The 56,245-nt window shown below is 71.2% G+C and carries 49 protein-coding genes and 1 tRNA gene (1 of these 50 cut by a window edge); 28 read left to right on the top strand and 22 right to left on the bottom strand.

What is annotated here, in order from left to right; genetic code table 11:
- On the bottom strand, positions 1 to 11 hold the 5' end (the start) of the coding sequence (gene mntR, locus WYO_RS13035) for a manganese-binding transcriptional regulator MntR (RefSeq protein ID WP_007563085.1). It extends 451 nt beyond the left edge of the window; the window shows 11 of its 462 coding nt (coding positions 1-11); its start codon is at positions 9 to 11; its stop codon lies off the left edge, out of view.
- Between the two features lie 171 nt (positions 12 to 182).
- Between mntR and WYO_RS13030 the strand changes: the two genes are divergently transcribed.
- Together WYO_RS13030 and WYO_RS13025 are read left to right on the top strand one after the other, a co-directional pair.
- Entirely contained in the window at positions 183 to 1,571 is a 1,389-nt protein-coding gene (locus tag WYO_RS13030; RefSeq protein ID WP_007563083.1) for an Nramp family divalent metal transporter, read from the top strand.
- A 133-nt stretch (positions 1,572 to 1,704) separates the two neighbouring features.
- Entirely contained in the window at positions 1,705 to 2,694 is a 990-nt protein-coding gene (locus WYO_RS13025; RefSeq protein ID WP_007563081.1) for a DUF808 domain-containing protein, read from the top strand.
- A gap of 249 nt (positions 2,695 to 2,943) precedes the next feature.
- Here the strand turns inward: WYO_RS13025 and WYO_RS13020 are convergent, their stop codons facing one another.
- The 3 genes from WYO_RS13020 to WYO_RS13010 form a co-directional block, all read right to left on the bottom strand.
- A complete protein-coding gene (locus WYO_RS13020) occupies positions 2,944 to 4,632 on the bottom strand; it encodes a thiamine pyrophosphate-binding protein (protein WP_007563079.1) in 1,689 nt (562 codons plus the stop codon).
- A gap of 143 nt (positions 4,633 to 4,775) precedes the next feature.
- Complete coding sequence (locus WYO_RS13015; protein WP_165486553.1) at positions 4,776 to 5,969, bottom strand: NAD(P)/FAD-dependent oxidoreductase; 1,194 nt, start codon at positions 5,967 to 5,969, stop codon at positions 4,776 to 4,778.
- A 223-nt stretch (positions 5,970 to 6,192) separates the two neighbouring features.
- Positions 6,193 to 7,077 (bottom strand): LysR substrate-binding domain-containing protein, encoded by an 885-nt coding sequence (locus tag WYO_RS13010; RefSeq protein WP_007563076.1) that lies wholly within the window; start codon positions 7,075 to 7,077, stop codon positions 6,193 to 6,195.
- Between the two features lie 597 nt (positions 7,078 to 7,674).
- On the opposite strand from WYO_RS13010, the gene WYO_RS13005 reads away from it, so the two are divergent.
- Positions 7,675 to 8,868 (top strand): HD domain-containing phosphohydrolase, encoded by a 1,194-nt coding sequence (locus tag WYO_RS13005; RefSeq protein ID WP_081496972.1) that lies wholly within the window; start codon positions 7,675 to 7,677, stop codon positions 8,866 to 8,868.
- Between the two features lie 156 nt (positions 8,869 to 9,024).
- Positions 9,025 to 10,050, top strand: a complete 1,026-nt coding sequence (locus WYO_RS13000) for a histone deacetylase family protein (protein WP_007563072.1) — start codon at positions 9,025 to 9,027, stop codon at positions 10,048 to 10,050.
- 35 nt (positions 10,051 to 10,085) lie between these two features.
- On the opposite strand, the gene WYO_RS12995 is transcribed toward WYO_RS13000, so the two are convergent.
- Both WYO_RS12995 and WYO_RS12990 read right to left on the bottom strand, forming a co-directional pair.
- Positions 10,086 to 10,787: a cell cycle transcriptional regulator TrcR gene (locus WYO_RS12995; protein ID WP_007563070.1), complete on the bottom strand. Its 702-nt coding sequence runs from the start codon at positions 10,785 to 10,787 to the stop codon at positions 10,086 to 10,088.
- A 472-nt stretch (positions 10,788 to 11,259) separates the two neighbouring features.
- Positions 11,260 to 12,303 (bottom strand): ABC transporter substrate-binding protein, encoded by a 1,044-nt coding sequence (locus WYO_RS12990; RefSeq protein WP_047170806.1) that lies wholly within the window; start codon positions 12,301 to 12,303, stop codon positions 11,260 to 11,262.
- Positions 12,304 to 12,470: 167 nt separating this feature from the next.
- On the opposite strand from WYO_RS12990, the gene WYO_RS12985 reads away from it, so the two are divergent.
- On the top strand, positions 12,471 to 14,147 hold the full coding sequence (locus WYO_RS12985) for a cache domain-containing protein (protein ID WP_007563065.1): 1,677 nt from the start codon (positions 12,471 to 12,473) through the stop codon (positions 14,145 to 14,147).
- An 80-nt stretch (positions 14,148 to 14,227) separates the two neighbouring features.
- Here WYO_RS12985 and WYO_RS12980 read toward each other — a convergent pair whose 3' ends face one another.
- Positions 14,228 to 14,854: a TetR-like C-terminal domain-containing protein gene (locus WYO_RS12980; protein ID WP_007563063.1), complete on the bottom strand. Its 627-nt coding sequence runs from the start codon at positions 14,852 to 14,854 to the stop codon at positions 14,228 to 14,230.
- 104 nt (positions 14,855 to 14,958) lie between these two features.
- On the opposite strand from WYO_RS12980, the gene WYO_RS12975 reads away from it, so the two are divergent.
- Complete coding sequence (locus WYO_RS12975) at positions 14,959 to 15,633, top strand: PspA/IM30 family protein (RefSeq protein WP_007563061.1); 675 nt, start codon at positions 14,959 to 14,961, stop codon at positions 15,631 to 15,633.
- Between the two features lie 42 nt (positions 15,634 to 15,675).
- A complete protein-coding gene (locus tag WYO_RS12970; RefSeq protein WP_039902878.1) occupies positions 15,676 to 15,948 on the top strand; it encodes a YiaA/YiaB family inner membrane protein in 273 nt (90 codons plus the stop codon).
- A 28-nt stretch (positions 15,949 to 15,976) separates the two neighbouring features.
- Here WYO_RS12970 and WYO_RS12965 read toward each other — a convergent pair whose 3' ends face one another.
- From WYO_RS12965 to WYO_RS12955, 3 genes are all read right to left on the bottom strand, one after another.
- A complete protein-coding gene (locus WYO_RS12965) occupies positions 15,977 to 16,876 on the bottom strand; it encodes a hypothetical protein (RefSeq protein ID WP_047170810.1) in 900 nt (299 codons plus the stop codon).
- Positions 16,877 to 16,990: 114 nt separating this feature from the next.
- Complete coding sequence (locus WYO_RS12960) at positions 16,991 to 17,935, bottom strand: ribose-phosphate pyrophosphokinase (protein ID WP_007563055.1); 945 nt, start codon at positions 17,933 to 17,935, stop codon at positions 16,991 to 16,993.
- A 163-nt stretch (positions 17,936 to 18,098) separates the two neighbouring features.
- Complete coding sequence (locus tag WYO_RS12955; protein WP_007563053.1) at positions 18,099 to 18,335, bottom strand: DUF4170 domain-containing protein; 237 nt, start codon at positions 18,333 to 18,335, stop codon at positions 18,099 to 18,101.
- Between the two features lie 265 nt (positions 18,336 to 18,600).
- Between WYO_RS12955 and WYO_RS12950 the strand changes: the two genes are divergently transcribed.
- The gene (locus WYO_RS12950) at positions 18,601 to 18,987 is read left to right on the top strand and encodes a hypothetical protein (RefSeq protein WP_244424165.1); all 387 of its coding nucleotides are present in this window, start codon (positions 18,601 to 18,603) and stop codon (positions 18,985 to 18,987) included.
- Between the two features lie 146 nt (positions 18,988 to 19,133).
- Here the strand turns inward: WYO_RS12950 and WYO_RS12945 are convergent, their stop codons facing one another.
- Both WYO_RS12945 and WYO_RS12940 read right to left on the bottom strand, forming a co-directional pair.
- Positions 19,134 to 19,454, bottom strand: a complete 321-nt coding sequence (locus WYO_RS12945) for a DUF3862 domain-containing protein (protein ID WP_007563049.1) — start codon at positions 19,452 to 19,454, stop codon at positions 19,134 to 19,136.
- A 7-nt stretch (positions 19,455 to 19,461) separates the two neighbouring features.
- A complete protein-coding gene (locus WYO_RS12940; RefSeq protein WP_039902874.1) occupies positions 19,462 to 20,664 on the bottom strand; it encodes an efflux RND transporter periplasmic adaptor subunit in 1,203 nt (400 codons plus the stop codon).
- Between the two features lie 112 nt (positions 20,665 to 20,776).
- On the opposite strand from WYO_RS12940, the gene WYO_RS12935 reads away from it, so the two are divergent.
- Complete coding sequence (locus WYO_RS12935) at positions 20,777 to 23,941, top strand: efflux RND transporter permease subunit (protein ID WP_007563045.1); 3,165 nt, start codon at positions 20,777 to 20,779, stop codon at positions 23,939 to 23,941.
- 143 nt (positions 23,942 to 24,084) lie between these two features.
- On the opposite strand, the gene WYO_RS12930 is transcribed toward WYO_RS12935, so the two are convergent.
- The 5 genes from WYO_RS12930 to WYO_RS32380 all read right to left on the bottom strand — a co-directional run bounded on the left by WYO_RS12930 (position 24,085) and on the right by WYO_RS32380 (position 26,415).
- Positions 24,085 to 24,321: a hypothetical protein gene (locus tag WYO_RS12930; RefSeq protein WP_007563043.1), complete on the bottom strand. Its 237-nt coding sequence runs from the start codon at positions 24,319 to 24,321 to the stop codon at positions 24,085 to 24,087.
- A complete protein-coding gene (locus tag WYO_RS29020; RefSeq protein ID WP_007563041.1) occupies positions 24,318 to 24,845 on the bottom strand; it encodes a hypothetical protein in 528 nt (175 codons plus the stop codon). The genes WYO_RS12930 and WYO_RS29020 overlap by 4 nt, the downstream gene beginning before the upstream one ends.
- Before the next feature lie 82 nt (positions 24,846 to 24,927).
- Complete coding sequence (locus WYO_RS12920; RefSeq protein WP_007563039.1) at positions 24,928 to 25,908, bottom strand: amidohydrolase family protein; 981 nt, start codon at positions 25,906 to 25,908, stop codon at positions 24,928 to 24,930.
- A 141-nt stretch (positions 25,909 to 26,049) separates the two neighbouring features.
- Positions 26,050 to 26,142: transfer RNA gene (locus WYO_RS12915), tRNA-Sec, on the bottom strand.
- A gap of 150 nt (positions 26,143 to 26,292) precedes the next feature.
- Entirely contained in the window at positions 26,293 to 26,415 is a 123-nt protein-coding gene (locus WYO_RS32380) for a hypothetical protein (RefSeq protein ID WP_280109748.1), read from the bottom strand.
- Positions 26,416 to 26,781: 366 nt separating this feature from the next.
- Here WYO_RS32380 and WYO_RS12910 point away from each other — a divergent pair, with 366 nt between their 5' ends.
- From WYO_RS12910 to WYO_RS12870, 9 genes are all read left to right on the top strand, one after another.
- Complete coding sequence (locus tag WYO_RS12910; RefSeq protein ID WP_007563037.1) at positions 26,782 to 29,295, top strand: ATP-binding protein; 2,514 nt, start codon at positions 26,782 to 26,784, stop codon at positions 29,293 to 29,295.
- A complete protein-coding gene (locus tag WYO_RS12905) occupies positions 29,292 to 30,656 on the top strand; it encodes a sigma-54 dependent transcriptional regulator (protein WP_007563035.1) in 1,365 nt (454 codons plus the stop codon). The genes WYO_RS12910 and WYO_RS12905 overlap by 4 nt, the downstream gene beginning before the upstream one ends.
- A 230-nt stretch (positions 30,657 to 30,886) precedes the next feature.
- Positions 30,887 to 31,138, top strand: coding sequence for an RNA chaperone Hfq (gene hfq, locus WYO_RS12900; RefSeq protein WP_007563033.1), 252 nt, complete (start codon positions 30,887 to 30,889; stop codon positions 31,136 to 31,138).
- Between the two features lie 342 nt (positions 31,139 to 31,480).
- Complete coding sequence (gene hflX / locus WYO_RS12895) at positions 31,481 to 32,902, top strand: GTPase HflX (RefSeq protein ID WP_007563027.1); 1,422 nt, start codon at positions 31,481 to 31,483, stop codon at positions 32,900 to 32,902.
- A complete protein-coding gene (locus WYO_RS12890; RefSeq protein WP_007563025.1) occupies positions 32,902 to 34,251 on the top strand; it encodes an adenylate/guanylate cyclase domain-containing protein in 1,350 nt (449 codons plus the stop codon). Before hflX ends, WYO_RS12890 begins: the two co-directional genes overlap by 1 nt.
- A gap of 48 nt (positions 34,252 to 34,299) precedes the next feature.
- Positions 34,300 to 34,536, top strand: a complete 237-nt coding sequence (locus WYO_RS12885; protein WP_007563023.1) for a hypothetical protein — start codon at positions 34,300 to 34,302, stop codon at positions 34,534 to 34,536.
- A 215-nt stretch (positions 34,537 to 34,751) separates the two neighbouring features.
- Positions 34,752 to 35,642 (top strand): putative selenate ABC transporter substrate-binding protein, encoded by an 891-nt coding sequence (locus WYO_RS12880; RefSeq protein WP_007563021.1) that lies wholly within the window; start codon positions 34,752 to 34,754, stop codon positions 35,640 to 35,642.
- A gap of 4 nt (positions 35,643 to 35,646) precedes the next feature.
- A complete protein-coding gene (locus WYO_RS12875; RefSeq protein ID WP_007563019.1) occupies positions 35,647 to 36,321 on the top strand; it encodes an ATP-binding cassette domain-containing protein in 675 nt (224 codons plus the stop codon).
- Entirely contained in the window at positions 36,321 to 37,844 is a 1,524-nt protein-coding gene (locus tag WYO_RS12870) for a hypothetical protein (RefSeq protein WP_007563017.1), read from the top strand. Before WYO_RS12875 ends, WYO_RS12870 begins: the two co-directional genes overlap by 1 nt.
- 375 nt (positions 37,845 to 38,219) lie before the next feature.
- On the opposite strand, the gene WYO_RS12865 is transcribed toward WYO_RS12870, so the two are convergent.
- Entirely contained in the window at positions 38,220 to 40,469 is a 2,250-nt protein-coding gene (locus WYO_RS12865; protein ID WP_007563015.1) for a TonB-dependent siderophore receptor, read from the bottom strand.
- A gap of 357 nt (positions 40,470 to 40,826) precedes the next feature.
- Entirely contained in the window at positions 40,827 to 42,065 is a 1,239-nt protein-coding gene (locus WYO_RS12860) for an alpha/beta hydrolase (RefSeq protein ID WP_007563014.1), read from the bottom strand.
- A 248-nt stretch (positions 42,066 to 42,313) separates the two neighbouring features.
- Between WYO_RS12860 and WYO_RS31550 the strand changes: the two genes are divergently transcribed.
- Entirely contained in the window at positions 42,314 to 42,487 is a 174-nt protein-coding gene (locus tag WYO_RS31550) for a hypothetical protein (protein WP_007563012.1), read from the top strand.
- Positions 42,488 to 42,498: 11 nt separating this feature from the next.
- Here the strand turns inward: WYO_RS31550 and WYO_RS12855 are convergent, their stop codons facing one another.
- On the bottom strand, positions 42,499 to 44,136 hold the full coding sequence (locus tag WYO_RS12855; RefSeq protein ID WP_007563010.1) for an acyl-CoA synthetase: 1,638 nt from the start codon (positions 44,134 to 44,136) through the stop codon (positions 42,499 to 42,501).
- A 75-nt stretch (positions 44,137 to 44,211) separates the two neighbouring features.
- Positions 44,212 to 44,772 carry a PAS domain-containing protein gene (locus tag WYO_RS12850; RefSeq protein WP_007563008.1) on the bottom strand — a complete coding sequence of 187 codons (561 nt, stop codon included), beginning with the start codon at positions 44,770 to 44,772 and terminating at the stop codon, positions 44,212 to 44,214.
- A gap of 378 nt (positions 44,773 to 45,150) precedes the next feature.
- Between WYO_RS12850 and WYO_RS12845 the strand changes: the two genes are divergently transcribed.
- The 6 genes from WYO_RS12845 to WYO_RS12820 all read left to right on the top strand — a co-directional run bounded on the left by WYO_RS12845 (position 45,151) and on the right by WYO_RS12820 (position 51,320).
- Complete coding sequence (locus tag WYO_RS12845; RefSeq protein WP_007563006.1) at positions 45,151 to 45,798, top strand: ParA family protein; 648 nt, start codon at positions 45,151 to 45,153, stop codon at positions 45,796 to 45,798.
- The gene (locus WYO_RS12840) at positions 45,782 to 46,102 is read left to right on the top strand and encodes a ribbon-helix-helix domain-containing protein (protein ID WP_007563003.1); all 321 of its coding nucleotides are present in this window, start codon (positions 45,782 to 45,784) and stop codon (positions 46,100 to 46,102) included. Before WYO_RS12845 ends, WYO_RS12840 begins: the two co-directional genes overlap by 17 nt.
- A 388-nt stretch (positions 46,103 to 46,490) precedes the next feature.
- Entirely contained in the window at positions 46,491 to 47,807 is a 1,317-nt protein-coding gene (locus WYO_RS12835) for a septal ring lytic transglycosylase RlpA family protein (RefSeq protein ID WP_007563001.1), read from the top strand.
- Between the two features lie 140 nt (positions 47,808 to 47,947).
- The gene (locus tag WYO_RS12830) at positions 47,948 to 49,168 is read left to right on the top strand and encodes a D-alanyl-D-alanine carboxypeptidase family protein (protein ID WP_007562999.1); all 1,221 of its coding nucleotides are present in this window, start codon (positions 47,948 to 47,950) and stop codon (positions 49,166 to 49,168) included.
- A gap of 10 nt (positions 49,169 to 49,178) precedes the next feature.
- A complete protein-coding gene (gene tmk / locus WYO_RS12825; RefSeq protein ID WP_007562997.1) occupies positions 49,179 to 49,880 on the top strand; it encodes a dTMP kinase in 702 nt (233 codons plus the stop codon).
- A gap of 387 nt (positions 49,881 to 50,267) precedes the next feature.
- On the top strand, positions 50,268 to 51,320 hold the full coding sequence (locus WYO_RS12820) for a DNA polymerase III subunit delta' (protein WP_007562995.1): 1,053 nt from the start codon (positions 50,268 to 50,270) through the stop codon (positions 51,318 to 51,320).
- 11 nt (positions 51,321 to 51,331) lie between these two features.
- Here the strand turns inward: WYO_RS12820 and WYO_RS12815 are convergent, their stop codons facing one another.
- Entirely contained in the window at positions 51,332 to 52,351 is a 1,020-nt protein-coding gene (locus WYO_RS12815; protein WP_007562993.1) for an FkbM family methyltransferase, read from the bottom strand.
- Positions 52,352 to 52,561: 210 nt separating this feature from the next.
- Between WYO_RS12815 and metG the strand changes: the two genes are divergently transcribed.
- Genes metG through WYO_RS12800 form a run of 3 tightly spaced genes read left to right on the top strand, consistent with a single transcriptional unit; the run spans position 52,562 to position 55,778 of the window.
- Positions 52,562 to 54,151, top strand: coding sequence for a methionine--tRNA ligase (gene metG / locus WYO_RS12810; RefSeq protein WP_007562991.1), 1,590 nt, complete (start codon positions 52,562 to 52,564; stop codon positions 54,149 to 54,151).
- Between the two features lie 17 nt (positions 54,152 to 54,168).
- The gene (locus WYO_RS12805) at positions 54,169 to 54,963 is read left to right on the top strand and encodes a TatD family hydrolase (RefSeq protein WP_007562989.1); all 795 of its coding nucleotides are present in this window, start codon (positions 54,169 to 54,171) and stop codon (positions 54,961 to 54,963) included.
- On the top strand, positions 54,960 to 55,778 hold the full coding sequence (locus WYO_RS12800; RefSeq protein ID WP_007562987.1) for an MBL fold metallo-hydrolase: 819 nt from the start codon (positions 54,960 to 54,962) through the stop codon (positions 55,776 to 55,778). Before WYO_RS12805 ends, WYO_RS12800 begins: the two co-directional genes overlap by 4 nt.
- Positions 55,779 to 56,245 lie beyond the last annotated feature (467 nt).

The following is a 56,245-nucleotide window of genomic DNA, read 5'->3' as shown; positions in this document are numbered from 1 at the left end:
GGTTCCTGCATCGGCTCTCCCTCTCGCCGCCCCCCGGCGCCGCCCGACCCCTGTCTAGCAAAGTCCGCCCCGGAGAGGGGAGTCCCGCGACGCGATCGCGGCCCCCCATAAATGCCCCCTTGAAACCCGCGGCCGATCCCCTGAATATAGCCCAAGCTATATCTTTGAGAAAAGGGTGAGGCATGGCAACGCCGGACGCGGCGACGGTCCCGGGGGGCCAGATGCCCCGGGGATCTGCGCCCCAGGGACCTGTGCCTGAGGGAACGGCACCGGATGGCCCCGCGCTCGGCAGGATGAGCCGGCGCACGGAGCAGGCGATCCGCGACACGCTCGACGGGCGGTCGGGCGGACGCGGCCGGTTCCTGCTGTTCGTGGGTCCCGCCGTGACGGCGTCGATCGCCTACATGGACCCCGGCAACTTCGCCACCAACATCCAGGCCGGCGCGCGCTACGGCTACGGCCTGCTCTGGGTGGTGCTGCTCGCCAACTTCACCGCGATGCTGTTCCAGGCGCTCTCGGCCAAGCTCGGGATCGTCACGGGCAAGAACCTCGCCGAGCATTGCCGCGACGCGACGCCGTTGCCGGTGCGGCTCGGCCTGTGGAGCATCAGCGAGGTCGCCGCCATGGCCACCGACCTCGCGGAATTCCTCGGCGGCGCGATCGGTCTGTCGCTGCTCACCGGCATGCCGCTGATGGCCGGCATGGCGATCACCGCCATCGTCACCTACGCGATCCTGCTCCTGGAGCACGAGGGCTTCCGGCCGCTGGAGATCGCGATCGGCGTCATGGTCGGCACGATCGGCCTCTGCTACGCGGTCGAGCTCGTGATCGCCCCGGTGGATTGGGCGGACGCCGCCAAGGGCCTCGTCACCCCGAGGATCCCGGACGCCCAGGCCCTGACCATCGCGGTCGGGATCATCGGCGCCACCGTGATGCCGCACGCGCTGTTCCTGCATTCGGGGCTGACCCAGGGGCGGGGCAGCCCCCGGACCGACGCCGACCGGCGCCTGCTGGTCCGCTACTCGAACCGCGAGGTGGTGGTGGCGCTGCTGCTGGCCGGCCTGGTCAACATGGCGATGGTGATCATGGCGGCGGCCGCCTTCCATGCCGGCCACAGCGAGGTCGCCGAGATCGAGCAGGCCTACCGCACCCTGACGCCGCTGCTCGGGCCGGCGGCCGGGGCCGCCTTCCTGGTGTCGCTGCTCGCCTCGGGGATCTCCTCCTCGGTGGTGGGGACGCTCGCCGGGCAGATGGTGATGCAGGGCTTCACCGGCTGGCGCATCCCGCTCATCGTCCGCCGGCTGGTGACCATGCTGCCGGCCTTCGTGGTGGTGGCGATCGGCGTCGACCCGACCCGGGCGCTGGTCCTGTCCCAGGTGGTGCTGTCGCTCGCCCTGCCGGTGCCGATGGTCGCGCTGGTGGTGTTCACCCGCCGCCGCAGCGTGATGGGGGCCTTCGCCAACGGCCCGCTCACCCAGATCGCCTCCGTGGCCGGGGCAGCCGTCGTGCTCGGCCTCAACATGGTGCTGCTGGCCGCCGCCTTCGGCCTGCCGGTCCCGGGGCTGGAGTGAGCCTTTCCGCGCGGGCATCGCGCCCATCCGGGCGGACGATTCCGGCTGTACCGCCGCCGCGATCGTCCGCGAGGGATCAAATTCGGTCGCGGATCGTCTGTCTGGCGGACTTACCGTGGACGAGGAACGACCTGTGAGCGTTGGATTGATCGCCCTCCTGGACGATGTCGCGTTCATGGTCAGGGGGGCGGCCGCGTCCCTCGACGACGTCGCGGGTCAAGCCGCCAAGGCCGGAACGAAGGCGGCCGGCGTCGTCATCGACGATGCCGCGGTCACGCCGCGCTACGTCGTCGGCTTCGCGGCGGCGCGCGAGCTGCCGATCGTCGGCAAGATCGCCCTGGGGTCGCTGAAGAACAAGCTCCTGTTCCTGTTGCCGGGCGCGCTGGCGCTCAGCGCCTTCGCACCCTGGGCGATCACCCCGCTCCTGATGCTGGGCGGCGCCTACCTCTGCTACGAGGGCGCCGAGAAGGTCTACGAGGCTCTCTTTCCCCATCGCGCGCACGGGCATGAGGCGGAGGGCCAGGGCGACACGGGGAGCGATCAGGCCCGGGAAGACAGCCGCGTCGCGAGTGCCATCAAGACCGACTTCATCCTCTCGGCCGAGATCATGGCCATCACCCTGGCCGCCTTGCCGGAGGGCAGCTTCTGGATGCGGGCGGCTGTGCTCGCCATCGTCGCCCTGGGCATCACCGCGGGCGTCTACGGCGCGGTCGCGCTCATCGTGAAGGCCGACGATGCGGGCCTCGCCCTCGCCCGCAGCCAAGCGGGGCCGCCGCTCGGAAGCCTCATCCGCGGTCTCGGGCGCGGCGTGGTCAAAGGCATGCCGATCCTGCTCAAGCTCCTGGCCATCGTCGGAACGGCCGCGATGATCTGGGTCGGCGGCGGGATCCTGATGCACGGGCTGGAAACGTACGGCCTGTCGGGGCCGGCACACGTGTCGCACGAAGCCGCCGTGAGCGCGGCTTCCTACGTCCCGTTTGCCAAGGGCTTGGTCGCGTGGCTGGTCACCGCGATGGCGTCGGGCCTGATCGGGCTGGCGGTCGGCGGTCTGCTGATCCCGCTGACGGGCGTCGTCCTGGCGCCGGCCTGGCGGAGCCTGTCCGGCCTGTGGCGGCGCGCCTGAAGCGAGGCCGGCCGCCCGCAGGAGACATGGCGCGGCGATCGCCTGTCCGCCTCGTCGCCAAGCGACGCGGCATCCGCGTCGAAGCGTCGTCTCGCCCCTTTCCGGCGGTGGACGCATCGGGCACCGCGAGGACGCACACGGCCGGGCTCGCGCGGAAACGCATGGCCCGGTGAAGCCCGGCGCGCCCAGGCCGGGCCTCGCCTGGCGTGACGGACGGACAAGCGCGGCGCCCTTCGGCGACGCCCCGGGTCAGCTCGCCCGGACCACCACCTCCACGAGGTTGGCACCGCCGGACCGGATCCCGGCCTCGATCGCCGGGGCGATGTCGGCGGCCCGGGTCACTCGCCGGGACGGCACCCCCATGGAGGTGGCGAGCGCCAGGTAGTCGACCCGCGGGTCGGTGAGATCCATGGCGATGAAGCGGTTGGCCCGCACCGAGGCGTAGTGCGCCTGGCCCTTCATGAAGTTCTTCAGGATGTTGTACTCGGCGTTGTTGATCACCACGAAGGTGACCGGCAGCTTCTCGTGCGCGGCGGTCCAGAGCGCCTGGGGCGAGTACATCGCGGCCCCGTCGCCGACGACGCAGACCACCGGCGCCCGGTCGATGCCGAGGGAGAAGCCGACCGCCGCCGGCATGCCCCAGCCGAGCACGCCGCCGCGCATCGCCGCGTATTGGTGGGTGGAGGCGCTGTCGAGGAAGGTCCGCAGATGGGTCAGCGTCGCGGGCGCCTCGTCGATGATCGTCGTCTCGGCACCCACCGCCCGGGCCACCTCACGGGCCGCGACCAGCGGCGCGATCACCGGATCCTCGAAGGCGGCGTCGGCCGCGGCGGCGAGCTTGGCCCGCCGCTCGGTCCGGGCCGTCTCCGCCCGCGCGCGCAGCTCCGCGAAGGCGGCGGCGCGATCGGCCACGCGGGGGGCCAGCAGCGGCAGCAGCGCGTCCAGGGAGGCGCGGATGTCGCCCACCGTCGACAGGCTGGTGGCGTAGGTGCGCCCGAGGTCGCGGACGTCGGCCGAGAGCTGGAACACCTGCGTCCCCGGCGGCACCGCCGAGACCTCCGAGTAGAGCACGGTGATCAGCGACTTGCCGCCCAGCGCGAAGACCGCGTCGTAGCGCCCGAGGATGTCGGCGATGGCGTCGGCCCGGGTCGGCAGGTTGCCGGCCCAGAGCGGGTGGGCGGTGGGGAAGGGGATGTGGGCCGGCCAGGACGAGCCGTAGACCGGCGCCGACAGCAGGTCGGCCAGCGCCACCGCCTGTGCGGAGGCGTCCGAGGCGTCGATCTCGTCGCCGGCGATCAGGGCCAGGCGGCCGGGCGCGATGGCGGCGAGCTTCTCGGCCAGCCTGTCGAGGGAGCCCGCCACCGCCCGCTGGTCGATGGTCGAGGTCTCGCCCGCCGGCACGGCGGTCTTCGCCTCCATGACGTCCATCGGCAGGGACAGGAAGACCGGGCCGGACGGGGCGGCGGCGCAATCGTGGAAGGCGCGGCGCAGGAGCACCGGGATCTGGTCCGGGCTGGTGACCTCGCGCGCCCACTTCACCACCGGGTCGGCGATGGCGACGAGGTCGCCCATCAGCAGCGGGTCGGAGAGGGCGTGGCGCAGGTCCTGCTGGCCGGCCGTGACCACCAGCGGCGTGCCGCTGACCTGCGAGTTCCACAGGGCGCCCATCCCGTGGCCGAGGCCGCCGGCGGTGTGCAGGTTGAGGAAGGCCGGCCGGCGCGCGCCCTGCGCGTAGCCGTCGGCCATCGCCACCACGGTGGCCTCCTGCAGGGCGAGGATGTAGCCGATGTCCTGCGCCTCGGTGAGCGCGTCGATCAGCGGTAATTCGGTGGTGCCGGGATTGCCGAAGATGTAGCGCACGCCCTCCGAGCGCAGCACATCCAGCAGCAGTTCGGCGCCCCTGCGGCTCCCGGCGGCGTCCACGGTCTCGATCGGCATGCGCAACCCTCCTCCGCCCCCCGGCGGAATCAGCGCGACGCTACCCCATGGCCGCGCCGCGACGAAGAGCCGGGGCGCGGGATCGGGTTTCCGAAGGACGAGCCCTTCGGCGGGTTGTCAGGGCGGAGCCCCGACGAAGCCGGTTACAGTCCGATCGGCAGGAGGCCGGGCGCCAGAGCCGCGGCGGCCCTGGGTCCGTCCTTCGCCATGCGGATCGCCGTGCGGGCGAGCCGGTTGCGCAGGCGCCGGGCCCGCCAGAGCGCGCCCGTCTCCACGGCGAGGCCGCGGGCGTAGACGCTGGCGCGCAGGCTGCGCGCGTCGCAGGCCTGCTTGATCGGGTCGGCATAGAAGGCCGCGATCTTCTCGCGGCCCATGCCGGGGCTGGCGAGCCAGGCCGGCACATGGACCCGGGCGAGCCGGTCGGCATCGGTCAGCAGCTTGCCGATCCCGGTGCCGGGGATCGGGCAGGCGGTCTGGAAGGCGTCGCCGATCAGCACCAGCCCGTCCCGCTCCACCCCCTCGGCCCGGGCGAGGTCGATCGGCCGGATCTCGAGGGGCCCGGCCACGGACAGGTCCGGGCAATGCTGCGCCAGACGGGGCATCATCGCCCGCAGGGTCGCCTCCGGGTCCCGGCGCAGGGACGCGACCCAGGGCTCGCCGGGGTCGCGGTAGCAGAACAGGTTCGCCCGCATCACGTCCCCGATCGGGAACAGGGTCAGGTAGGCGTCGCGCGCGCCGAACCCTTCGGCGAAGTAGGTCATGGCCGGGAACGGGAAGTCGCCCCGGGGCGCCGCCATGTCGAAGCCGACCGCCAGGGAATGGCGCGGGCTCAGCGCCCGCTTGGTGATGCCGGCCTTGGCCAGCAGCGCGTGGCCCAACCCGGTGGCGAGCACGACGAGGCGTGCCTCGATCCGGCGCCCGTCGCTCAAGGTGAGCGCCTGGCGCTCGGGTCCGAGCTCCAGGTCGGCGACCCGGCCGGGGATCAGCAATCCCTCCGGCAGGGCTTCCCGGGCGGCCCCGACCAGCACGGGGTAATGCGCGCCCCATTCGCGGGCGGCCTCCCGGTAGGCGAGGCGTCCGTAGCGGACCACGGCGACCTCCTCGGTCGCCGTCGTGCAGGCGGCGAGCGCCCGGCCGAACCCGAGGCCCTCGAACAGGGCCATCTGGTCGGCCCCGAATTTCTCCGCCCGGAAATCCCGGCGCGCCGCGCCGCGTTCGGCCTGGGCGTCGATCAGCGCGACCCGGGTCCCGGCGCGGGCGAGCGCCCCGGCCAGGCAGCTCCCGGCCAGCCCGGCCCCGATCACGGCCACGTCGTAGCTGTCCGCCCCGCTGCCCATCGCTATCATCTGTGAAGTTGTCCCGTCCGCGACGTCAGGATCTCAACGCGCGAAAACGCAGACATGCCAGCGATCATGGTTTCCGTAAAGCACGTACGTAATTTTCCAGCGCCCGGAGACGGAGATCTACATGACCGCGTCGGCAACCGCGGGCGACCTCATCTTCTGATTGTAGTCCCGCACCTTATACCAATCTCTCGGCCGCCTCCGATCTGCCCTGCGCTTACGCGCGCAGCTGCGCCACGAAGGCGCGCATGAACGGCGGCAGGCCGTCGAGGTCGCGCAGGCACAGGGTCAGGTCGCGCCGCGCCCAGGCATCGGAGAGGGGCACCACCGCGATGGCGAGGCCCTGCGCTGCGCGTGCGGCCGCGCTCTCGGGGAGCACCGCGAGCCCGACCCGGGCCTCGACCAGGCGGCAGACGGCGTCGAAGCCGCGCAACTGCACCCGCAGGCGCATCGGCCGCCCCTCCCGCACCGCCTGGGCGACCAGGAACCGGCTGATCGCGCTGCGCCGGTCGAGGCCGACGAGGTCGTGGCCGAGCACCTCGGCGAAGGCGATGTCGGCGCGCGCCGCCAGGGGATGGTCCCGGGCCGCCACCAGCACGAACCGGTCCTCCCGGAACGGGAAGGTCTGGAGCGAGCCGGTATCGACCGTGCCCGACAGGATGCCGAGATCGGCCGCGCCCTCGGCCACCAGCCCGACGATCTCCTCGGAGGTGCGCTCCTCGATCTCGACCCCGATCCCGGGATGGGTGGCCAGGAAGGCGGAGAGCGCGTCGGGCAGGAACTCGGTCAGCGCGTTGGTGTTCGCCAGGACCCGGATCTGCCCGACCGCGCCGCCCGAGAACACCGCCATCTCCTCGCGCAGGCGCTCGACGCACGCCAGCACCTCCCGGGCATGGGCCAGGAGCGTGCGCCCGGCCGGGGTCGGGCTGACGCCCTGCCGCCCCCGGGTCAGGAGGGCGGCGCCGAGGGAGTCCTCCATCAGCCGGATCCGCGTCGAGGCCGCCGCCAGGGCGAGGTTCGCCCGCGCGGCCCCGTGGGTGATCGAGCCAGCCTCGACCACGTGCCGGAACAGGCCGAGATCGACGAGATCGAACCGCATCATCGCCGGAGGCCTCTCCCGGGCATCGCATCGCCCGGACCATCCATCCCGCGGCGACAGTGCGGGACGGTATCGCCGCCCGGCCGGCCTGTCAGCGCCCCGCGGCAGGCGCGGCGTCCGGAGCGGACCCGCAGCACGGCAGGCGACGGCGCCGGCGCCGAACCGGCAACGTCAATATCGAAGCTCAAACACCTTAATAGCCGATCGATATCATCCGTAATCGCACAACCATGATCCGGACATACAAGCTTTACCGGGAATGCATGACATTTATGCCGAACAACTCGATCTCTATGTCTAGCGTATAGTGAAAAACATCCCCACAGGCGAGCCGGAGATCATTTACTCCCCTTTAACGTGCAATATTCCAAATGTATCGCATAGCCGGCGAGACCTTCCACATCGAGGACGGCAACTTCACCCGCGATCGTCACCGGATCGGACCATGACCGCTCTCAGCCCTCTGGATCCGTCTTCGGACCCCCGCCGCTGCCGGCGCCCGCAGGCTCGCGTGATCGCGGCCCCGGCGGCCGGCGCAGCCTCGACCCTCTGCCCTTCCCGCGCCGGGCACGGGCCCGCGGAGCGAGACGACACGCCATGATGGACGCGCTCCTGGTTGACGACAGCGCGACCATGCGCCTGCGGCTGCGGCAGATGCTGGAGGCCAAGCCCGACGTCAGCGTCACCGACTATGCCGACCCGGCCGCGGCCCTCGTCGAGGCACAGATGCGCGCCTTCGATCTCGTGCTGGTCGATTACCACATGCCGACGATGGACGGGATCGCGTTCATCCAGCAGATGCGCACCATCCCGCATTACGCCCAGGTGCCCATCGCGATGGTCACCAGCGACATCTCCGACGCGGTGCGGCTCGCCGCCCTGGAGGCGGGGGCGACCGACTTCCTCGACAAGTCCATGCGGGGCGTCGAGCAGACCGTGCGGCTGCGCAACCTGATCCGCCTCGCCAAGGCGGTGCGGCGGCTGGCCGAGCAGGCCGCCTGGCTCGACGGCGAGGTCGAGGCCGCCCTGCGGCACATGCGCGAGCGGGAGGAGGAGATCATCTTCCGCCTGTCGCTGGCGGTCGAGTACCGCGACAACGACACCGGCGACCACACCTGGCGGGTGGCCCGCTACAGCCAGATCGTGGCCGAGGCGCTCGGCCTGCCGGCGGAGGTCTGCCGCAACCTGTACCTCGCCGCGCCGCTGCACGATGTCGGCAAGGTGGCGATCCCGGACGGCATCCTGCTGAAGCCCGGCCGGCTCGACCCGGACGAGTTCGCCCTGATCAAGACGCACGCGACCATCGGCCAGCGCATCCTGGGCGGCAGCACCTCCGAGCTGATCCGGCTGGCCGCCGAGATCGCCGAGGCGCATCACGAGAAATGGGACGGGAGCGGCTATCCGAAGGGCCTCGCCGGCCCCCAGATCCCGCTCTCCGCCCGGATCGTCGCGGTGGCGGACGTGTTCGACGCCCTGACCACGCAGCGGCCCTACAAGGAGGCGATGCCGTTCGAGGCGGCCCTGGACTGCATCCGGGCCGATAGCGGACGCCATTTCGATCCGGCCTGCGTCGAGGCCTTCTGCGCGCGCTGGCCGGACATCCGCGTGGCCGGCGGCCAGGAGCGGGCTGCCGGCCGCCGGGGCGCCCACGCCGTCACCGAGCCCTGGGCTCGGGTGCCGACCCTGCTGCGCGAGATCGCCTCCGAGACGCCCGTCCTCGCGGGCCGGTTCGCCGACGGCCCCAACCCCCGCCCCGCCCGGGAGGAAGCCCCCGCCCTCCGGCGCCACGGGTGAGAGCGCGGGCGCGGTTGCTGCGCAGGGCTCATCCGTGAAAATCTCGGATTCGAAAGGTCCGAGAGATTTTGCGGGCCCAGCCCTTTGGGAACCCGGACTTCAAGCCGCGATCCGAAGGCGGGTGACGCGCGGCGCCGGGGCGCCTAACCTGCGCCCATGCGCGTCTTCCACACCGCCGCCTCGGCCCGGCACGATCCCGAACTGTACCTGCGGCGGGGTACGCCGATCCCGCATCCCGAGCAGGCCTCCCGCTACGCCATCCTGCACGCGGCGGCCCGGGACGGCGGCCACGCCCTCGCGGAGCCCGCCGATCGCGGCCTCGACCCGATCCGGGCGGTGCACGATGCCGGCTACGTCGCGTTCCTGGCCGAGGCCTGGACCCGCCGGGCGGAGATCCGGGGCCTCGCCGACGAGATCCTCACCGGCAGCTTCGCCCGGCCGCAGATGCACCGGACGCCCGCCAGCCTGCTCGGGCGCGTCGGCCTCTACACCGCCGACACCTCGACCCCGATCCGGGCCGGCACCTGGGCGGCGGTCTACGGCGCGGCGCAATGCGCCGTCGCGGCCGCCGACGCCGCGCTGGAGGCCGGCCACGCTTATGCCCTGTGCCGGCCGCCGGGCCATCACGCCTACGCGGATTCGGCGGGCGGCTTCTGCTTCCTCAACAACAGCGGGATCGCGGCGCGGCGGATGCTGGCCTCTGCCGGCGGCCCCGTGGCGATCCTCGACATCGACGTGCATCACGGCAACGGCACGCAGGGCATCTTCTACGCCAGCGGGGACGTGCTCACGGTCTCGGTCCACGCCGACCCGTCGGACTACTTCCCGTTCTATGCCGGCTATGCCGACGAGACCGGGGCGGGGGCCGGCGCCGGCCTCAACCGCAACCTGCCGCTGCCGCCGGGCTCCGGCGACGGCCCGTGGCTCGCGGCCGTGGAGGCCGGGCTCGCCGCGATCGCGGCGCTCAAGCCCCGGGGGCTGGTGGTGGCTCTGGGCCTCGACGCCGCCGCGGACGACCCGATCGGCGTGCTCACGGTGACCCAAGCGGGCTTCGCCGCCGCGGCCCAGCGGATCGCGCGGGCCGGGCTGCCCACCGCGCTCGTCCAGGAGGGCGGGTACCTCTGCCCCGCCCTGCCGGAGAACCTGACGGCCTTCCTGGCAGCGTTCGACGCGGCACGCTGAGCCGGGCTCGATGCGCCGCGACGGTGTCGACGATCCTAGTCCTCGTCGTCCTCGTCCTGGTGCCGGCCCTTGAGCTTGGCGAAGACCGAATCGGCGTCGATCCGCTCCTCGCGGCCGCCATGCTCGGCCGTCTCCTCGGGCTCGGGCGCCGTCGAGACCTCGGTGGGCAGGAGCGAGGCGCCGGATTCGGCGGCCAGGGCGGCCGGGCGGTCGGCCGCCGCGCGCTGGACCTCGAAGTCGAGGTTGATCTGGGTGGTCAGGCCCAGGGTCACCGGATCCATCGGCTGGAGCGAGCCGGAATTCCAGTGGGTGCGCTCGCGGATCTGCTGGATCGTCGACTTGGTGGTCCCCACCAGGCGGATGATCTGCGAATCCTTCAGCTCGGGGTGGTTGCGCAGCAGCCACAGGATGGCGTTGGGCCGGTCCTGGCGACGGGACAGCGGCGTGTAGCGCGGGCCCTTGGTGGTGCGCTTCACCTCCGGCAGCTTCACCTTCGAGACGGCCGGCTTGAGCTTGTAGTGCGGCGCCTTCTGGGCCTTCTCGATCTCGTCGCGGGTGAGCTGGCCGGTGGAGACCGGATCGAGCCCCTTGATGCCGGCCGCGACCTCGCCGTCGGCGATGCCCTTCACCTCGAGCGGGTGCAGCTTGCAGAAGTCGGCGATCTGCTCGAAGGCCAGGGAGGTGTTCTCGACCAGCCAGACGGCGGTCGCCTTCGGCATCAGCGGACCCTGGGACATGTGCTCTCGTGCTCCGGCCTGGCGGGACGGGGGCCGGGCACCGGGCCGCGGGCTCCGGATGCAGATCCGGAAGTCCCGTCTCACGCTGTCGAATGGGGATGGCTCACTATAGGGCCGCCCGGGGTGGGGCGCAATCGCGGGTTCGGCGGTTCGGGAGTTCCAGGCACCGATTAACCGGCACCATCGGCCAAGCGACAAACCGGCTGTGAGCCCGACCGACTCACCCGCGAAGGCCGCACGCGGCCGGTTGCGGCCGGGCGTGCAGAGGACGGCCTTCTCTCTAGCAGTCTCCAGAAAAGCAGACGGCGCGTGGAGCTTCAGCCTCCGACTCGCCGTCCACCCGCTGTTCTGGAGTTGGCTAAACCCTAACGGGTCATGGCCAGGGATCGGCGGTAGCCGCCGCCGATCCCACTCCCCGATACAGCGCGGCCCGGAACAGGCAACAACGTTCGCACAGAGCTCCGGGGCGGTCCTACTTCCCCGGCAGCCCGTGCACGATCGGGAAGAACGTGTCCTTCCAGTCCTTCGGCTCGGCCTTGATGGTCTTCATCGCGTAGAAGTGCCGGGCCTGGAGCATGATCCCGTACGGGGTGGTGGAGAAGGTCGTGCCCGGCTCCTTCATGATCGCCACCAGCGTCTCGGGGGGCGTCTTGTCGTTGGTGGCGGTGACGTAGTCCTTGGCGGCCTGGAGCGGGTCCTTGGCGATCTCGGCATTCGCCTCGTCGATGGCGGCCACGATGGCGGCGGCGAGTTTGGGGTTGCGGTTGAACCAGCCGGTGCGGGCGTAGAAGATCGCGTTGCTCACCGGCTCGCCGACCAGCTCGTAGGAATTGAGCACCGCGTGGATCGCCGGGTCCTGCAGCTCGCGCTGCTGGAACGGCGGCAGCGAGAAGTGGCTGTTGACCTCGTTCTGCGGGCTGGCGAGCGCCGCCACCGCGTCGGGATGGCCGAGCTGGACGGTGAGCGGGTCGAGCTTGGTGGCGTTCTCGGGCCCGAACGCCTTCCTGGCGGCGATCTGGAGCAGCACCGCCTGGGTCGAGACCTTCACGGAGGGCAGGGCGATCTTGTCCTTGCCGGAGAAGTCGCCGAGCGTCTTCACGGCCGGGTTGCGGGTGAGCAGCAGCATCGGCGTGCTGCCGACGCCGCACAGGCCCTTCACGTCGCCGCGGGTCCGGTCGTTGAGCAGCAGCATGTTGGTGGAGCCGCTGTCCACGATGTCGATATTGCCCGACAGGAGCGCGTCGTTGCCGGCCGCCCCGCTGGTCAGGTTCACCCACTCGACCGTCACATCCCCGAGGCCGGCCGCCTTGGCCTGCTTCTCGATGAGCTTGTGCTGCTCGGCGAGCACCGCCGGCAGGTAGACGAAGCCGGGCTGCCGGCTGATCCGGACCTTCGCGTCGTCGGCCCGGGCCGGGGCGGCCATCGCCAGCCCCGCCAGCAGGAGGGCGGCCGGTCCCGCCCGGACGAGGTGGCGACAAACCTTCAGAATCGCGTCTGCCCGCGGCGTGCACATCATGTCGTTCCTCCCTTGGCCCGCCGGCATCTCGTCCGGTCCTGGCTTTCGTCGGCCGCGAGTGGACAGCGTCATCTCGATCCGCGCAAGGCCTCGACCAGTCTTCACGGCGCGCTAACGCGGAAGCTGTAAACTTGCCGCTCCTATTCTTATCGTCCGGGGGCGGGCTCATGAAAATCGGCATCGGAGCGAAGCTCCACACGATTACGGCTACCGCACTGGTCGGCGTCGCCGTGGTCTCGGGCATCGGCCTGCTCAACCTGAAATCGCAGGTCGAGCAGGACCGCATGGCCAAGACCCGCAACCTGACGGACGTGGCCTACGGCGTGGCGGCCTATTTCGAGGGCGAGGAGCGGGCCGGGCGGCTGTCGCGGGCCGACGCCCAGGGGGCCGCGATCCGGGCCGTGAAGACCCTGCGCTACGACGACCAGGAATACTTCTGGATCAACGACATGCAGCCCCGCATGGTGGCGCATCCGATGAAGCCCGAGCTCGAGGGCAAGGACCTCGCCGGGGTGCAGGATCCGACGGGCAAGTACCTGTTCCGGGACTTCGTCGACCTCGCCAAGCAGAAGGGCCAGGGCTTCGTCGATTATTACTGGCCCAAGGCCGGGTCCGACGCACCGGTCCCGAAGCTGTCCTACGTCCGCGGCTTCGCCCCCTGGGGCTGGGTGATCGGCACCGGCATCTATGCCGACGACACCGCCGCGATCCTGTGGAACGCGGCCTGGCGGGCGGCGGCCGGGATGCTGGTGGTGATCGCCCTGATCGCCCTGCTGGCGGCGCTGATCGGCCGCCGGGTGACGCGGCCGCTCCTGGCCCTGAACCAGGCCATGCACCGCCTCGCGGCGGGCGACACCGCCGCCGCGGTGCCCGAGCGCGGGCGCAGCGACGAGATCGGCACGATGGCGGGCGCCGTGCAGGTGTTCAAGGACGTGCTGATCGCCAAGGCCGAGGCGGATACCCGCGCCGCCGGCGATGCCGAGGGCGCCGCCCGCCGCGCCGCTTCCCTCGACCGCCTGACCCGGGCGTTCGAGACCCGGGCGGGCGCGCTGAGCCGGGGCCTCGCCGCGGCGGCGTCCGAGCTCGAAGTCACCGCCCAGGCGATGACCGCCACGGCCGCGCGCGGCACCGAGCGTTCGGGCGCGGTGACCGCCCAGGCGGCCGGGACCTCGGCCGACGTCCAGACCGCGGCGGCGGCCACCGAGGAGATGTCGGCCTCGGTCCAGGAGATCGCCGGGCAGGTGCACCGCACCTCGGAGATCGCCGGCCGGGCGGCCGAGACCGCCCGCCAGGGCGAGGCGACCGTGCGGGCGCTCGCCGACGGCACCGAGCGGATCGGCGACGTGGTCGCCCTCATCTCCGGCATCGCGGCGCAGACCAACCTGCTGGCCTTGAACGCCACCATCGAAGCCGCCCGCGCCGGCGAGGCCGGCCGCGGCTTCGCGGTGGTCGCCACGGAGGTGAAGGAGCTGGCCAGCCAGACCGCCAAGGCCACCGACGACATCGCCACCCAGATCGGCCGGATCCAGGGCGAGACCCGGCAGGCCGTGGCGGCGATCGGCGAGGTCGGCCAGACCATCGAGGAGATGCGCAGCATCGCGGTCGGGGTCGCGGCCGCCATGGAGGAGCAGAACGCCGCGATCCAGGAGATCGTGCGCGGGGTGGTGAGCGCCGCCTCCGGGGCCCAGGCGGTGTCCGGCAGCATCGCCGACCTGCGCCAGGGCGCCGACGAGACCGGGATCGCCTCCGAGCAGGTGCTGGCCGCCGCCCGCGACCTCACCCGCGGCTCCGACGACCTCGACCAGACCGTCAAGGCGTTCCTGGCCGAGGTGAAAGCCGCGTAGGCGACGAAACCGGGTTCCCAAAGGGCTCAGCCCTTTGGCGGAGCCCCGATCGTTCGACCAGACCCGGCGCGGGGAAGATTTCAGGTCCCCGGAAAGCCCCGCACCGCCGCCCGCACCAGGGCGTCGATCATCGGCCGGACATCCGCCGCCCCGAGGGGCCCGAGTCCGCCGAGATCGGCCAGGTAGGTCATGCCGTGGACGCTCGACCAGAGCGCCCGGGCCATCACCGGGATCGCGTCCTCGGCGAGCTGGCCGCCGTCGCGCAGCACGCCCTCCAGGATCCCGAACAGGGCCGCGATATCGGCCTGGACCGAGGCGGGCGCCTCCACCGTGCGGCGCTCGAAGATCGCCACCCAGGCGGGATGGTTCTGCGCCGCGAAGCGCAGATAGGCGTCGGCCAGGCACAGCAGCCGGGCGTCGGTCTCCCGGGACGGGCAGGCGGACAGCGCCGCCGCCAGGGCGTCCCGCAGGCGGCGCATCGTGATGGCGTTCGCCTCCAGCCGCAGCAGCTCCAGGCTGTCGAACTGGGTGTAGACCGAGCCGACCGCGGTGCCGGCCCGCTCGGCGACCGCCCGCGCGGTCAGCGCCCCGGGCCCGCCCGCATCCAGGATCGCCACCGCGGCCGCGATCAGCGCCTCGCGGTCCGCCTGACGGTCGGTCTGACCCTTGCGGGGACGGCCCCGCACTTTTTTCTGAACGTCGTTCATTAAATGCCTTGCCGAGCCGGTCGGGCCGTGCTTATGTCTTTCATGAACGGCGTTCAATCAATTCCGGACCGGGTCCGGTGCGCCGCTCCCCGAGGTGAACCGTGATGAGGACCCTCTCCCTCCTGATGCGCGGCGCGATCGCCGACAACGCCCAGGCGCTCCACGATGCCAACGCGGTGACGATCCTGCGCCAGCAGATCCGGGACGCGGCCGGCGCCCTGGCGACGGCCCGGCGCGAACTCGCCGTCGCCATGGCCTACCACGCCGCCGAGGCGCGCGCGCTGGACGCGATCGGCGCCCGGATCGACACCCTGTCGGACGGGGCCCGCCGGGCGCTGGCCGACGGGCGCGAGGACCTCGGCAGCGAGGCGGCGGTCCACATCGCCGCCCTGGAGGACGAGCGCTCCGACCGGCGGGCCGCCGCCGCCCGCTTCGCCGCCGAGATCGAGCGGCTCAAGCGCCTGGTCGGGCAGGGCGGCGAGCGGCTGCGGGACCTCGACCGCGGGCTCCAGACCGCCCGGACCACCGAGGCGCTGCGGCGGGCGGGGCTCGAGGGGCGCCGGGTCACGGCCCTGTCGGCGGGCGCCCTCGGCGAGGCCGAGCGGACGCTGGCGCGCCTGCGCGAGGCCCAGGCCGCCGAGGCGGATGCCGCCGAGGCCCTGGCGGCCCTGGAGGCCGAGGCGGCGTCCGGGATCGAGGCCGACCTCGACGCCGCCGGCTACGGCCGTCCCCGCACCGATCCGCGGGCGGTGCTCGACCGCCTCCGGGCCCAGGCCTGACCCACCCCGTTCGCCACCCCAGCCACAGGAGCACGACCGATGATGCCGCAGATGCCCCACACCGCCGCCTGGAAGACCTTCACGCTGGTGAGCTTCACCGCCGCCGCCGCGATGCTGGCGATCGGGATCTTCTTCCTGCCCGCCGATATCTGGATCAAGGGCTACCTCGCCATGGCGGCGCTCTTCCTCACCGGCACGACCTTCACCCTCGCCAAGACCCTGCGCGACGAGCACGAGGCGAGCCGGCTGATCAACAAGATCGAGGATGCCGCCGCGGAGCGGGTCCTGCGCGAGGCCGTGCCGGGCCGGCTCTGACGGCGGCCTGTCGGGGGCCGGGGCCGTCTCAGGCCTCGGCCGCCAGGAAGGCTGCCAGGAACGCCGCCACGGCCTCCGAGAATTCCGGGGTGCGCAGGTAGCCGTAGGATTTGTGCCGGTTCTCGGTGCCGTCCGGCCGCCGGTAGGCGTTGATCACCGGCACGTCCCGGACCCGCACCCCGGCGGCGTTGGGCGGGTAGATCGCGGCGAGGTCGTCGCCCACCGTGGCGATGTCCTGCCGGTCCATCAGGTTGGTCCAGGCCGTGACCGCTTCGGGCACGCGCAGGTCGCCGTGCTCGGCGGCGAGCGTCAGCTTCAGCTCGGCGAGCGCCAGCGGCGAGCCGAGGGTGACCAGGGTGCAGCGGGGCAGGGCGGTTCCATCCCGCTCGGCGGCCCGGAGCACGTCGTAGGCGATCAGCCCGCCCATCGAATGCGCGGCGATCAGCACGTCGCGATCGGCCGCCTCCGTCAGGGCCTCCAGCAGGCGCGCGCGGGCGGCGGCGCGGAACGCGGCGTCCGCGTGATAGCCCCAGAGGTCGTCGAGGCGGTGCTCCAGGATCAGGTCGTCGACCGGGGTGAGCCCGGTGGCTTCCTGCAGGTGCGAGAGGCCGCGATAGATCCGGTCGGTGAGCGTCGGCGCCGCCTGGTCGGGATCGTCGGCCGGGGAGGGGAACGGGCCGGTGCCGGGATCGGGGCTGTAGGGCTCGCGGTTGCGCCCGCCGGCCAGGGGCTCAGGGTAGCGCAGATCCGCCCAGTACACGAAGGTGAACGGCACCTCGGGCGGCGCGGCGCCGCGGTTGCGGGCGAGGCCTTCCAGGATCGCCGCGCGCCACCAGGCGGCCTTCTCATCCCGGGGTGGCTTGTTGGCGAGCCCGTGGATGCCGATGAGTGTCGTCCGACCCAGTGCCCGCCCTCCCGGATCGGCGATGCGTCCGCACCGGGAGGTAGCGCCGAAATCCGTCGCCGGCACTGCGACGAATGCTGCGCCGGTTGCCCATCGCGCCGACGGGGTGCCGCGCGTCCCTGCGCAGAGACGGCGCGGTCAGTCGAACAGGCTCGAGACGCTGGCCTCGGTGGCGGTCCGGCCGATCGCCTCGCCGAGCAGCGGCGCGATCGTCGCCACCCGGATGTTGCGGGCGAGCTTGACGGCCTGGGTCGGCTGGATCGAATCGGTGATCACCAGCTCCTTCATCCGCGAGGCGGCGATGCGCGAGACCGCGCCGCCGGACAGCACGCCGTGGGTGATGTAGGCCGAGACGTCCCGGGCGCCGGCATTGAGCAGGGCCTCGGCGGCGTTGACCAGGGTGCCGCCCGAATCGACGATGTCGTCGACCAGGATGCAGGAGCGGCCCTCGACCTCGCCGATGATGTTCATCACCTCGGATTCGCCGGGGCGCTCGCGGCGCTTGTCGACGATGGCGAGCGGGCAATCGATCCGCTTGGCGATGGCGCGGGCGCGCACGACGCCGCCGACATCGGGGGAGACCACCATGCGGTCGGCGCTCGGCAGCCGCTCCTTGATGTCGCGCACCATCACGGGGGCGGCGAACAGGTTGTCGGTGGGGATGTCGAAGAAGCCCTGGATCTGGCCGGCATGGAGGTCGAGGGTCAGGACGCGGTCGGCCCCGGCCTCGGTGATCAGGTTCGCCACCAGCTTGGCCGAGATCGGGGTCCGGCCCGAGGTGCGCCGGTCCTGCCGTGCGTAGCCGAAATACGGGATCACCGCGGTGATGCGCCGGGCCGAGGACCGACGCGCCGCGTCGATCATGATCAGCAGCTCCATCAGGTGGTCATTGGCCGGGAACGAGGTCGACTGGACGATGAATACGTCCTCGCCGCGCACGTTCTCCTGGAGCTCGACGAAGATCTCCATGTCGGCAAACCGCCGGACCATGCACTTGGCCAGCGGCAATTCGAGATAGGCGGCGATCGCCTCGGCCAAGGGCCGGCTCGCGTTGCCGGCGATGATCTTGATCGAGGATTTCATGACGTCCGCCCACTCGCGGCCGAGCTTCGCGCCGCGCTCCGAATACCGGTCCCCCGCGGGCCGGATGGATCTGATGACGGGCGAGGCTCTTAGCAGCGGGCCGGAAGTGTCACAATGCCTTCACGGGCGCACCGCACAGGCGCGCGCCCGGCCCGCCCCGGCCTCAGGCGACCGGCGGCTCCAGCAGCCGGTGCAGGTGGACCACGAAATACCGGGTCTGCGCGCTGTCGACGGTGGCCTGCGCCTTGGCCCGCCAGGCGGCCTGCGCGGAGGCGTAGTCCGGGAAGATGCCGACGATGTCGAGGCCCTTGATGTCCCGGAACCGGACGCCGTCGAGGTCCTGCAACTCACCACCGAAGACCAGATGGAGCTTCTGGTCGCTATCGATCGTCGTCGCCATGACCTCTCCTTGTCCGTCCCGCCCGCGGCGCCCCGGATGTCCGGCGCCGGCGATTCCATCGCGGGCTTCATCGACGGTTTCGCGGCCGGCCGCAACCGCGTGCGCGCAGCACCGCCGCGGCGTCGGCGCGGGTACGACACCGCCCGGTCTCCATGCTAGATTCGCCGGCCGATCCGCCGGTCCGGCGCCCCGGTCCCGCACGGTGCGTCCGAACAGCCGGATTCCCCTGTGCCGCGTCATGCGTTAGGGGCGGCCGATGACACGCATGCCACTTCGCGTCGCCGTTCTCGCCCTCGGCCTCTGCGCCCTGCCGGCGCTGGGCCAGCCGGCCAAGGCGCCCGCCCGCCCCGGCCCGGACCGGAAGGGCGCCGGGCCGGGGACCGGACAGGTGATCGGCTGCCCGTCCCTGGCCAATTACCGGATGCTGATGCACGACGGCGCCGCCGCGGCGGCCGCCCTGCTGGCCGATCCCAAGGCGGACCATCTCGGCTGCACCCTGGTGACCCGCAGCGAGATCACCGGCCTGGTCGACCGGGTGACCCTGGGCGACCGGAGCTACGAATGCGCCGGCCTGCCGACCACCACGGCCTGCCACTGGATGGAGGCCGGAGCGGCCGCGCGGCCCGCCCCGGCGGCCGCCCCCAAGCGCTGAGGACCGGGCATCGTCCCTGGTCGGGACTCAGCCCACTTGGCCGTTTGAAGGGCTGCTTTGGGTGGTATTCCGTCGATCTGCTTTCGGGCGCGAAGCCGGAAAAGCGGACGCCCGCTTAGCCGACGTTCATCCCCGGAAACGACAGATTACTCAGTTTCGCTCAGCCCAAGTTGCGACTTGTCGGTCAGCCGGTCATCGCGGAACGTCAGCGTGAGATTGGCGCCGTAGGTGCCGCGCCCGCGCCAGGAATAGGTCGTGCGCTCGGCACGGCCGATGCTGAGGTGTGAGATGCGCCGGCCGCTGCAACCGAGAAGGTGGCGGACATGGCCGTAGCTCATTCCATGCTTCAGGGCAGCGTACTGGCTGCGATCCACGCGGCACCGGCTCGCGCCGTTGGGTTGAGCTGCACTGGCGGCCGAGGCGGCGAGCAGCAGGGCGAGCGAGAGGGGGAAGAGGAGCCGCATCATCGCTGCCTCACCCGGGCTGGTTGGAGGCGGCGCCGTTCACCGGCTGGGCGCCCGTCGAATTGGCTTTCATGGTCTTGGTCTCGACCTTGAGGTCCTGGCGCATGTCCTGGATGTGGTCCGTCACCACCTTCTCGCCGGGCTTGAGGCCCGCGACGATGGCCGTGTCCTCTCCGAAACTGTCGCCGGTCGTCACCGGCTTCTGGCGCACCACGCCCTGTTCGTCGACGACGTAGACGATCTGCTGGGCGAGTTGGGCGGAAAGGGCGATGGTCGGGATGAGGAGCTTGTCCTCCGTCCCGGTCTTCACACGGGCCCGCACGAACTGACCGGGGAGGAAGCGCTCGTCGGGATTCGGCAGGAGGGCACGGACAAGGCGGCGGGCGGTGCGGGGATCGAAGCGGTTGTCGAGCTGGTAGATCCGCGCCTCGCGCACGGGCTTGCCGGCCTCGTCCAGCACCTCCACCGTCACGGAGCCTCCCTGCATCGCTTCCCGCACGGTCTCTGAATCCTCCGAGGAGAGGGCCATCTGCACGTCGATCGGATCGAGTTGCACCACCGAGACGAGCTGCGTTTGGTTCTCGATCACGAGGTCGCCAGGATTGATGATCGACAGGCTCGCCCGGCCGTCGAAGGGGGCGTTAACCGTCGCGTAGTCGAGATTGAGGTTCTGCCGGGCGATGGCGGCCTCCGCCTGCTGCACCTGGGCGCTGGCTCCGGCCGCGTTGGCCTGCAACTGCTGGAGCCGCTGCTCCGTGGCGTATCCCTTGTCCGCCAGCGTATCCGTGCGGCTGACCTCGGCTTGAGCGAACTGAAGCTGCGACTTCGCCTGCGCCTCCTGAGCCTTGGCCTGGGCCAGCGAAACCTCGAAGGGGCGCGGATCGATGCGGAACAGCACCTGCCCCTTCTTCACGTGCCCCCCCGGCTCGAAAGGGCGCTCGATGATGTTGCCCGTCACCCGCGCCTGGAGGGCCGCATCCTGCGGGGCGATGATCGTGCCGGTGTAGGTGAAGGTGATCGGCACCGCTTCCCTGCGCGCCGTTGCCACCGTAACGGTCATGGGCGGCTCTTCGGCTTTCTTGGGCGCCTGCGCCCCCGTCAGCGAGGCCATGATCGCGGACGGCGCGGGCCGCCCGGCCGCCAGCCAGCCGCCACCGGCCAGCACCGCGAGGACCCCGGTTCCGATCAACCCGTATTTCGCCCCCGATCGCACCTGAACCGCCCCCTCCGAGGCGCCCCCGGCGCCGAACCGGACAGGGAACACGCAAAACCCATTGGCGTTGCATGCCCGGTCCCCGCGACCACCGATGGATTGTCGAGGACCGATGTTCGCCCGCTTCGTCGACCGGCCCATCCTGGCGGGCGTGATCTCCGTGCTGATCACCCTGATCGGCGCGGTGGCCGGCCTCACCCTGCCCATCGCTCAGTTCCCCGAGATCGCGCCGCCGATCATCAACGTCCAGGCGACCTATCCCGGCGCCAGCGCCCAGCAGGCCTACGACGCGGTGACAACGCCGCTGGAGCAGGAAATCAACGGCGCGCAGCACCTCCTCTACATCGCCTCGACCAGCAACACCGACGGCAGCGTCAACCTCGACGCAACCTTCGAGATCGGCTCCGACCTCGATGCCGCCGCCGCCGAGGTGCTCACCCGCGCCAACCGCGCGGAGGCGAAGCTCCCGGCCTCGGTGCGGTCGCAGGGGTTGGAGATCCAGAAGAGCACGCGCCAGCAGCTCGGCAACATCGTCCTCTACGCCGAAGAAGGCTCGCCCTACGACGAGCTGTTCCTGGCTAATTGGGCCGAGACGCAGGTGATCAAGCCCCTGCGGCGGGTTTCCGGCATGGGACGGATCCAGAACTTTTCCCAGAAGCGATACGCCATGCGGCTGTGGCTCGATCCGGTGAAGATGGAGGCCCTGGCGATCAGCCCCGATGCCGTGATCAAGGCGGTGAGCCAGCAGAACGAGCAGATCACGACGGGATCGCTTGGCAAGCCGCCGACCGACGGCAAGCCAACCCCCTTCGAGTTGCAGGTGGTCACGCAAGGACGGCTGAGCCAGCCGCAGGAATTCGCCAATATCCTGCTGCGGGCCAACCCAGACGGGTCGGTGGTACGGGTGCGGGACGTGGCGCGGGTGGAGCTCGGCTCGGAGCAGTACGGCGTCCGCTCCAGCTTCGACGGGAAACCCTCTGCGACGCTCGGCCTCTATCAGACGCCCGGCGCCAACGCGGTTCAGGTCATGGACGGGGTGAAGTCCACGATGGAGGAACTCGCCCGACGCTTCCCGCCGGGCCTCAAGTACAAGATCGCCCTGGACCGGACCGAATTCGTCCGCGAGGCGATCACCGAGGTGGTGCACACCCTGTTCGAGGCGCTCGTCCTCGTCATCGTCGTCACCTACCTGTTCCTGCAGAACTGGCGGGCGACGCTCATCCCCTCTATCGCCGTCCCCGTGGCGCTGGTGGGCACCTTCGGGCCGATGGCCCTACTTGGATTCTCCTTCAACACGTTGAGCCTGCTCGGCATGGTGCTGGCGGTCGGCCTTGTGGTCGACGATGCCATCATCGTGGTGGAGAACACCGAGCGGCTGATGGACGAGGGAATGGAGCCCCGCGCGGCGTCCCGCGAGGCGGTGAATGAGGTGGCGGCCCCGGTCATCGCCACCACCCTGGTGCTGGCGGCCCTGTTCGTGCCGGTGGCTTTCATCCCCGGACTCACCGGCCAGCTCTACAACCAGTTCGCCCTCACCATCGCGATCTCCGTGACGATCTCGGCGGTGGTCTCCCTGACCCTCACCCCGGCGCTCTGCGGCCTGATCCTGAAGCACCGGCCCGAAGGGTCGGACCGGCGCGAGAGCAGGTGGAAGGCCCCGCTCCGCTGGTTCAACCGCACGCTGGATGCGAGCGCGAACGTCCTGACCCGGGTGATCGGCGCGCTGAGCCGTCACCTCGTGATCGTCGGCGTGGCCTTCCTCGCCTTCGCGGCGCTCACCGTCCTTCTCGTGATGCAGCGCCCGACCGGCTTTGTCCCGAACGAGGACCAGGGCTACTTCTTCGCCGACGTCGCCTTGCCGAAAGGCGCCTCGGTCGCCCGGACGGACGCGATGGTCGAGCGCCTGGGCAAGACCCTGCGGGACATGCCCGAGGCGGACCATACGATCGGCGTTGTGGGGCGCAGCATCCTCGCCGACGCGGTGGCGCCGTTCTACGGCTTTCAGATCCCGGTGCTGAAGCCCTGGGGCGAGCGCGCGGCCTCGGCGGACGACATCATCGCCCGTGTGCAGAAGGCGTTCCGGCACGATCCGGACGGGAAGGTGCGGGTGGTGAACCCCTCGCCCCTGCCGGGGCTTGGCACCCGCAGCGGCCTGACGCTGGAGATCCAGGACCGAAGCGGTACTGGCGGCCTCAAGCTGGCCCAGGCGGCGCAGCGCTTCATCGACGCGATGACGAAGAGTCCGAACATCGCCCAGGCGCTCCCGACCACGAGCTACGGCGTGCCGCAGATCAAGCTGGAGATCGACCGGGCTAAGGCCGAGCAGCTCGGCGTACCGCTCCAAAACCTGTTCGACGCGTTGGGGACCTATGCCGGGTCGAGCTTCGTGAACCTCTTCAATAGGTTCGGCTTCGTCTACCAGGTCTACGTGCAGAGCGAGGCCGTGGGCCGCCGCACGATCCAGGACCTCGAAGCTCTACCGGTGCTGAACGGAAAAGGGGAGCCCGTGCGCCTTGGCTCGCTGGTACGGGCGGAGTTCACCACCGGCCCGACCGCGGTCCTGTCCTACAACACCTATCCCGCCATCGAAGTGGCGATCGAGGTGGCCGGGAACGCGAGTTCGGGGACCGTGCTCAAGGAGGTCGAGGCTCTGGCTAAGGGCAGCCTTCCCAGCGATTTCGCCGTGGAATGGACCGACGTTGCCTACCAGGAGAAGGTCGCGGGCGGCTTCGCGCCGCTGATCTTCGGCCTCGGCGTGCTGATGATCTTCCTCTTGCTCGCCGGGCAGTACGAGTCCTTGCGCCTGCCCTTCGTGATCCTGCTCGCCACGCCGATTGCGATCTTCGGCGCCGTGGGGTCGCTGGCGCTGCGAGGGCTCGCCCTCGACATCTTCGGGCAGATCGGCCTCCTGCTCCTCGTAGGGCTGGCGGCCAAGAACTCGATCCTGCTCGTCTCTTTCGCCGAGGATCTGCGCCGGCAGGGCGAGGACGCCCTCAAGGCGGCCCAGGACGCGGCGCGCCTGCGGATGCGCCCGATCCTCATGACTTCCTTCGCATTCATCATGGGCTCGATCCCGCTCGCCATCGCCAGCGGCGCGGGAGCCAATGCTCGCGTCTCCATGGGCACGGTGGTGATCGGCGGCCTGATCGTCGCGACCTTCATCACCCTTTTCATCACCCCGACCTTCTACGTCGCCTTCGAGCGGCTGTTTGGCGCTGACAGGCCCGCCGCCGATGCAACCTCAGGAAATTCAGGTGGGGTTCAACCGGCCGAATGAGCCTGGGCGCAATACGACCATAGCAACCGCGGACCGTTTGTCCGCGTTCGGGAACGGCACAGTCAGGCATAAACGACTGCGTTGGGTCGAAACCCGCCCCCCCCAAATGCTCACGTTGATCGCGTTCAGACCCGAAAACGGTCTCAGCGCAGATGGCCGCTGGCGCGCAGGTCCCGCTCCACCGCCTCGTGGACGGCCTGCAGCGGGTTGTCGTTGATCGCGGCCGGCGGGAGCAGCGGCTTCATCGGGCCGGGGCGCGGATCGTGGTCGAGCCGGACCACCGGCTCCGCGCGGGCGGGGCGCGACGGCCAGCGGGCGGCGAGCCTGCGCAGGGCCGCCTGCGCGCCGGGCGGGAGGAGGGGGAACAGCGTGTCGATCATGGGGAACGGGTCGGGGCGGTTCGATGCGGCAGCGCCCGGCGCATCGAGCGGGTTTCGGGGAAACGGATCGGGCGGTCCGCCGTTCCGCCCCGGCCGAGGCGCGCCAGGTCGGGCAGGAATCGGGGGTCGGTCAGCGCGGCCGCCAGCAGAGCGAGCAGGCCGAGATGCAGGCCCGCCGCCGCGATCGGGAGGGCCTGGACGGACCAGAGCCCGATCGCGCCCGCCGCGATGAGCGGCGGCCCAACGACGTAGACCGGCATGCGCCACGGGCCGGCCGGCCGGGCGAGGCGCCAGAAGCAGGCCGCGAAGGCCGCCAGCGCGAACCCGCCCTTGATCAGCGCCATGAAGCGGAGCACCCGCACCAGATCGGGATCGAGGGCGGCGCCGGGGGCCCGGGCCGCGAGGGCGGCGGCGCCCAGGACGGCGGCGGCGGTCAGCAGGACGAGCGCCCCGCGCGCGGAGCGTGATCGGCCGGACGCGCAATCCGCGGCGGCGGGCAGGCCGAGACGTGCCAGACCCTGCATGGGCGATCTCCCGGGCGAGCGCGGCAGCGAGTCCAGGGACCGGATTCCCGGTCCGCGCGCGTCCGCTGGGCCGATATTTCGCTCAGAAGTCGTACAACCGCTTGGGATTCTCGACAAGGATCCTGTCACGGGCGGCGCGCTCGGGCACCCAGGCGGCGAGCAGGTCGAGCAGGCGGCCGTCGTCGATATCCTGCGCGGGGGCGAGATCCGTCGGCTTGCGGCCCGGTTTCGGCGTGCTGTCCGGGTGCGGCCAGTCGCTGCCCCAGACCAGCCGCTCCGGGTTCGCCGCCACCAGGGCCCGGGCGAGCGGCGCCACGTCGGGATAGTCGGGCGCCCGGGTCGAGGCGCGATAGGCACCCGACAGCTTCACCCAGGCCTGGCCGCCGCGCACGAGGTCGAGCACGTCGCCGAAGCCCGGCTGGTCGGGTCCGAGAGCCGCCTGCGCGCCGGCGAAATGGTCGAACACCACCGGCACCGGCAGGGCGGCCAGCTGCGGCTTCAGCGGGCCGATGACCGACAGGCGGGCATAGACCTGGAGGTGCCAGGGCCGCTGCCCGATCTGCTGGACCGCGCTCGCCAGGGCCTTGGCGGAGGCCGCCGGATCGAACACGCCGGCCTGTTCCAGGTTGACCCGGATGCCGCGGATGCCGGCCGCAGCCAGCGCGTCGAGCTCGGCCGGGCCGGTCCCGGGGCCGATCACCGCCACGCCGCGGGCGCGCCGGGATCCGAGCAGGCGCAATCCGTCGAGGGTGGCCGCGTTGTCGGTGCCGTAGACGCTGGGCGTCACGATCACCACGCGGTCGAGCTTGAGCGCGTGCTGGAGGGCGAGCAGGCTCTCGGGCGGATCGACCGGCGGGGTGTAGCCGCGCCCCGCCCAGAACGGGAACCTGGCCGGATCGGGGATGACGTGGACGTGGCAGTCGCACGCCCCCGGCGGGACCGCGAACGAGACCGGGCTCTTGACGGTCGGCGCGGCGGCCTCTCCCGCGGCCAGGGCCGTTCTGTCGGTCAAGGCGAGGCCGTTGGCCAGAGCCAGGGCGAGCGTTTGCCGGCGTGACAGCATGGCGGGTCTCCTCCGGATCGGCGGGCGCACTTCTGCGAGCGCCTCATCCGGAGCGGACCACTCAGGCGCGACACGCGCAAGGCGGCATCGGCCGCGCCCGTTACGACGCGACGGGGATGCATGCTCGGAGGCTGCGGGGCTTGGCGGAAGCGGATGGGAATCGAACCCACCGTACGCTGTTGGCGTACCACTGGTTTTGAAGACCAGGGGGGCCACCAGACCCCGTTCGCCTCCACGGGCGGGGGTACGGGGCCGTGCCGGCGGGGTCAAGGGATGGACGTCGTCGCCACGGTCGCAACGGCGCGAAAACCAGGCGCGTCCGAACGCGGCCTCGCCCGCGATGCGCTGATCTGAAGCACCCGCCTTAAGAACGGTGCCGAAATCCTAGCGCTCGTGCTCCGAAGCATCGCGCCGATCCTGCCGGCTCGTGAACCAGTCGACGAAGCCGGCGGTCGCCGCGAGCATCAGCGGGGTTATGATGGCAGCGGACAGAAACCCGTCGCTCATGCCTCAATCGCCCGCAAAGCTCGCCGTGCAGCCCAATCTAGACTGCCACGCAAGAATAACCGAGGGCCACCCGCAGATGAGCGTTCCCCAACGGTCTGTGCGCGGTCGACGTGACTCGCGGCCTTGTTCACGCCCGAACCGATGCGCCGCGATTGCGCATCTGCCGCATCCAAAGGCTCAGCCTGTATGGCAGCCACTCCGGTTCGCGGTGCCGGTGACGACCATTCGCCTGGAGCCACCCCTGCGGAAGCGCCGCCGCTCACACTGAGCCGGCACAAGATACCGGCGCCGAATGGACCACCAGCCACCTCTCCGGCGCCGCGACTCGTATTAATTCCGCCACACTGTTGTGGCCCTGCACCAGTCATGCCGTTCCTGCGACGCTCACCGCCTGTGGAAGGCCCTGCGCCGGACCCCGAGGGGGCTGCCCGTTCGTCCGCCGAGCCGGTGGCCGAGGGGGCGGGCGAGGGGTCGAGGCCGCCGGCCGAGGAGACCGTGCAGGGCGCCGGCCAAGAGGCCGTTGCGCCAGAGGCCGTTGCCCAGGAAACCGCGACACAGGAAGCGGCGTCGGAATTCTCGTCGGATCCGGACCCGGGCACGCCGCTCGCGGAGTCGCTGCGGCCGGGGCCGCGCGGGCCGGGCTGGATCGGCGCCGCCGTGGTGGTGACCGCGCTGGTCTCGGCGCTGGCGACCTTCCTGATCCTGGCCGGGGTGATCCGGGTGACGCCGACGCCGGCCTACGGCGTCACGCTGCTCGGCATCAACGCCGCCCTGGTGCTCGGGCTCGTCTTCGTGATCGCCTGGGAGGCGCGGGTCTTCCTGCACGCCCGCAAGGCCAACGCGGCGGTGGCCCGGCTGCACTCGCGCATCGTCGGCCTGTTCTCGCTGATCGCGATCCTGCCCACCGTGCTGCTCGCCGTGGTGGCGTCGGTGACCATCGACCGGGGCCTGTCGCTGGGCTTCACCGACCGGGTCCGCGACGTGGTGCTCAAATCCGTCGAGGTGGCCGACGCCTACCAGGAGAACCAGTGCCAGTCGCTGGCTCGGGAGATCCGCATCCTGGTGGACGACCTGACCCGGGCGCGCCCGAATTTCGACCGGGACCGGGCCTGGTTCGAGAACTTCCTGACCACCCGGGCGACCAATCTCGGCCTGCCGGTGGCGCAGATCATGCGCGGGCCGACCGACGTGGTCGCCCGCGCCAAGATCGACGTGCTCAAGCAGGTCCGGCTGCCCTCGGCGGCGGCCTTCGAGGAGGCGGCGACCTCCACCGACCCGATCTGCCTGCTGCCCTCGGAGGGGCGGGTCTTCGCAGCGCTCCTGCGGATGCCGGCCTACGACGACGCGGTGCTGATGGTGCAGCGGGAGGTCAGCCAGCTCGCCATCGACTTCCCGGGCGTGTCGCGGGCGGCGGCGGCCGAGTACCTGACCTACGATTCGCTCCGGCGCTCGATCCAGATCACCTTCGCGTCGGTCTTCCTGCTGATCGCCCTGATCGCGCTGCTCTCGGCGGTGTGGTTCGGGATGAACTTCGCCAACCGGTTCGTGGCGCCGATCCGGCGGCTGATCAACGCCGCCGACCAGGTCGCGTCGGGCAACTTCTACGCCCAGGTGCCGACCAAGAAGACCAGCGGCGACCTGGCCCATCTCGGCGAGAGCTTCAACAAGATGACGCAGGAGCTGCGCCGCCAGCATACCGGGCTGATCGCCGCCAACGACCTGATCGACACCCGCCGCCGGTTCACGGAGGCCGTGCTGTCGGGGGTCTCGCCCGGGGTGATCGGCCTCGACGCGGCGGGCTTCGTCACCATCGCCAACCCGGCCGCCGAGCGGATGCTCGACCTGGAGAGCGAGGCCCTGATCGGCCAGCCGCTGGCCCGGGCGGTACCGGAGCTCGCCCCCGTGCTCGCCGAGAGCGAGAGCCGACCGCGCGCCCTCCAGCAGCAGCAGCTCCAGCTCACCCGGTCCCGGGGCGAGCGCACCGTGACGGTGCGGGTCACGAGCGAGCAGGCCCAGGGGACCTCCCGCGGCTCGGTGGTGACCCTTGACGACATCACCGACCTCGTCCAGGCGCAGCGCAGCTCCGCCTGGGGCGACGTCGCCCGCCGCATCGCCCACGAGATCAAGAACCCCCTGACCCCGATCCAGCTCTCCGCCGAGCGCATCCGGCGCAAGTACGGCAAGGTCATCACCGCCGACAAGGAGGTGTTCGACCAGTGCACCGCCACGATCGTGCGCCAGGTGGACGAGATCAAGCGCATGGTCGACGAGTTCTCGGCCTTCGCGCGGATGCCCAAGCCCGCCATCGCCCCGAACGACCTGACCGAGATCGCCAAGCAGAACCTGTTCATGATGCGCGTGGCGCATCCGGACATCGATTTCGCGTTCTCGGCGCAGGGCGGCGCCGGCAGCGCGGAGAAGATCGTGGCGGCCTTCGACATCCGGCTGCTCAGCCAGGTGATCACCAACATCCTGAAGAACGCCGTCGAGGCGGTGGCCGAGGTGCCGCCGGCCGAGCTCGGCAAGGGCAAGATCGCCCTGAGCCTGGCGGTCGAGGACGGTTTCGCGGTGATCACGGTCACCGACAACGGCAAGGGTTTTCCGGTGGAGGGGCGCCAGCGGCTGCTCGAGCCCTACATGACCACACGCGAGGGTGGCACGGGGCTGGGGCTTGCTATCGTCAGCAAGGTGCTTGAGGAGCACGGCGGCGGGATCGCGTTGAACGACAATCCCGCCGGCCGTGGTGGGCAGGTTCAGATGCGGGTCCCGCGCGAGCACGGGCCCGAGCCGTCCGCCTCGGGCCCGCAGACCAGTCCCGTCACGACAGAGGAGAAGGGCGCCGCACCGACGGCCCCCCGGATCGCGGAGATGCACGCATGAGCGCCGATATCCTGATTGTCGACGACGAGGCCGACATCCGCGACCTCGTGGCGGGCATCCTCGACGACGAGGGCCACCGCTGCCGCACGGCCGGCGGCTCCGACGAGGCGCTCGCCGCCATCGAGGCGCGCCGGCCGCACCTGGTGTTCCTGGACATCTGGCTGCAGGGCTCGCGCCTCGACGGCCTGCAGGTGCTCGACCTGATCAAGGCGGCCAATCCCGACCTGCCGGTGGTGATGATCTCGGGCCACGGCAACATCGAGACCGCGGTCTCGGCCATCAAGGCGGGCGCCTACGACTTCATCGAGAAGCCGTTCAAGGCCGACCGGCTGATCCTGGTGGCCGAGCGCGCGCTGGAAGCCTCCCGGCTCCGGCGCGAGGTCCGCGACCTGACGGCGCGCTCGGGCAATCCCAACCGCATCGTCGGCGGCTCGCTGGCGATCAACCAGCTGCGCCAGACCATCGACCGGGTGGCGCCGACCAACGCCCGAGTGATGATCACCGGGGCGCTGGGCTCCGGCAAGGAGCTCGCCGCGCGCAGCCTGCACAAGGCCTCGGCGCGCGCGAACGGCCCCTTCGTGCTGCTCAACGCGGCCGCGATCCTGCCCGAGACGATGGAGGCGGAGCTGTTCGGGGTCGAGGGCGAGTCCGGCCGGCGGGTCGGCGCCCTGGAGGAGGCCCATGGCGGCACCCTCTACCTCGACGAGGTCGCCGACATGCCCCGCGAGACCCAGAACCGGATCCTGCGCGTCCTCGTCGACCAGAATTTTCAACGGGTCGGCGGCACCACCCGGGTGCATGTCGACGTGCGCATCATCTCGTCCTCGTCCCGGGACCTGCAGGAAGAGATCGCCGCGGGCCGGTTCCGCGAGGACCTGTTCCACCGGCTCTCGGTGGTGCCGATCCGGGTGCCGGCCCTGTCCGAGCGCCGGGAGGACGTGCCCGAGCTGATCCAGTTCTTCATGGACAACATCTCGTCCCAGACCGGCCTGCCCAAGCGGGTCATCGCCGAGGACGCGATGGCGGTGCTCCAGTCGCACAATTGGCCGGGCAACGTCCGCCAGCTCAAGAACAACGTCGAGCGGCTGATGATCCTGACCCAGGCCGACCCGGAGCAGGAGGTCACGTCCGAGATGCTGCCCTCCGAGATCGGCGCCCTGGTGCCGACCACCCCGGGGGGCGCGGGCGGCGAGAAGCTGATGAGCCTGGCGCTGCGCGAGGCCCGCGAGATCTTCGAGCGCGAATACCTCGTGGCGCAGATCGCGCGGTTCTCGGGCAACATCTCGCGCACGGCCGAGTTCATCGGCATGGAGCGCTCGGCGCTGCACCGCAAGCTGAAGTCCCTCGGCATCGGCCCGTAGCCATCCGGAGCGGCCGGGTTTTTGCAGGCGCAGTCTCGGCGCAGACCGTGAAAGAGGCGCCGATCCGTTACGGATCGGCGGGCGCGGGCCTTGCTTGCCCCCACGCTTTCACGCGGTCATGCTGTATATCCGGTCCGGGCGGGATGATCGGACGATCCCGCGCGTGACGGACCCAACGTTGCGTACCCAACCCGGGCCTTTCGCGCCGGGACAACAAGAAGGCAAAGAAGATGGCGGGCGAACGCGCACAGAACCTTCAGGACACGTTCCTCAATCATGTCCGCAAGAACAAGATCCCGCTGACCATCTTCCTCGTCAACGGCGTCAAGCTCCAGGGCGTGGTCACCTGGTTCGACAATTTCTGCGTGCTGCTGCGCCGGGACGGCCACTCGCAGCTGGTCTACAAGCACGCGATCTCGACGATCATGCCGGGCCACCCGGTGCAGCTGTTCGAGCCGGACGAGACCGCCGAGAAGGCGTGATCTGTTGAGAGGCGATCGGCTCGCGCTCTCTGAGGCCGCGATTCGCCGGAAGCGGGCGGCGAATCCCAACCCTATCGCGATCTCCCCCTCATCCTGAGGTGCTGCGTTAGCGGCCTCGAAGGAGGCTTCCGGGGATCGCGCGGCCGGCTGGAGGGCTCCTTCGAGATCTCCGGATAGGGGCGCGGGTGGGAGAGATCGAGCCGAGCGGGCCTCCGGATTCCGATCGCTCCGATCCCAACCTCTTGAATCCCGGCATCTTGGCCCGGCCCCGCCCAATCCCCATCTCGGACAATCCGACTTCTCGAACGAAGCCGCCCGCGCGCGGGCGGCGTTAAAGGTTGCATGAGCGAGACGCTGACGTCCGGCGAGGCCCGGCTCCAGGCACAGGCCGCGCCCGAGGGCGAGATCGCCGCGGCGACCCATACCCTGGTGATCGGGCCGTACCTGGCGCGCGGCGCGCACGGGCCGGGGGTGCCGGGCAACGGCGCCGCCCATCCGACCCGCTCCGTGGAGGCGCGCCTCGACGAGGCCACCGGGCTCGCCGCCGCCATCGAGCTCGACGTGGTCGAGAGCCTGGCCATCAGCCTGCCGCGCATCCGCCCCTCGACCTATCTCGGCAAGGGCCGGGTCGAGGAGATCGCCGGGCTGATCCGCGCCCGCGAGATCGGCCTCGTGGTGATGGATTGCGCGCTCTCGCCGGTGCAGCAGCGCAACCTCGAGAAGGAATGGGGCGCCAAGGTCATCGACCGCACCGGCCTGATCCTGGAGATCTTCGGGCGCCGCGCCTCGACCCGGGAGGGCACGCTCCAGGTCGAGCACGCGCACCTCGCCTACCAGAAGTCGCGGCTGGTCCGGTCTTGGACCCACCTGGAGCGGCAGCGCGGCGGCTTCGGCTTCCTGGGCGGCCCCGGCGAGACCCAGATCGAGGCCGACCGGCGCATGATCCAGGAGCGCATGACCCGGATCGAGCGCGACCTCGACGCGGTGGTGCGGACCCGCGGCCTGCACCGGCAGAGCCGCGCCCGGGTGCCCTATCCGATCGTCGCCCTGGTGGGCTACACCAATGCCGGAAAATCGAGCCTGTTCAACACCCTGACCCGGGCCGAGGTCACCGCCAAGGACATGCTGTTCGCCACCCTCGACCCCACCGCCCGGGCGACCAAGCTGCCCCACGGCGAGACCGTGATCCTGTCCGACACGGTGGGCTTCATCTCCGACCTGCCGACCCCGCTGATCGCGGCGTTCCGGGCGACCCTGGAGGACGCGATCGAGGCCGACGTGCTCCTGCACGTGCGCGACGTCAGCCACGTCGATTCCGAGGCCCAGGCCGAGGATGTCGGCGAGGTGCTGCGCGAGCTCGGCATCGAGACCACGGCCGAGCGGATCATCGAGGTCTGGAACAAGTCCGACCTCCTGGATGACGACGAGCGGACCCGGCTGATGAATCTCAGCGGCCAGTCCAAGGCCCGCAACGACCGCGACAGCGACGCGCCGGTCCTGGTCTCGGCGCTGACCGGGGAGGGGCTCGCCGCGCTCACCGCCCGGATCGAGGCGCGGATCGGCCGCCACCGGGCGAGCTTCGCGGTGTCGCTGCCGCCCGAGGACGGGGCGGCGCTCAACTGGCTCTACGAGAACGCCGAGATCCTCGACCGGCGCGCCGAGGCCGACGGCACCCTGCACCTCGCGATCCGGATCGCCCCCGAGAAGGAGCCGCGCTTCCTCAACCGGTTCAGCGCGGCCCGGCGTCTCGACCGGGGGGCGTGATGGCCTCGGGCGGTGCCCGGACCCCGCCGCTCCCCGCCGCGCTGAGCGCCCGGGACCGCACTGCGCGCAAGGCGGAGGTGGCCGAGGACGACGCCGCGGTCCTGCGCGCCATGCAGGCGGGCGGCGGCCTGCGGCTGCTCGGGCTGCGGATCGTGATCGTGCTGGTGCTGCTGATGGCGGCCCAGGCCTATGACGGCTCGCTGCACGCCCTGAGCCACTGGTTCATCCTCGGCCTCTACGGCGTCGGCACGATCTGGTTCGGGCTGGGCGAGCGGGGCGGGGGCCCCGCGGCGGCGGCCTATAGCTGGGCCGGGACGCTGCTCAATGCTGGGCTCGCCGTCTACGTGATCATCGAGCACATGCTGGCCGGCGGTGGGGCCGGCCTCGGCGCCGACGCGGTGAGCCGCCTGCCGGCCTTCCTGCTCCTGCTCCAGACCGGCCTGAGCATGCGGGTCGCCCAGACCCTGCTGTTCTGCGGGGTGGTGACCGCCTGCTGGACCGCAACCTTCCTGGTCGGGCTGGCCTGGCCGGACCTGTTCCCGGGGCCGGATTCCTTCCCGACCGCGCAGATCACCGGGCTCGCCACCTTCGTGGCGGCCGGCCTGCTGGTGATCGACGGCGTGGTCCGCCTGCGCGACGCCGTCACCCGGGCCCTGCGCATGGAGCACGAGCGCGCCCAGCTCGCCCGGTTCGTGCCCGACACGGTCGCCCTCGACCTCGCCGCCGAGGACGCGGACGCCGCCATGGGCATCCACCGGCGCCACGCCTGCCTGATGGTCCTCGACATCCGCGGCTTCTCGCGGCTGAGCCGGGAGCACCCGCCCGAGGCGATGGTGACGGCCCTGCTCGCCGTCCGGGCCGCCGCCCAGGCCGCGGTGGCCGAGCAGGGCGGCCTCGTGGACAAGTATGTCGGCGACGCGGTGCTGGTGCAGTTCGTGGTCGGCCGCCCCCGGGCGCAGGCCCGGGCGGCGCTCGCCTGCGCCCTGTCGCTCCAGGACCGCATCGCCGCCCTCAACGAAGCGCGGGAGAAGGAGGGGCTGTTCACCTTGCGGGTCGTGGTCGCCCTGCATGCCGGCGACCTTCTGGTCGGCGTGTTCGATGACGGGGTGCGGGCCGAGTACACGGTGCTGGGCCCGGCCATGAACGCCCTGTCGCGCCTGGAGGCCCGGGCCAAGGCGGCCGAGATCGGGATCGCCGCCTCGGGGGATTTCCTGGACCTGCTCGGGGGGCCGCTGCCGCCCCGCATCCGGGCCGTCCCGGTGCCGGATGCGCGCGATGCCCAGCCCGCCCTGTTCGCCGTGGTGGAGACGCCCGAGGCCCGGGGCGTCCCGGAACAAGCGCGCGGCTGATCCGTTCGGATCGGCGCGGCGCAGGGTCGCGGAAAGTCCGATCACCCCATGAACAAGATCCTCCTCGGCGCGACCCTCGCGCTCGGCCTCGTCCTCGGCGCCGCCAGCCCGAGTCTCGCGGCCCCCGGCGACGGCCTCGACCGGAACGCCGCCGCCACCGGCAACAGCAATTTCGGCGGCATGCACCGCGGCGCCCGGATGACCTCCCGGGGCGTGATGCGCAGCCGCCATCACATGATGCGCCGGCACCACCGCCACCACATGATGCGCCGCCATTACCGCTGATCGTCTCGCCCCGTGCCTGCACGTCCTGCGGGCAGGCACGAGGGCCGGATGACCGGCGCCCGAAGATCTCGGCCGCCGGAGCCGCGTACCGAACGACGGCCTCTGGTTCTCGGAACACGGGGGCGCCATCAAAGCTCTGGCGCATCGTCTTGAATCCGATATCCAGGGCACCGCACGAGGCGCGCCGGACGCGGGCGCGATGCGGTGGAGGATCCATGCCGGGACTGGGACGGGTGGGGCGGTTCGCCCTGGGATTGGTTTCGCTCGCGCTCGGCACGGCCGCGCAGGCCCAGCCGACCAAGCCGGTCCCGCCCCTCGTGTTCACCGGCATCCCCGACCAGGACGAGAGCCGTCTGGTCGAGCGCTTCGGCAAGGTCGCGACCTATCTCGAGGCCAAGCTCGGCGTCCCGGTGCGCTACATCCCGGTCAAGAGCTACCCGGCGGCGGTGACCGCCTTCACCAACGGCCAGGTGCAGCTCGCCTGGTTCGGCGGCTTCACCGGGGTCCAGGCGCGCCGCGCCGTGCCGGGCTCCCAGGCGATCGCCCAGGGCGCCGAGGACGCGGCGTTCAAGACCTACCTGATCGCCCATGCCGAGAGCGGGCTGGAGCCCAGCAAGGGTTTCCCGCAGGCCATTGCCGGCAAGACCTTCACGTTCGGCGCCCGGGCCTCGACCTCCGGGCGGCTGATGCCGGAATACTTCATCCGCCAGGCCTTCCCGGGGAAGAATCCAGATCAGGTGTTTGCCCGGGTCGGATTCTCCGGCGACCACAGCCGCACGATCCAGCTGGTGCAGTCCGGCGCCTTCGCGGTCGGCGCCGTCGACTACTCGGTCTGGGACCTCGACACGAAGGCCGGCAAGGTCGACCCCAAAGCGGTGTCGGTGATCTGGGAGAGCCCGACCTTCCCGGACTACCAATGGACCGTCCGGGGCGACGTGGACCGGACCTACGGCCCCGGCTTCACCGAGAAACTCAAGGACGCCCTCGTCGGCGTCACCGACCCGGCGATCCTGGAGCCGTTCGGGCGCTCGAAGTTCATCCCGGTCACCAACGCCGCCTACGAGCCCCTGGTCGAGGTCGGCCGCTCCACCGGCCTGCTGGATTGAGGCGGTGCCCGACGGGTCCCGGACGGCGATCCTCCTGGCGAACGCCTCCGCCGCCTATGGCGGCCGCACGGTCCTGTCGGGCATCGACCTGACGGTGCAGAGGGGCGAGCGCGTCGCCCTGATGGGCCGCTCCGGCGCCGGCAAGTCGACGCTGATCGGGCTGATCCAGGCGCAGGCGCCCGAAAAAGTCGCGCTGGTGCCGCAGGCCGCCGCCCTGGTTCGGACCCTGTCGGTGTTCCACAACGTCTATATGGGCCGGCTCGACCAGCGCTCGACCCTGCACAACCTGCGCAATCTGGTCCGCCCGGCCAAGGCCGACATCGCCGCCGTGCAAGGGATCCTCGACCGGGTCGGGCTGGCGGACACGCTCTGGGCGAAGGCCGGGGAGCTCTCCGGCGGCCAGCAGCAGCGCGTCTCGGTGGCCCGCGCCCTCTATAACGGCCGGCCGATCCTGGTGGGCGACGAGCCGGTCTCGGCCCTGGACCGCCAGCAGGGCGCCCGGGTGCTGGCCGAGATGGCGGCGAGCCACGAGACCCTGATCCTGGCGCTCCACGACGTAGCCCTGGCCCTCGCCCAGACCGACCGGATCGTGGTGCTGGAGGCCGGCCGGATCGTCCTCGACGCGCCGGCCCAGGCGCTCGATCCGGAACGGCTGCGCCCCTTCTACGAGGCCGCCTGATGCGGCTCGCCGTGCCGCGGCCCGGCTACGCGGCGGTGAGCCGCTGGTTCCTGGCGGCCGCGCTGGCGGGCCTGCTGGTCGCGGATCTGCACGTCACCACCCTGCACCCCTTCGCCGACCTCGCCCGCCTGCTCGACGGCCTGGTCCGGCCGGACTTCCCGTCGGTGGAGGGCTGGAGCGTCGTCTACACGGTGGCCTTCGCGGTGCTCGGCGTCGGGCTCGGGGCCGGGAGCGGCCTGCTGCTGGCGATCCCGTTCGCCCGCTCGCGGACCGTGCGGCTCGCCTGCGCGGGCCTGCGCGCCGTGCACGAGCTGTTCTGGGCGCTGCTGCTGATGCAGGTCTTCGGCCTCTCGGCCACGACCGGCGTTCTCGCCATCGCGCTGCCCTACGCGGGCATCTGCGCCAAGGTCTATGCCGAGATCATCGAGGAGGCCGACCTCGCCGCGCTCCGGGTGCTGCCCGCGGGCACGGGCGCGGTCTCGGCCTTCCTCTACGCGCGCCTGCCCGAGGTGGCCGGGCGGCTGCGCGACTACACCCTCTACCGGCTCGAATGCGGCCTGCGCTCCAGCCTGGTGCTTGGCTTCATCGGCCTGCCGACCATGGGCTTCTACCTCGAATCCGCCTTCCGCCAGGGCCGCTATGCCGAGGCCGGGGCGCTGCTCCTGGTGTTCTACGGGCTGATCGGCACCCGCCGGCTCTGGATCCGCGGCTGGACCGTGCCGCTCCTGCTCGCCGCCGCCCCCCTGGCCCTGCCCCCGGCGATCGGCAACGCGGCCATCGGGGCGAGCCTCGCGCGCTTCCTCGGCCACGACATCGTGCCGGCGCCCCTGCGCGGCGGCGCGCTCGCCGATCCCGAGACCTGGGCGCGGCTCTGGTCCTGGCTGCGCCCGATCCTCACCGATCAGATCCTGCCGGGCACGATCCAGACCCTGATCCTGGCGCAGATCGCCCTGGCGGCGACCGCGCTCGGGGCGCTGGTCCTGTTCCCGCTCACCGCACGGCGCTTCGCCGGGCCCCTCGGACGGCCGCTCGGGCGCGTGCTCCTCGTGGTGGTGCGCTCCACGCCGGAATACATGCTGGCCTATTGCGGCCTGCAGCTGCTGGGCCCCTCGATGCTGCCGGCGATCCTCGCGCTGGCGCTGCACAATGCCGGGATCGTCGCCTACCTGATGGGCCGGCACGCCGACGCGCTGCCCTACCGGGCCGACGCGCCCACGGGGCTGAACCTCTACGCCTACGAGACGGTGCCGCGCCTCTACGGCCAGTTCCTGGCCTACCTGCTCTACCGCTGGGAGCTGATCCTGCGCGAGAGCGCGATCTTCGGCATCCTGGGGGTGACGACTTTGGGCTTCTACGTGGACGCCGCGATCTCGGAGCTGCGCCTCGACGTCGCCGTGGTGCTGATCGCCGCCACCGCCGGCGTGACCGTGGCGGTGGACGCCCTCTCCCGGGGCCTGCGCCGGTCCCTGCGCATCGACACCCTGCCGACCCGCCTGTCCGGGCCGCAGCCCGTGGCGGGCTGACGGGATCCGGACCGGGCGAACCCAGTCCTTTCAAGGCCTTGGCAGCAGGCAGTGGAGCGTCCCGCTGGCACGGCGACATGGGGGCTTCACACGGGTCGTCCTGCCGACAAATCCGTCATCCCGGGGCCGCGCAGCGGAGCCCGGGATCCAGAAACACCGTCTGGTCAAAGCCTTGCGCTGTCGGCGGCTCTGGATCCCGGGCTCGCCTGCGGCGCCCCGGGATGACGGAGTGAGTGCGGAAGCGTCCGTGGTGCTCCCGGACCCGGAACAGGAGCATCCCCCACTGCCCTAAGGGGACACAATCAAAGTTCTTTCGGATCAAAAGCTTACAACGCGACGTTCCCGTGCGCTCTCAAGACCGGCGAGGCGGGTGCCTCACCATTTGTAGCTCACGCTCGCCAGGACCCGCCGGGCATCGCCGTAGAAGCAGGACGTGGTCGTCTGGCAGGACGAGACGAAGCGGCGGTCGCCGATATTCGTCGCGTTGACCTGCAGGCGCCAGCGCTCCCAATCGTAATGAACCTGCGCGTCGAACAGCACGTAATCCGGCACCCGGAAGGCGTTGGCGACATCCGCGAAGGAGCGGCCGACATAGCGGACGCCGCCGCCGAAGCCGAAGCCGCGCAGGTCGCCGGTCGGGATCGTGTAGTCGACGAACAGGTTGGCGAAGTTCTCCGGGATGTTGACCGGGACCTTGCCGATCAGGTCCGGGCCGCCCCGCTCGTTGGTCAGCCCGTAGATCGTGTACGAGGCCGCCACGTTGAGGCCGTCGAACAGGCTCGCGACGAGCTGCGCCTCGAAGCCCGTGGACCGGACCTCGGCGAGCTGGGCGTTGAACAGCGGGTTGATCGGATTGGCGGTCAGCACGTTCTGGCGGTGGATGTCGAAGCCCGCCAGGGTGACGAAGTAGCCCTGGCCGGGCGGCTCGAACTTCACGCCGCCCTCCACCTGCTTGCCGGTCTCGGGCTTGAAGGTCTGGTTGTTGAGGCCGGTGCCGATCAGCGGCTGGAACGAGGTCGAGTAGCTGACATAGGGGGCGAGCCCGTTGTCGAAATTGTAGATCAGCGCCGTGCGGTAGGTGGTGCCGTTGTCGCTGCGGCCGTTGTTGCCCGTGCCGTTGTTGAGCTTGTCCACCACCCGGTTGTCGGCGAAATCCTGGCGGCCGCCGACCAGCAGGGTGAGCCGGTCGGTGATCTTGATCTGGTCCTGCAGGTAGAGGCCGAGCTGCTTGAATGCGTCGGAATTGATCAGGTACGGCGACGGCGTCCCGGTGGGCAGGCCGTAGGCCGGGGCGAGGATGTTCAGGTCGCTCGCCGGGAACAGCGACGCCTGGTTGTCGTTCAGGCGGTAATCCTTGTAGTCCAGGCCCATCAGCAGGTCGTGACGGAAGTACCCGTCGAAGAACCGCGCCTCGGCTTGGTTGTCGACCTGGAACAGGTTGACCTTGGCGCTGTCCCGGAACTGGTAGCGGGCGAGCAGCGTCTGGGCCGGGTTGCTGTAGCCGAGCTGGCCGATATCCGAGTTCTGGAAGCTCTTGAGGAACGAGTAGCGGAGGTTCTGCCGGAAGGTCCAGGTCTCGTTGAAATCGTGCTCGAACTCGTAGCCCAGGAAGGCCTGGTCGCGCTGGAAGGTGTTGAAGCCGGCATCGCCGACATTGAGCGAGCGCGGGATGCGCAGGCCGGAGGCGTTGGGCCGCACGGTGCCGAAATACGGCAGGAAGTTCGACGTCACCGCGGTGTTGTCGTGCTGGAAGCTCGACAGGAAGGTGAAGCGCGTCGCCCCGTCCGGCTTATAGGTGACCGCCGGCGCGATGTAGAAGCTGTCGTCCGGGGCGCCCTCGACCTGGGTTCCGCCGTGGCGGCCGTAGCCGGTCAGGCGGTAGAACCAGTGGCCCTCCTGGTCGGCCGGGCCGCCGAAATCGAAGGCGGCGTATTTCTGGCCGAACGAGCCGCCGCCGACCTCGGCATAGCCGAACGGGTCGAGGGTCGGACGCTTGGTCACCTGGTTGACGATGCCGCCCGGGCTGCCGGCCCCGAACAACACCGCGGCCGGGCCGCGCAGCACCTCGATGCGCTCGAGCCCGAACGTGTTGGTCTTGAAGTAGCCGAAGCCGTAATTCAGCTGCTGCAGCCCGTCCCGGTAGATGCCGAAATCGCTGACCACGAAGCCGCGCAGGGTCAGGTAGTCGATGCGCGAATCCGCGCCGAACACGCCGCCATAGGCGCCCGCCACGTACTGGGTCGCCTGGGTCAGCGTCTGAGCGTTCTGGGCGTCGAGCTGCTGGCGCCCGATCACGGTGATCGATTGCGGCGCCTCGATCAGCGGGGTGTTGGTCTTCGTCGCGGTGTTCGAGCGCTTCGCCACGAAGCCGTCGATCGGGCCGGTCGGGCTCTCCACGGCGCGCGAGGCCGCGGTGGAGCGCGCCGCCTGGACCGGGCCGCCGCCGCGGCTCTCGACGCTGATCTCGTCGAGCTGCACGCTGCCCTCGGCCGGCGGGCGGGAGACGCCCCGGCGCGGGGGCGTCGCGTCCTGGGCCTGCGCCGGCACGGCCTGCGCCAGCACCGCCAGGGAGGCGCCGGCGAGAAGCGCGCGCAGGGCGCCGGAACGGGGGTGAACGACTCTCATCTGCCTGAGCCCTGTACGACGCCGTGGACAGCCGGCCGCGTTCGCCGGGATCGATCCCGGCGGGGCTGCCCCGCTCTTTAGAATTGTGATAAACTGCTGTTTTCGTTCAGCTTTCCGCTACACGCAGTACGTGCGGCCAGGCTTGGCCGCAAGCGGGTCACACGCGGAAGGCGAGGGCTGTTGCGGTTTCAACACGCGGCGATGGTGCGCCCCGCCTGCCCGGCGGCGCGGCCTGAGCCCGGGCCCGTGCAGACGCCTGTGGACGGCCGCGAGGTAGCGCGCCGCTCACCCCGCACCGGCTTGCGGTTTCACACCTCTTCGGACGAGGCGCGGATAGCGCAGCCCGCGCCGGGGCGGCTACTTCACGTGGGACCCGATCCAGCCGGCCACGAGATCCGCCACGGCGTCGCTGTTGGTCTCCAGCATCACCATGTGGCCGTTGCCGCGCAGGCCCCGGTCGGCCAGCCGGATCGCGTCCGGCTTGGCGCCCGCCTGGGTCAGGAAGGCGACCGTGCAGGCATCGTAGGTGGCGTGGAACGAGGCCTCGGCGGTCACCACCACGGCCGGCACCTTGGCGAGGTTCGGCAGGGTCCGGGCCGGCTCGGCCTGCAGCCAGCAGCGGATCTGGCCGTCCGCTCCCTTGTCCGCCCCTTTGGGCTGCTGCGCCACGACCAGATCCTCCGGCGCCTTGACCGGCGGCTCGAAGGTCAGCGGCATCCGGGTCAGCCCGTAGGCGCGGGCGCGGCCGTCGCCGGACTTCTCCCAGAACTCCTTGCCGCCGCGGAACTGCACGTCGAAGAAGGGCGGCCCGTTCGGCTCGACGCTGACATGGGCCTTCACCAGGTCTGGCCGCGCATCCGAGGCCGCCCAGCCGAACAGGGCGCCCTGGCCGTGGGTGAGCAGGATCGCCGGCCCGATCTTTTCGAGCAGCGCCACCAGGGCCGGGTCGACGAGCTCCTCGGTCTGCTGGCCGTTGGCCAGGAACGGGACCTGGCTGGCGAAGAACTGGTCGAACGCGGCATTGCCCTGCACGCCGGGGCCGCCCGGCCATTGCGTGTGGAGCTTGGCCTGCGGGAACAGGTCGTAGACCTCCGGCGCCGTGTAGGTCTTCTCGAGGCTGCGGGTGCCGAGCCGGTCGTAGGGGCCGTAGACCTCCGGGTTGGTGCCCGAGCGCCCGCGCCCGACCTGATCGACCACGTAGACCTGGTAGCCCTTCTCGACGAAGCGCTGCACCCAGCCCGGGCGGCCATCCGCGGTGGCGAGGAAGTTCACCCCGGTCTGGGCGAGGCCGTGCACCATCACCACCGGGTAGGGCTGGGTGATCTTGGCCGGCGTGCGCGACTGCACGAACATCTGGCCGACCATCACGGTCTTGTCGCCGAGCTTCTGGTAGCGGCCGCCGACATAGACGTAGCCCGCCCGGGTGATCGGCTCGTTGGCAGGGTCCTGAGCTGGCGCCTGGGCCCGGACCGGCGCCGCCGCCAGGATCGCGCCTTGAACCGCGAGCGCCCCCACCAGGAGGCCGCCCGCGATCCGCTCCGCAACCCCTTCCGCGAACCCCTTCGCGAGCCCCTTCGCGCGCCCCTTGCCGGCCATACGTCTCTCCCCCGGTGCGCGCCCCGCACCGGGCCGGCTTATTGCGGGAAACGGAGCATTGGGCCAGCACCTCCGGTTGACGCAGGAACGGCTCCGCGAGAGCCCGAACCCACACGCATGCCAGGCCCATCACGGCGACGCTGGTGAAACCGCGGCCGCACGCCCACCTTCGGTTCATCGCGGGCGCCCTCGACGGCGCCCCTCGCCCGGGCAGCCCGCGGCGAGACCTACGTCAAGGACGTCACGCCGTGGACCCCGCTACCGCCAAGATCCTGGTTTCCGCCGCCCTGGTGGCTTCGATCAGCCTGTTCAGCCTCGTGTCGATCCAGGCCTTCATCGCCCAGATCGCCTCCGACCTGCGCGCCGCCAAGGCCGTGCGCGTGCCGGTCCGCGCCGAGCGCCGGCAGCCCCCGCAGGCCTGACCGGCTCCGCGTCAGGTCCCATCCTGGCGGGCCCGCTCGCGCAGGATGAACTTCTGAACCTTGCCCGTGGAGGTCTTCGGCAACTCGCCGAAGATCACGTGGCGGGGCAGCTTATAGGCCGCCAGCCGGCCGCGGCACCATTGGATCAGCTCGTCGGCGCTGGGCGAGGCGCCCGGCTTCAGCTCGACGAAGGCGCAGGGCGTCTCGCCCCATTTCGCGTCCGGCTTGGCCACCACCGCGGCGGCCGACACCGCCGGGTGCTTGAACAGGGCATCCTCCACCTCGATCGACGAGATGTTCTCGCCCCCTGAGATGATGATGTCCTTCGAGCGGTCCTTGAGCTGGATGTAGCCGTCCGGGTGCCTCACCCCGAGGTCGCCGGTGCGGAACCAGCCGCCCCGGAACGCGGCCTGCGTGGCCTTCGGGTTCTTGAGGTAGCCGCGCATCACGACGTTGCCGCGCATCATCACCTCGCCGATCGTCGTGCCGTCGGCCGGCACCGGCGCCATCGTGTCCGGGTCGCGCACGTCCAGCGCCTCCAGAACCGGGTAGCGCACCCCCTGGCGGGCCTTCTTGGCCGCCCGCTGGTCCGCCGCCAGGGCGTCCCAGTCGGCGTTCCAGGCATTGACCACCGCCGGGCCGTAGCTCTCGGTCAGGCCGTACAGGTGGGTCACGTCGAACCCGGCCTCCGACATCCCGGCCAGCACCGCCTCGGGCGGGGGCGCCGCGGCGGTGAAGAACGCCACCCGCCGGGGCAGGTCCCGGCGCTCGGCATCGGGGGCGTTGATCAGCATCTGCATCACGATCGGCGCGCCGCAGAGATGCGTGACCCCGTGCTCGGCCATCAGCCGGTACATCGCCTCCGCGCGGACCTGGCGCAGGCAGACATGGGTGCCGGCCACGATCGACAGGGTCCAGGGGAAGCACCAGCCGTTGCAGTGGAACATCGGCAGGGTCCAGAGATAGACCGGGTGCTGCCCGAGCGCGCCGGTGATGACGTTGCCGAGCGCCAGCAGCGCCGCCCCCCGGTGGTGGTAGACCACGCCCTTCGGGTCGCCGGTCGTGCCCGACGTGTAGTTCAGGGTGATCGCGTCCCACTCGTCGCCGGGCAGCGCCCAATCGTGCGCCGGGTCGCCCTGCGCCAGGAAGGCCTCGTACGCGGTCTCCCCGAGCCGCGCCCCCGGCCCGTCATAATCCGGGTCGTCGACGTCGATCACGAAGGGCTTCGGCTCCAGCCCCTCCAGCGCCGCCGCGGCGGTCCTGGCGAATTCCCGGTCGGTGATCAGCACCTTGGCCTCGCCGTGCTGGAGGCAGAAGCGGATCGCGGCGGCGTCGAGGCGGGTGTTGAGGGTATTGAGCACCGCCCCGGTCATCGGCACGCCGTAATGGCACTCGATCATCTCGGGGGTGTTGGCGAGCAGGGCCGCCACGGTGTCGCCGCGGCCGAGCCCGCGCCGCGCCAGCGCCGAGGCCAGGCGCCGGGACCGGGCGTAGAGCTCCCGGTAGGTGCGCCGCAGGCCCCCGTGGATCACGGCGACCTGATCGGGAAACACCTGAGCCGCCCGCTCGAGATAGAGCAGGGGGGTGAGCGGCTGGTGGTTGGCCGGCACACGGTCGAGATCGCGGTCGTAGATCGTGTCGCGCGCCATGGGCGTCCTCCCGGTCAAGTCTTTCCGGGACCGTAGCTTGCGGGCGCGGCCGCGATCAATCGCGCACCGGCGGGCTCAGTGGCGTGGCTCGTCCTCGGGCTCCGGCAGGAAGCGGGCGAGCTCGAAGCCGATCTCGATCATCAGGTGCTCGATCCGCTCGACCAGCACCGGCCGCTGCAGGGCCTGGGCGAGGTCGCGCAGGGCGATGACGTGCTCGGCCATCCGGTTCACGACCCGCTCGCTCTGCAGGAGGTTGGCGGTCTGCGTCTCGGTCCGGTCGATGGCGATGCCGCGGCCCTGCAGGGTCCGGCCCGTGGGATCGCGGTCGATCCGGCCGCGCATCAGCAGGGTCCGCACGCCCTTGCGGGTGTCGCGGGTGCGGAACTCCGCCTCCAGGGTGCCGCCGGTCTCCGAGACCGCGTGCAGGTAGCTCTCGATCCGGATCCGATCCTCCGGATGGGTGCGGTCCAGGAACACCGCGAGCGACACGCCGCTCGCGGCCGCCTCCGGGTCGAGGCCGAGCAGCCCCGCCAGGGAGGCCGAGAGCGCCAGACGATCGGCCCAGTGATCGTGGACCCAGGTCCCGACCACGCCGGAGGCGTCGAGGACGGATTGGGAGATCGGGGCTTCGGACATACCATTCCTCGCCGGACTGTCGAACACAACGAAACCTGAGGTTATTAAATCCATCGAGGTACCGGCGCCGGCGACCGTGAGGCTACGGTATCCACCAACGACTGAAAAGACCGTTCGGGTCTCGGTCGACACAAATGTTAACTTGAAGTTTAGGTTGTGCGGGGCGGACCAGTTACGCGCGGGATCCGGCGGCCCGGCGGCGGCGACGGCTTTTAACGGGTCGTTAACCATAGCGGACGCAACGTGCCGCACGACATCCTTGGGTCACAGGATCGCGGCAGCCCGTGATCAGGCACCTGAGGTTGCCCGGCGCGGGCGCGGCAATCGTGGTTGCCCGCACCCCGGCGGATGCGCGGGGCCTTCTGGAGGACGCCCAGGATGAAAGCGATCACCTTCGTCACGCAGAAGGGCGGCAGCGGCAAGAGCACGCTGTGCATCTCCCTGGCGGTGGCCGCCCGGGAGGCGGGCCACACGGTCTGCATCCTCGAGATGGACCGCCAGGCCACGATCTCGGACTGGCTCGACCACCGCACCGCCGACGGCCCCGAGGTCGCCCAGATCGACGCGACGCAGATCGACGCCGTGATGGAGCGCCTGCGTGATTCGGCCTACGATTACGTGTTCATCGACACGCCGGGGGTCGATTCCACCGGCACGCTCTCGGCGATCCGCGCGGCCGACCTGTGCATCATCCCGTGCCGGCCGACCCCGGCCGACCTGCGGGCGTTCAAGCCGACGCTGGCCGCGGTCTACCGGCTGGAGAAGAAGTTCGCCTTCGTGCTGAACCAGACCCCGCCCCGCTCCTACCGGGTCCGGGACGCGGCCGACGGGCTCGCCGTGCTCGGCATCCTGCCCGACGTGAACATCGTCGCCCGCACCGACCACCAGGACGCGATCGGCCTCGGCCAGGGCGTCACCGAGTTCAATCCCAAGGGCCAGGCCGCCGGGGAGGTCCGCCGCCTCTGGTCGTGGATCGAGCGCCGCACGCAGTCTCTGAAGACGGGCCAGCATGTCCAAGCCGCCTAAGCTCAGCCTCGCGGCGATCGTCGCCTCGGCGAACCCGCCGGACCGGCACGCGGCCCGGCCGCAGGGCGCCGAGATCGTGACCCTGGCGCTGGCGCCCCCGCCGGCGAAGCCGGCCGCGACGCTGAAGCAGCGCGCCCGGCAGATGTCGGTCTACCTGGAGCCGCCGGTCTACGACCAGCTTCGCGACCTCGCCTATGCCGAGCGGACCAAGATGCACGCCCTGATGCTGGAGGGCCTCGACCTGCTGTTCAAGCAGCGCGGCGCCCGCTCCATCGCGCAGCTGACCGACACCCCGCCGCGCTGAACCCGGGCGTGGCCCTGCGCCCGCGCAGGGTGCTCGAAGCGTTCGTCGGGACGACGGGGCGGATGCCGTGGCCGCCTCGGACATCCGCGATCCGTCCCCCGCTTCCGGACCGACCCTTCGGCATTCGCCCGCGCGACGAATGCGCCCGGGCCTTCACCGCCGAGAACGAGAAACGTCGTTCCAGCAGCCACCTGCCGGCAATTCCTGATGTCCCACGCGAGGCTCGGGAGCGGCCCGGCGGCATCTTCTGAACCACGACCGCAGGCGTCGTTCAGGCTTCCTTTACGCGACCGATACAATTCTCGGTGGACCGGCTGAGCCCAGAGGCGCGGCCGGTGCCGGTCCGTCCCCCGGCCATGGTCCCGCGTAGAGTTTGGTGATCCCCGATATGGTGCGCACGACCCTTCCCCGGCCTGCGCGCCTCGCCCTGCGGCTCCTGGCCGTCTCGGGCGTGGCCCTGGCCACGGCCAACTGCGCCACCAATCCCCAGCAGCAGAAGCTCGCCTCCGGCAACGGCATCGACCCGAAATACGGGGTCAAGGCGAGCCCGCGCCTCTACAACGAGGGCGACGTGATCCCGAAGGGCGGCGGGCGCCGCTACACCGGCAAGCCCTACGTGGTGGCGGGCCAGACCTACGTGCCCAAGGAGGATCCGCGCGGCTACGTGCGGGAGGGCCTGGCCTCCTGGTACGGCTCGGCCTTCCACGGGCGCATGACCGCCAACGGCGAGGTGTTCGACCGCCACTCGATCGCCGCCGCCCACCCGACCCTGCCGCTGCCGAGCTACGCGAGGGTGACCAACCTCGACAACGGCTCCTCGATGATCGTGCGGGTCAACGACCGCGGCCCCTATCATGCCGGCCGCGTCATGGACGTCTCCGAGGAGGCGGCCGAGGCCCTGGGCTTCCACCGCCGCGGCACCGCGCGGGTGCGGGTCGAATATGCCGGCCGGGCCTCGGTCGCCGGCAGCGACGACCGCAAGCTGCTCGCCAGCCTGCGCACCGACGGGCAGCCGGCCGGCCGCTCCACCGTGATGATGGCCGATCTCGGCCCCACCGAGGAGCCGGAGCGCTACGCCCGCTCGGCCCCCGAGCCGCTGGCGTTCAAGCCCGCCCCCGAGCGCGCGCAGTCGGACGAGGCCCCGGCGCCGCGGCAGGAGCGGCCGGCCCCGGTGCGCGCCCCGATCATGATGGCCTCGGCCGCCATGCGGGTGCCGGCGGCCGTCCAGCCGACCGCCCAGAAGGTCCGGGATTTCCGGCCGGCGCCGATCCAGGTCGCCGACAACAAGGCCGCCGAGACGAAGGGCGCGGGCCTGAAGGTCGCCGGGCTCAATCCGGCCTCCAACCAGGCCTCGCCGCAGGCGGGCGGCCACGGCGCGGCGTCGAAGATCGCCGCCCTCCGGACCGCCCCCGGCCCGGGCCGGGCCGGCGCTCCGGTGAAGGTCGCCGCGGCGGCGCCCGCGGCGCTGCCGCCCGCGTCAAAATCCGCCCTGGCGCATCTCGCCTCCGCGGCGGCGCCGGCCAGGGGCCCGGCCGCGATCCCCGCCAAGCCGGCGGCCTCCACCAAGGGTGCGGCGCCCGCCCAGGTCGCGGTGCCCGCCAAGGTCGCCACCGCCGCCAAGGCGCCGGCCCAGGCGAAAGCCGGCGGCCCGGCCAAGCCGGGGGCGGGCGGTGCCGGGCATGCGCGCCTGGCCGGGATCTACTGAGGCGCCCTCCGGCGCGCCCCGGTCCCGCAATGCGGCATTTCGCGTTCGATCCCGCGTCGAAACCGTAATATGGTCACGCTTGTTATCCGGATACGGTTGGAGTCCCTCCGATCGGACGGCAGGCGCGGGACGGAACGGTGATGCGCAGGACCCTTCTCACCCTTGTCGCGGCCGCCTGCGCGCTGGGGGCGGGCCTCGCCGCCGCGGCCGCCCAGAGCTTCCAGACCGCGGCCCCGCACGCGATCCTGATCGACGCCGATTCCGGCTCGGTGCTGTTCGAGAAGGCCGCCGACGAGCGGTTCTCCCCGGCCAGCATGGCCAAGCTGATGACCACCGACATCGTGTTCGAGGCGCTGAAATCCGGCCGCGTCTCGATGGACACGGAGTTCACCGTCACCGAGGACGCCTGGAAGCGGGGCGGGGCCGGGGGCGGCGGCTCGTCGATGTTCGCGCAGGTCAACAGCCGCATCAAGATGTCGGACCTGCTGCGCGGGCTGATCGTCCAGTCGGGCAACGACGCCGCGATCACCATCGCGGAGAACATGGCCGGCACCGAGGAGGCCTTCGCCGGGCTGATGAACCAGCGCGCCAAGGAGATCGGGCTGACGAACTCGACCTTCCGCAACGCCACCGGCTACTCGGCGCCGGACCAGAAGGTCACGGCCCGGGACATGGCCAAGCTCGCGATCCACCTGATCGACACCTACCCGGACCTGTACAAAATCTTCTCCGAGAAGGAGTTCACCTGGAACAAGATCCGCCAGCAGAACCGCAACCCGCTGCTGGCGCTCGATATCGGCGCCGACGGGCTCAAGACCGGCTACCTGGAGGAATCCGGCTACGCCCTGACCGGCTCGGCGGTGCAGAACGGCCAGCGCCTGGTGCTGGTGATCTCCGGCCTCAAGACCGCCCGGGACCGGGCCGCCGAGGCGCGCAAGCTGATGGAATGGGGCTTCCGCGCCTTCGAGCCCCGGCAGATCTTCGCGGCGGGCGAGACCGTGGCCGAGGCCTCGGTGTTCGGCGGCGAGGCCGGCTCGGTGCCCCTGGTCTCGAAGAAGCCGGTGCGGGTGCTGCTGCCCCGCGGCTCCAGCGACCGGGTCAGCGCCAAGGCGGTCTATACCGGGCCGCTCATCGCCCCCGTGGAGGAGGGCCGGCAGGTCGGCACCCTGCGGATCCAGCGCGGCGACACGGTCGCCCTCGACCAGCCGCTCTATGCCGGCGCCACGGTGGAGCCCGGCACCCTGTCGCAGCGGGCGATGGATGCGGCGCTCGAATTCGGCACCGGCCTCGTCCGCAAGGCCTTCGACCGGGTCGGCAAGAAGGACGCGAAATCCGGCGACCGGGCGGCCGATCCGACGTGATTGGGCGCCCGTGATCGTGCCAGACGCCGAAGAGAGCGCGCAGGGAGCCTTCATCACCTTCGAGGGCGGCGAGGGCGCCGGCAAGTCGACCCAGGTCGCCCGCCTGGCCGCGACCCTGCGGGCCCGCTCGGGGCGGGCGGTCTGCGTGACCCGCGAGCCCGGCGGCTCGCCCCGGGCCGAGGAGATCCGCGCGGCCCTGCTCGGCGGCGTCGCCAAGCCCTACGGCCCCTTCGCGGAGGCGCTGCTGTTCAGCGCGGCCCGGATCGATCATCTCGACCGGCTGATCCGCCCGGCCCTGCGCCGGGGCGAGATCGTGCTGTGCGACCGCTTCATCGACTCGACCCGGGCCTACCAGGGCGCCGCGGGCGGGCTCGACCCGGCGGTGATCGCCGCCCTGGAGCGGGTCGTGGTCGGACCGACCCGGCCCGACCTGACCCTGATCCTCGACCTGCCGCCCGAGGACGGGCTCGCCCGCGCGGCCGGGCGCGGCGCCGGGACGGGGCAGGGGGCCGACCGGTTCGAGGCCGAATCCCTCGCCTTCCACACGCGGCTGCGCGAGGCCTTCCTGGCGATCGCCCGGGCCGAGCCGCAGCGCTGCGCGGTGATCGACGCCGCGCGCGACCCGGATTCGGTGGAATCCGCGATCCGCGCCACCGTGGCGTCCCGCCTGCCGGGCCTGCTGCCGCTGAAGGGAAGCCGGGGCGCCGCCTGAGGGGCCGGACCCGGGTTTACGGGGCGTCTCGACGGGTCGATCTTCTAGCGGGGGATCGGTGGCGGCTGCCGCCGATCCCTGGCCTTCACCCGTCAGGGTGTCGCCGACCCCAGTTCAGCGGGTGGACGGCGAGGCGCAGGTGCAGGCTCCACGCGCCGTCTGCTGTTCTGGAGACTGCCGAGGAGAGAAAAAGATTCTCCGCGCTCCCGGCCCCGTGCGGCCTTCGCGGAGCGGGTTGGCGGGGCCCACCGTGCGAGGCCGGCGTTATTCGGACCCGGGGCGGTGGGCGCCGCCGTCCCGTCTGTGTAAACCGCGCGCATCGAGGACTTCAAAGCGCTTGCCGCTCCTTGCCGGGTGGTCGGGCCTTCGCGCGATGAGACAGGCCGCATGAGACTGGCAGACCGCGCCGCCGACGATGTCGAGCCCGGCGACCTTCCCGGCATCCCGCGCCCGCGGGAGACCCGGGCGCTGGTCGGCCACGAGGCTGCGGCCGACGCCTTCGCGGCCGGGATCGCGGCGGGGCGCCTGCATCATGCCTGGCTGATCGGCGGCGCCGCTGGCATCGGCAAGGCGACCCTCGCCTACCGGGTCGCCCGCCGCCTGCTCGCCTATCCCGAGGGCGGCGGGCCGGCCGGGCTCGATGTGCCGGACGAGAACCCCGTCGCCGGCAAGGTCGCGGGCCTGTCGCATCCGAACCTCGTGGCCCTGCGCCGCCACCGCACCGCCGGCGCCAAGGCGCTGCCGACCAAGATCTCGGTCGACATGGTCCGCCGGGCGCTGGACCTGTTCGCCTCGACGGCCACCGATTCCGGCTGGCGGGTCTGCATCCTCGACAGCGCCGAGGATTTGAACGCCAACGCCGCCAACGCCCTGCTCAAGGTGCTGGAGGAGCCGCCGCCCCGCGCCCTGTTCCTGATCCTGGCCCACCAGCCCGGGCGCCTGCTGCCGACGATCCGCTCCCGCTGCCGGGTGCTGATGCTGCGCCCCCTCGCGCCCGAGGCGGTGGCCCAGGTGGTGCGCGGCCTGCCCGAGCCGTTCCCGCAGCCCGACGAGGCCGCCCTGGCCCGGGCGGTCGCCCAGTGCGAGGGCTCGGTCGCCCGGGCGCTGGCGATGCTCGATCCGGTGACAGCCGGCCTCGTCGCGGAGGTCGAGACCCTGCTGGCCCGGGCGCAGACGCCCGATTGGGGCCGGGTGCTCAAGCTCGCCGAGACCCTGGCCGGGCGCGACGCCGAGGCCCGGTTCGAGGCCGCCCAGGACGCGGTCCTGCGCTTCGTCTCGGCCGAGCTCGACCGGCGCCGGGACGAACCGCCGGCGCGTCTCGCCGCCCTGGTGGAGGTGGCCGAGCGGTTCGGCCGCGCCGCCCGGGAGGCCGCGATCTACAATCTCGACCGGCGCCCGGTGATCCTGTCCCTGTTCGGCGACCTCGCCGAGGCGCCGTAGGGCGGCGCGCCTCAGGCGGCGTAGACCACCGTCTCCCACTCGAAGTTGGTGTGGTGCCCGATATGGATCTCGTAGTCCGGGTTCAGGCGCTTGATCAGCATCGGGATGATGATCAGGTCGTCCTCGGAATGGTAGCCCGAGATCGCGAGCTTCGGCTTGTGCCGCGCGATCGTGGCCCGGGCCCCGATCAGCGCCGACCGCTCCGCGCCCTCGATATCCATCTTGATGAAATCGACCCGGTCGAGCCCCTGCCGCTCGACGAGCTGGTCGATCGTGTCGGTCCGGGCCTCGATCTCGCCCTGGGCATGCATGAAGGAGCCGGCGCCCTTGGCGGCGAACCGGACGGTCTCGCCGGCCGCGTGGCTGAGCGCGTGCGGGACCAGCGCGATCCGCTCGGCGAGTTGCGGATTGCGGTCGAAATTCGCGCGCATGACTGCCTGATGCGCCGGCAGCGGGTCGAAGGAGAAGACGCGCCCGGTCTGGCCGACGCTGGCTGCGAAGGCGAGCGCCGTGTCGCCGAAGCATCCGCCGGCATCGATCACGACGTCGCCGGCTTCCGGCTGGATCCGGCGCGGCCCGTCCAGGTAGTATTGCCGGACCAGGAAGGTCGCGACGATGTTGCCGAGCCACGCGCCGAGCTCCAGCCTGTGGCCCTGGTCCTCCACCGCGAAGGTCTCGAACAGGAACGGCGGGAACACCTGCTCGCTCGGCCCGATGCGACAGGTCGCAGCCTTGGCGTAGAGGTCCATGTAGTCCGGCGTGCTCATCGGCAGCGCGTAGCGGACCGGTCCGAGGGCGCGGTAGGTGATGACGTCGCCCAGGAGCTTGCGGGAGCGCGCGTCGAGCAGGCTCCCGACATGGTCGTACTCGGCCTGATTCTCGATCAGCCGGGCGACCGCCTCGAGGGCGTGCGCCGCCGGGAGCGGGCTCGGAACCCGGTCGCCGAACACCCAGCGGTCGATGATCGGATCCGGGATCTCGGCGCTGCGATGCGCGACGATGTTTCTGACGATGTCGAGCGCAAAACTCACGACGGGCCGGCTCCACAAGAGAGAATGCCGGATTCTTGTCATCTCGATAGGGTTGCCAAAGTTTTAAGCCCGCTCCGCCCGCGTTGACGGGCCCGCCATCCCCGCCGGCGGTGCCGGACCGCGCCGGGAGCCGATCCCGGCGGTTGCGTCCCCGCCGCTGCCGCGCGACAACGCGGGCAGCCTCTCGCGATCATCCGGAACACCACAGACGTGACGTCCAACGCCCCGGCGCACTCCAAGAAGACCTTCGGCCTCTCGACCGCGATCTCCTACCCCAACGGCGCGCCGCATATCGGCCACGCCTACGAGGTGATCGCCGCCGACGCCATCGCCCGCTTCCACCGGCTCGACGGCTACGACGTGCTGTTCTCCACCGGCACGGACGAGCACGGCCTCAAGATCCAGCAGGCGGCGACCCGCGCCAACACCAGCCCGCGCGCCTTCGTGGACGGCACCGCCGCCCGGTTCCAGGCGATGGCCGACCGGATGGATTGCGCCTACGATCGCTTCATCCGCACCACCGAGCCCGGCCATTACGCCGCCGCGCAGGAGATCTGGCGGCGGATGGAGGCCAAAGGCGACATCTACCTGGACAAGTATGCCGGCTGGTACTCGGTGCGCGACGAGGCCTATTACGACGCGGCCGAGACCCGCCTGCTCGAGGATGGCAGCCGCCGCAGCCTCGCCACCGACACGCCCGTCGTGTGGATGGAGGAGGAGAATTTTCTCTTCAGATTGTCCGCCTATCAGGACAGGCTGCTGAAGCTCTACGAGGACCAGCCGGACTTCATCGGCCCGGAGACCCGGAGGAACGAGGTGGCGAGCTTCGTGCGCTCGGGCCTCAAGGACCTCTCGGTCAGCCGCACCAATTTCGACTGGGGCGTGCCGGTGCCCGGCCATCCCGGCCACGTCATGTATGTCTGGGTCGACGCCCTGACCAATTACCTGACGGTCACCGGCTTCCCGGACGAGGCCGATCCCCGGGCGAAATTCTGGCCGATGGACCTGCACGTGATCGGCAAGGACATCGTCCGCTTCCACGCGGTCTACTGGCCGGCCTTCCTGATGTCGGCCGGGCTGCCCCTGCCCAAGCGCGTCTTCGGCCACGGCTTCCTGCTCTCCAAGGGCGAGAAGATGTCGAAGTCGCTCGGCAACGTGCTCGACCCGTTCGAGCTCGCCGACACCTACGGGGTCGACCCGGTGCGCTACTTCGTGCTGCGCGAGGTGCCGTTCGGCGGTGACGGCAGCTACAGCCACGAGGCGATCATCGGCCGGATCAACGCCGACCTCGCCAACGACCTCGGCAACCTCGCCCAGCGCTCGCTCTCGATGGTCGCCAAGAATTGCGACGCCGCGGTGCCGGATCCCGGTGCCTTGCCGGCTTCCTTGGACGAGGCCGACCGCGCCCTCCTGGCGCTGGCCGACGCGCTGCCGGAGACGGTGCGCGGGCTGATGGGCGAGCTCGCGCTCCACAGCGTCCTGGCCGAGATCTGGGCGGTGGTGGCCGAGGCCAACCGCTACTTCGCCGGCCAGGAGCCGTGGAAGCTGCGCAAGTCCGATCCGGCCCGGATGAACGCCGTGCTCTACACGACGCTGGAAGCCCTGCGGGCCTTCGGCATCCTGGTCCAGCCCTTCGTGCCCACGGCGGCGTCCAGGCTCCTGGACCTGCTCGCCGTTCCGCCGGACCGGCGCACGCTCGCCGATATGGGGGAGGGCGGTCGCCTGGTGCCGGGCACCGCCTTGCCCGCCCCGGCCCCGGTCTTCCCGCGGTTCGAGCGACCCGAAACGCCGGCCGCCTGACAGCGCTCCGAGACACGATGCTGATCGACAGCCACTGCCATCTGGATTTCCCGGACTTCGCCGCCGACCTGCCGGGGGTGATCGCCCGCGCCCGGGATGCGGGCGTCACCGGGATGCTGACCATCTCGACCCGGGTCGCCCGGGCCGAGACCTACCGGGCCATCGCCGAGGCCCATCCCGAGATCTGGTTCACCATCGGCACCCATCCGGACGGGGCCGCCGAGGAGCCGGACGTGCCCGCCGAGACGATCGCGGGGATCGCGAAGGCGCATCCCCGCTGCGTCGGGATCGGCGAGGCCGGGCTCGACTACCACTATCCCGACGGCGCCCCCGAGGCCGTGCAGGAGCGGGTGCTGCGCGCCCATATCGAGGCGGCGCGCCTGTCCGGCCTGCCCCTGGTCATCCACGCCCGGGATGCCGACGACCACATGGAGCGGGTGCTCACCGACGAGATGGGCAAAAAACCGTTCCGGGCGGTGCTGCACTGCTTCTCGTCGGGCCAGCGCCTCGCCGAGGTGGGGGTCGAGCTCGGGCTGTCGATCTCGTTCTCCGGCATCGTCACCTTCCGGCGCTCGCACGCGCTGCGCGACATCGCCCGGCGCGTGCCCCGCGACCGGATCCTGGTGGAGACCGACGCGCCGTTCCTCGCCCCCGAGCCGCATCGCGGACGGACCAACGAGCCGGCCTATACGGCCGACACCGCCCGGTCGCTGGCCGAGACCCTGGGACTCTCCGCCGAGGATTTCGCCCGGATCACCACGGCGAATTTTTTCGCCCTGTTCGACAAGGCCAAACCCGCGGAGGCAGCGTGACGGTTTCGGTGGATGCGCCGGCAAGCCTGACCCTGCGCATCCTCGGCTGCGGCTCCTCCGGCGGGGTGCCGCGGGTCGCCAGCGGCTGGGGCGCGTGCAACCCGGAGGATCCGCGCAACCGGCGTCGCCGCTGCTCGATCCTGGTCGAGCGCGTCTCCGGGGGAGGGCGGACCACGGTGCTGGTCGACACCTCGCCGGACCTGCGCGAGCAGCTCCTCGATGCGGATGTCCAGCGCCTCGACGCCGTGCTCTACACCCACGCCCATGCCGACCACACCCACGGCATCGACGACCTGCGGCCCCTGGTGATCACCATGCGGGCGCGCATCCCGGTCTATGCTGACACGCTCACCCGGTCGCTGCTGACGACCCGGTTCGGCTACTGCTTCGAGACGCCGCCCGGCAGCGCCTATCCGCCGATCCTCGACCTGCGCGACCTGCCCCCCGCACTGACCCTCGACGGGCCGGGCGGCCCGATCCCGGTCGAATCGCTCCCCGTGGAGCACGGCACCGAGGCGGCCCTAGGATTCCGGTTCGGCAGCGCCGCCTACATGCCCGATGTCAGCCTGATCCCGGCGGCGAGCCGGGCGCGGCTCCACGGCCTCGATCTCCTGATCATCGACGCCCTGCGGGATACGCCGCACCCGACGCATTTCTCGGTCTCGGACGCCCTGGCGCTGATCGCCGAGACGAAGCCCCGCCGGGCGGTGCTGACCAACCTCCACACCGATCTCGACTACGCCGCCTTGACCGAGCGCCTGCCGGCGGGGGTGGTGCCCGCCTATGACGGGATGGTCCTGACCCTCGACGCCTGAGTCGCGTTCGGGGGCGGGGAGACGCAATCGAGGGTCGAAACCGAATCGGCCGTCACACCCCTGTCGTCACCGGAGTCCAAGAAAATCGGCTCCACCCCGGAACAACCCTGTTGACGGCCGGGAACCATCTGCGTATACACCGCTCATCGGCGCCGGCCGCGGAAGTGGCCCGGGCGCTGAGGCATCTTCTGACAGATCGGCGGGGTTGGCCGGCGGGAACGCCGGGCGATCGGCTGTCTGTCTCTGGTGGGTGGGCTTTTGGGCCTGATCGACCGGTCTTTGACATTGTTGGATTTGAGGAAGGGAGACGCGGACGGCGTTTGTCCTTGCGGCTGGGGCTTCATGCCCTGGCAAGTGAGAGACTAGTGCCGATCGTCGTGTTTCTCTTTTTGAGCTCACCGATTTTGTCGCGCTGTGAAGCGCTGCGGGATCGATTGTGAGGCTCCGTCTGAGAATTACGTGATCGG

It is taken from the genome of Methylobacterium sp. GXF4, from assembly GCF_000272495.1.
Classification (GTDB): Bacteria; Pseudomonadota; Alphaproteobacteria; order Rhizobiales; family Beijerinckiaceae; genus Methylobacterium; species Methylobacterium brachiatum.
Note: the sequence above shows the minus strand (reverse complement) of the source record. Positions and strands in the feature narration are given on the sequence as shown.

Excerpts from the sequence above, each read along its gene's own strand:
- WYO_RS13030 (WP_007563083.1), top strand. The coding sequence starts at position 183 with ATGGCAACGCCGGACGCGGCGACGGTCCCGGGGGGCCAGATGCCCCGG.
- WYO_RS13020 (WP_007563079.1), bottom strand. The coding sequence starts at position 4,632 with ATGCCGATCGAGACCGTGGACGCCGCCGGGAGCCGCAGGGGCGCCGAA.
- WYO_RS13015 (WP_165486553.1), bottom strand. The coding sequence starts at position 5,969 with ATGGGCAGCGGGGCGGACAGCTACGACGTGGCCGTGATCGGGGCCGGG.
- WYO_RS13010 (WP_007563076.1), bottom strand. The coding sequence starts at position 7,077 with ATGATGCGGTTCGATCTCGTCGATCTCGGCCTGTTCCGGCACGTGGTC.
- WYO_RS13005 (WP_081496972.1), top strand. The coding sequence starts at position 7,675 with ATGGACGCGCTCCTGGTTGACGACAGCGCGACCATGCGCCTGCGGCTG.
- WYO_RS13000 (WP_007563072.1), top strand. The coding sequence starts at position 9,025 with ATGCGCGTCTTCCACACCGCCGCCTCGGCCCGGCACGATCCCGAACTG.
- WYO_RS12995 (WP_007563070.1), bottom strand. The coding sequence starts at position 10,787 with ATGTCCCAGGGTCCGCTGATGCCGAAGGCGACCGCCGTCTGGCTGGTC.
- WYO_RS12990 (WP_047170806.1), bottom strand. The coding sequence starts at position 12,303 with ATGATGTGCACGCCGCGGGCAGACGCGATTCTGAAGGTTTGTCGCCAC.
- WYO_RS12985 (WP_007563065.1), top strand. The coding sequence starts at position 12,471 with ATGAAAATCGGCATCGGAGCGAAGCTCCACACGATTACGGCTACCGCA.
- WYO_RS12980 (WP_007563063.1), bottom strand. The coding sequence starts at position 14,854 with ATGAACGACGTTCAGAAAAAAGTGCGGGGCCGTCCCCGCAAGGGTCAG.
- WYO_RS12975 (WP_007563061.1), top strand. The coding sequence starts at position 14,959 with ATGAGGACCCTCTCCCTCCTGATGCGCGGCGCGATCGCCGACAACGCC.
- WYO_RS12970 (WP_039902878.1), top strand. The coding sequence starts at position 15,676 with ATGCCGCAGATGCCCCACACCGCCGCCTGGAAGACCTTCACGCTGGTG.
- WYO_RS12960 (WP_007563055.1), bottom strand. The coding sequence starts at position 17,935 with ATGAAATCCTCGATCAAGATCATCGCCGGCAACGCGAGCCGGCCCTTG.
- WYO_RS12955 (WP_007563053.1), bottom strand. The coding sequence starts at position 18,335 with ATGGCGACGACGATCGATAGCGACCAGAAGCTCCATCTGGTCTTCGGT.
- WYO_RS12950 (WP_244424165.1), top strand. The coding sequence starts at position 18,601 with ATGCCACTTCGCGTCGCCGTTCTCGCCCTCGGCCTCTGCGCCCTGCCG.
- WYO_RS12945 (WP_007563049.1), bottom strand. The coding sequence starts at position 19,454 with ATGATGCGGCTCCTCTTCCCCCTCTCGCTCGCCCTGCTGCTCGCCGCC.
- WYO_RS12935 (WP_007563045.1), top strand. The coding sequence starts at position 20,777 with ATGTTCGCCCGCTTCGTCGACCGGCCCATCCTGGCGGGCGTGATCTCC.
- WYO_RS12930 (WP_007563043.1), bottom strand. The coding sequence starts at position 24,321 with ATGATCGACACGCTGTTCCCCCTCCTCCCGCCCGGCGCGCAGGCGGCC.
- WYO_RS29020 (WP_007563041.1), bottom strand. The coding sequence starts at position 24,845 with ATGCAGGGTCTGGCACGTCTCGGCCTGCCCGCCGCCGCGGATTGCGCG.
- WYO_RS12920 (WP_007563039.1), bottom strand. The coding sequence starts at position 25,908 with ATGCTGTCACGCCGGCAAACGCTCGCCCTGGCTCTGGCCAACGGCCTC.
- WYO_RS32380 (WP_280109748.1), bottom strand. The coding sequence starts at position 26,415 with ATGAGCGACGGGTTTCTGTCCGCTGCCATCATAACCCCGCTGATGCTC.
- WYO_RS12910 (WP_007563037.1), top strand. The coding sequence starts at position 26,782 with ATGCCGTTCCTGCGACGCTCACCGCCTGTGGAAGGCCCTGCGCCGGAC.
- WYO_RS12905 (WP_007563035.1), top strand. The coding sequence starts at position 29,292 with ATGAGCGCCGATATCCTGATTGTCGACGACGAGGCCGACATCCGCGAC.
- hfq (WP_007563033.1), top strand. The coding sequence starts at position 30,887 with ATGGCGGGCGAACGCGCACAGAACCTTCAGGACACGTTCCTCAATCAT.
- hflX (WP_007563027.1), top strand. The coding sequence starts at position 31,481 with ATGAGCGAGACGCTGACGTCCGGCGAGGCCCGGCTCCAGGCACAGGCC.
- WYO_RS12890 (WP_007563025.1), top strand. The coding sequence starts at position 32,902 with ATGGCCTCGGGCGGTGCCCGGACCCCGCCGCTCCCCGCCGCGCTGAGC.
- WYO_RS12885 (WP_007563023.1), top strand. The coding sequence starts at position 34,300 with ATGAACAAGATCCTCCTCGGCGCGACCCTCGCGCTCGGCCTCGTCCTC.
- WYO_RS12880 (WP_007563021.1), top strand. The coding sequence starts at position 34,752 with ATGCCGGGACTGGGACGGGTGGGGCGGTTCGCCCTGGGATTGGTTTCG.
- WYO_RS12870 (WP_007563017.1), top strand. The coding sequence starts at position 36,321 with ATGCGGCTCGCCGTGCCGCGGCCCGGCTACGCGGCGGTGAGCCGCTGG.
- WYO_RS12865 (WP_007563015.1), bottom strand. The coding sequence starts at position 40,469 with ATGAGAGTCGTTCACCCCCGTTCCGGCGCCCTGCGCGCGCTTCTCGCC.
- WYO_RS12860 (WP_007563014.1), bottom strand. The coding sequence starts at position 42,065 with ATGGCCGGCAAGGGGCGCGCGAAGGGGCTCGCGAAGGGGTTCGCGGAA.
- WYO_RS12855 (WP_007563010.1), bottom strand. The coding sequence starts at position 44,136 with ATGGCGCGCGACACGATCTACGACCGCGATCTCGACCGTGTGCCGGCC.
- WYO_RS12850 (WP_007563008.1), bottom strand. The coding sequence starts at position 44,772 with ATGTCCGAAGCCCCGATCTCCCAATCCGTCCTCGACGCCTCCGGCGTG.
- WYO_RS12845 (WP_007563006.1), top strand. The coding sequence starts at position 45,151 with ATGAAAGCGATCACCTTCGTCACGCAGAAGGGCGGCAGCGGCAAGAGC.
- WYO_RS12840 (WP_007563003.1), top strand. The coding sequence starts at position 45,782 with ATGTCCAAGCCGCCTAAGCTCAGCCTCGCGGCGATCGTCGCCTCGGCG.
- WYO_RS12835 (WP_007563001.1), top strand. The coding sequence starts at position 46,491 with ATGGTGCGCACGACCCTTCCCCGGCCTGCGCGCCTCGCCCTGCGGCTC.
- WYO_RS12830 (WP_007562999.1), top strand. The coding sequence starts at position 47,948 with ATGCGCAGGACCCTTCTCACCCTTGTCGCGGCCGCCTGCGCGCTGGGG.
- WYO_RS12820 (WP_007562995.1), top strand. The coding sequence starts at position 50,268 with ATGAGACTGGCAGACCGCGCCGCCGACGATGTCGAGCCCGGCGACCTT.
- WYO_RS12805 (WP_007562989.1), top strand. The coding sequence starts at position 54,169 with ATGCTGATCGACAGCCACTGCCATCTGGATTTCCCGGACTTCGCCGCC.